Source organism: Pseudomonas sp. RC10-4-2, assembly GCF_050433085.1.
Lineage (GTDB): Bacteria > Pseudomonadota > Gammaproteobacteria > Pseudomonadales > Pseudomonadaceae > Pseudomonas > Pseudomonas aeruginosa.
This window is the reverse complement of sequence record NZ_JBNPXX010000003.1, coordinates 229,673-286,357: the sequence shown is the minus strand read 5'-3', so window position 1 is coordinate 286,357 and position 56,685 is coordinate 229,673. Positions and strand designations below refer to the sequence as shown.

The following is a 56,685-nucleotide window of genomic DNA, read 5'->3' as shown; positions in this document are numbered from 1 at the left end:
GATCCGCAGCACGGCGGCAATCGCGGCCTGGTGGGCTGGAAGCTGGTCGGTTTCCCCGGCGCCCGCGCCGACTTCATGGACTGGGCCGACCGCGGCGAGAAGTATCCCTTCCCGCCGGTGGCGATTTCCGGCGAGAGGGGTTGAACATGGCGACGACACTCAAACCGGTGGACGCGGTGGTGGTCGGCTTCGGCTGGACCGGAGCGATCCTGGCCAAGGAGCTGACCGAGGCCGGGCTCAACGTGGTGGCGCTGGAGCGCGGCGAGAACCGCGATACCTATCCCGACGGCGCCTACCCGAACACCCTCGACGAGCTGACCTACAACACACGCGGCAAGCTGTTCCAGAATCTCTCCAAGAGCACCGTGAGCATCCGCCACGGGATCAACGACACCGCGCTGCCCTACCGTCAGCTCTCCGCCTTCCTTCCCGGCGACGGCGTCGGTGGCGCCGGCCTGCACTGGTCCGGCGTGCATTTCCGGATCATGCCCGAGGAACTGCGCCTGCGCAGCCATTACGAGGAACGCTACGGCAAGAAATTCATCCCCGAAGGCATGACCATCCAGGACTACGGGGTCAGCTACGAAGAGCTGGAGCCGCACTTCGATTTCGCCGAGAAGGTCTTCGGCACCTCCGGCACCGCGCATACGGTCAAGGGCCAGGTGGTCGGCAAGGGCAATCCGTTCGCCGCCGACCGCTCGGACGACTTCCCGCTGCCGGCGCTGCGCCAGGTGTACTCCGCGCAACTATTCCGCAAGGCCGCCGAGGAACTCGGCCTGCACCCCTACGACCTGCCGGCGGCCAACGCTTCGGGGCCCTGGACCAACCCCTACGGGGTGCAGATGGGGCCGTGCAACTTCTGCGGCTTCTGCAGCGGCTACGCCTGCTACATGTATTCCAAGGCCTCGCCGAACCTGAACATCCTGCCGGCGCTGCGCCAGACCCCGCTGTTCGAACTGCGCGCCAACTGCAACGTGCTCAAGGTCAACCTCGACAGCGACGGCAGGCAGGCCACCGGCGTGACCTACGTCGACGCCCAGGGGCGCGAGATCGTGCAGCCGGCGAAGCTGGTGATCATCAGCGCCTTCCAGTTCCACAACGTGCGCCTGCTGCTGCTCTCCGGCATCGGCAAGCCCTACGACCCGCGCACCGGCGAGGGCGTGGTGGGAAAGAACTTCGCCTACCAGAACATGGCCACCATCAAGGCGTTCTTCGACAAGGACGTGCATACCAACCCCTTCGTCGGCACCGGCGGTGGCGGCGTGGCGGTGGACGACTTCAACGCCGACAACTTCGACCACGGACCGCTGGGCTTCGTCGGCGGCTCGCCGATGTGGGTCAACCAGGCCGGCTCCAAGCCGATCGGCGGCCTCGCCGTGCCGCCCGGCACGCCGAGCTGGGGTAGCGGCTGGAAACAGGCGGTCAAGGACGCCTACACGCACACCGTGTCGATGGACGCCCACGGCAGCAACATGACCTACCGCGACAACTACCTCGACCTCGACCCGACCTACAAGGACGCCTACGGCCAGCCACTGCTGCGCATGACCTTCGACTGGAAGGACAACGAGATCCGCATGAGCCGCTACGTCACCGAGCACATGCGCAAGATCGCCGAAGCGATGAACCCGAAGGCCATCTCGGTGAGCGTCAAGAACTTCGGCGACCACTTCAATACACGGGTCTACCAGACCACCCACCTGCTCGGCGGGGCGATCATGGGCAGCGATCCGAAGACCAGTGTGCTCAACCGCTACCTGCAGAGCTGGGACGTGCACAACGTCTTCGTCATGGGCGCCTCGGCCTTCCCCCAGGGCACCGGCTACAACCCCACTGGGCTGGTGGCGGCGCTGGCCTACTGGTCGGCCAAGGCGATCCGCGAGCAATACCTGAAGAACCCCGGTCCGCTGGTGCAGGCATGAGGAGCGCAACGATGAAACCGACAGCCTTCCTCGCCCTCTCCGCCCTCGCCTGCGGCATCGCCCAGGCCGCCGCAGCGCCGGACCCGGCCCTGGTCAGGCAGGGTGAATACCTGGCCCGCGCCGGCGATTGCGTGGCCTGCCACACCGCCAGGGACGGCAAGCCGTTCGCCGGGGGCCTGCCGATGGAAACGCCGATCGGCGCGGTGTACTCGACCAACATCACCCCGGACCGCAAGACCGGCATCGGCGACTACAGCTTCGAGGACTTCGACCGTGCCGTGCGCCACGGCGTGGCCAGGTCCGGCGACACGCTCTACCCGGCGATGCCCTACCCGTCCTACGCGCGAGTCAGCGAAGCGGACATGCGCGCCCTCTACGCCTACTTCATGCATGGCGTGGAGCCGGTGGAGCAGCCCAACAAGGCCAGCGACATCCCTTGGCCGCTGTCGATGCGCTGGCCGCTGGCATTCTGGCGCTGGACCTTCGCTCCCGAGGTGAAGGACTTCCAGGCCGCCGCCGGGCAGGACCCGGTGCTGGCGCGCGGCTCCTACCTGGTCGAAGGCCTTGGCCACTGTGGCGCCTGCCATACCCCGCGTGGGCTGGGCATGCAGGAGAAGGCCCTGGCGGCGAGCGATGGCGCGGCCTACCTGTCCGGCAGCGCGCCGCTGGAGAACTGGATCGCCAAGAGCCTGCGCGGCGACCACCGGACCGGACTGGGCAGCTGGAGCGAAGCCGACCTGGTCAGCTTCCTGCGTACCGGCCGCAGCGAGCGCAGCGCGGTGTTCGGCGGCATGTCCGACGTGGTGGTGCACAGCATGCAGTACATGACCGACGCCGACCTCACCGCCATCGCCCGCTACCTCAAGTCGCTGCCGCCGGCGGACCCCGCCGACCAGCCGCACGTCTACGACGAGAGCGTGGCCCAGGCACTGTTCCACGGCGATGACAGCAAGACCGGCGCGGCGCTCTACGTCGACAACTGCGGGGCCTGCCACCGCACCGACGGCAAGGGCTATGCGCGGGTCTTCCCGGCCCTGGCCGGCAACCCGGTAGTGACCGGCAGCGACCCGACCTCCCTGGTGCACATCGTGCTCAAGGGCGGCACCCTGCCGGCCACCCACCAGGCACCGTCGAGCTTCACCATGCCGCCGTTCGGCTGGCGGATGAACGACCAGGAGATCGCCGACGTGGTCAACTTCATCCGCACCAGCTGGGGCAACCAGGCGCCAAGCGTCAGCGTCGACGAGGTCAGGCGCCTGCGCAAGGACACCGGCGCGGCGGCGGTGGGCGACATTCCGCCGCCGGGATCGGCCGCGGCGGATCGCGGCTGAGCGCCAGGCCTGCCATTCCAGCCCCTCTCCCGCTCGCGGGAGAGGGTTGCCATACCAGGCACGGCCACCCCTTCACTCATCTCCCAATCGCACATGCCGCCCCAGCTCGTCGAACAACGCGACCACCGAGCGCAACGCCCGGCAGTCCGGACGGGTCAGCAGCCACAGGGCGCTGGCGCAGCCCTCGAGGTCGGCGTCCAGTACCCGCAGGCCGTCGCCGTCGCGTAGCAGGTAGGCAGGGATCGCCGCCAGGCCGAGGCCGGCGCGGGCCATCTCGGCGACCGCCAGCACGCCGTTGCAGCGGTAGGCCGGCAGCACCCCGGGATAGTGTCGACGACGCCAGACCACGCTCGGGTGGTCGGGAAGGAAATCGTCCGGGGCGATCCAGTGCAGCATGGCGGGCTCCGTCGCGTCGCGGCCCTCCAGGTAGCGTTCGCTGGCGCAGAGCACGTAGCGCACCTCGCCGAGGTTGCGCCCGACCAGGTGTTCCGGCGGCGTGCGGGTCATGCGCAGGGCGATGTCGGCGTCGCGCCGGCTGAGGTTGGCAAAGTCGTTGGAGGTCGCCAGCTCCAGTTGCAGGGCCGGATAGCCAGGCATGAAGCGCGCCAGCGCCGGCAGCAGCAGGCCATGCAGGACGGCGTCGGAGCAGGTCATGCGCACGGTACCGCTGAGCACCTCGCGCTCCAGTTCGAGGCCGATGCGCGCCGCCTCCAGCGCCTGCTCCGCCAGTTCCGCCTGCTGCGCCAGACGGCGGGCGGTCTGGTTCGCCAGGTAGCCGCTGCGGCTTTTGTCGAACAATGCCTTGCCGAGGTTCTTCTCCAGCCGGCGGATGGCCCGGAAGACCGTCGACACATCGACCCTGAGCAACTCTGCGGCCCGCGCCAGGCTGCCGCCGCGAACCAGGGCGAGGACCAGGGCAAGATCGGCATGGTCCAGGCGATATTGCAGCGGTGCATTCATCTTTTGCATTGGCGCCGATATCGAGTGCGGAAACGCAACTATAGAGTGAGCGCCAGGGCCCGCCAACCGGCGTGGCGAAACTGGAGCGAAAACGGATGTCCACCCCTCCCGCGGCGCCGCTGCGCATTGCCCTGGTCGGCGACCACGACCCGCACATCACCGCCCACCGGGCGATTCCCCTGGCCCTGCGCCTGGCCGGCGAGGCACTCGGCCTGGAGATCGCATTCGACTGGCTGGCCAGCGACCGCCTGCCCGCCGAGCCGGCGCTGGAGCGCTATGACGGGTTCTGGTGCGTGCCGGGCAGCCCCTATCGCGACGCCGACGCGGTGCTGCGCCTGATCGCCCATGCCCGGGGCCGGCGCCGGCCGTTCCTCGGTACCTGCGCCGGCTTCCAGCACACGATCCTCGAGTTCGCCCGCAACGCCCTCGGCTGGCAGGCGGCGACCCATGGTGAGGAGCATCCGCACAGCGACCAGGCGGTGATCGCCGCCCTGCCCTGCGCTCTGCTCGAAGCCCGCGAGGAAGTCCGCCTGCTGCGCGGCTCGCGCCTGGCCCTGGCGTATGCCGCCGACTGGATCGAGGCGGACTACCATTGCCGCTACGCAATCGCCCCGCGCTTCGCCGCGGAACTTACCGGCGGCGCACTGCGGGCCAGCGCCTGGAGCGCCGACGGAGCGATCCGCGCGGTGGAGCTGGAACAGCATCCGTTCTTCGTCGCCACCCTGTTCCAACCCGAGCGGGCAGCCCTGGCCGGCGTCCTGCCGCCACTGCCGAAGGCATTCGTCGAGGCGTGCCGGACGCAGCGCCGCGACCGCCCCCGGCGCGGCCCGACACCTTATTACGCAGTGATCTTCAGCTCCCATCGCAGCGCCGTCGACGACGGCTACGCCGAAGCGGCCGAGCGCATGCTGGAACTGGCCAGCCGCCAGCCGGGCTATCTCGGCGTGGAGTCGGTCCGCGGCGCCGACGGTTTCGGCATCACCGTCTCCTACTGGGACAGCGAGGCGGCGATCCGTGCCTGGAGCCGCCACGCGGAGCACCGCGACGCCCAGGCGCGCGGCCGGCGCGACTGGTACGCCGGTTTCAGCGCGCGGATCGCCCGGGTCGAACGCGAATACGCCTTCCCGGCTCAGCCGGACACCGCGCAGTCTCCGGCCTCGTCCTGAGCCAGCACCCGGAAGCAGGCCAGGGCCAGCAGCCAGGCCAGCCAGCCGGCGCCGACCGCGACGAGGAAACCGCTGGCGGCGCCGTAGCCCTCCACCACCCAACCGGCCAGCGCCGAGCCCAAGGCCATGCCGATGCCCAGCCCGGTGATGGCCCAGGTCAGGCCTTCGGTGAGGCGCGCCGGGTCCACCGCGCGCTCGACCAGGCCCATGGCCAGGATCATCGTCGGCGCCACGCTGAAGCCGGCCACCAGCACGGTCAGGGCAAGCGCAAGGATGCTCTCCACCCCTAGCAGCGGCATCAGGCTCAGGGCCATCAGCGTAACCATGCAGAGCAGTTGCCGGGAAAGCGCCAGGCGCCAGCGCAGCAGCCCGAACAGCAATCCCGCGAGACATGAGCCGACGGCATAGACCGACAACACCAGGCTTGCCGCAGCCTTGTTGCCGTGCGCCTCGGCGAAGGCCACGCTGACCACTTCCACCGCGCCGAAGATCACCCCGATGGCGGCCAGCACCAGCGCCAGCACGCGTACCGCCGGATAGGCCAGCGCGCTGCCGGCGCGGCGCCGCGGATGGGCATGCAGCGGCGGTTCGGTGCCGCGTTGCAGGCTGAACAGGCTCACCCCGGCGACCAGGAACAGCGTCGCCAGCAGCGGCCCCGCCTCGGCGAACCAGCCGACGCTGAGGCTCACCGCCAGCACCGGCCCGATGATGTAGCACACCTCGTCCATCACCGATTCGAAGGAAAACGCCGTGTGCAGCTTCGGCGAGCCCCGGTACAGCTCGGTCCAGCGCGCCCGTACCATGGCCGGCATGCTCGGCATCGCCCCGGCGAGCAAGGCGAACAGGTAGAGCCAGGCATTCGGCGCTCGATAGTGCGTACACAGCAACAGCGCGCTCATCGCCAGGGCGCTGGCCAGCGCGGCCGGGAGCAGCACCCGGCCCTGGCCGAAGCGGTCCACCAGGCGCGATACCTGCGGCGCGAGCAAGGCATTGCAGAACACGAAGGTGGCCGCCACGGTACCGGCCAGCCAGTAGTCGGCATGCACCTGGGAAAGCATGGTGACGATGCCCAGGCCGGTCATCGACAGGGGCATCCGCGCCAGCAGGCCGGCGGCTGAAAAGCCCTTGGCGCCGGGCGCGGCGAACAGTTCGAGATAGGGGTTGCTCATGGAAAGCCTCGGCTGGCCGGCTCCAGCGGAACCGGCGACGACGGGAGAAGACGAAATTAACATACGCTGCGTATGTCAAAAATCATGGAGACATACGCAGCGTATGTCAATTATCCTGAAGCCCCTTCGCCACCCGGAGACCTCGCATGGCCCGCAAGCCTCGCGCCGAGATGATCGAGGAAACCCGCGCCAAGCTGATCGACGCCGCGCGCCGAGCGTTCGCCGACAACGGCTACGCCGGCGCCTCGATGGACGAACTGACCGCCAGCGCCGGCCTCACCCGCGGCGCGCTGTATCACCACTTCGGCGACAAGAAAGGCCTGCTGGCCGCGGTGGTGCAGCAGATCGACGACGAGATGAATCTTCGCCTCGGCGCCATCCTGGCTGCCGGCGAGGACCTCTGGAGCGGCTTCCGTGCCTACAACCGGGCCTACCTGGAAATGGCCCTGGAAGCGGAAATCCAGCGCATCGTCCTGCGCGATGCCCCGGCCATCCTCGGCAGCCCCAGCAGCGAGGCCAGCCAACTGCGCTGCCTAAGCTCGATGACCGGGCAACTGCGCGAACTGATGGACAGCGGGCGCGTCCGCCGCACCGACGCCGAGGCCCTGGCCTGGCTGCTCAACGGCGCGCTGGTGGACGCCGCCCTGCGTATCGCCAACGCCGAACACCCGCCGGAGAGCCTGGCCAGGGCCTGCCAGGCCCTGGACGTGCTGCTCGACGGCCTGCTCATGGAGTGAAAAGCCAATGGACTACCGCATCAGAACCAGCCGCGACGAGGACGCCGCGCTGCTCCCGGCCATCGAGCGCTCAGCCGGGGAAAGCTTCCGCCTGCTGCCCGAGCTGGCCTGGATCGCCGACGCCGGGGTCGCCGGGGTGGACTTCCATCGCCGCCTGATCGAGCGCGGCAGCCACTGGCTGGCGGAAGACGCCGATGGCCAGCCGGTCGGTTTCCTCGCCGCCGAACGCTGCGCCGACGAGTTGCACATCGCCGAGTTGTCCATCGCCCAGGCCCACCAGCAACAGGGCCTGGGCCGCCGCCTGCTGGAGCGCGCGGTGACCTACGCCCACGCCAGCCACTGCCGGGCGCTGACCCTGACGACCTTCTGCGACGTGCCCTGGAACGCGCCATTCTACGCACGCCTGGGCTTCCAGCGGCTGACCTGGCAGGAAGCCGGCGAGCGCTTGCGCGCGATCCTCGGCCACGAGCAGGAGATCGGCTTCGCCGCCGACAGCCGCTGCGCGATGCGCCTGGTGCTCTAGACGGCGGCAAAGGGCTTGACCGGCGGGTGGCGGGTGACGGTACAGTTGCCAACTGCAACAGGATGTTTCAGCACTGCCCCGGACGGGCTTCCGCTCTCCCTCTTCCCCAGTGTGCCCTTGCATGAGCAGTCAACGCCGAAACTACCGCTTCATCCTTGTCGTCACCCTGTTCGTCCTCGCCTCCCTGGCCGTCTCCGGACGGTTGGTCTATCTCCAGGTCCATGACCACGAATTCCTCGCCGACCAGGGCGACCTTCGCTCGATCCGCGACCTGCCGATCCCGGTCACCCGCGGCATGATCACCGACCGCAACGGCGAGCCGCTGGCGGTATCCACCGAAGTCGCGTCGATCTGGTGCAACCCCAGGGAAATGGCCGCCCACCTCGACGAGGTGCCGCGCCTGGCCGGCGCCCTGCACCGCCCCGCGGCGCCGCTGCTGGCCCAGCTCCAGGCCAACCCGAACAAGCGCTTCCTCTACCTCGAGCGCGGCCTGTCGCCGATCGAGGCCAGCGAGGTGATGGCCCTGGGCATAACGGGGGTACACCAGATCAAGGAATACAAGCGTTTCTACCCCAGTTCCGAGCTGACCGCGCAGTTGATCGGCCTGGTCAACATCGACGGCCGCGGCCAGGAAGGCACCGAACTGGGCTTCAACGACTGGCTGAGCGGCAAGGACGGGGTACGCGAGGTGGCGATCAACCCGCGCGGCTCGCTGGTCAACAGCATCAAGGTGCTGAAGACGCCCAAGGCCAGCCAGGACGTGGCCCTGAGCATCGACCTGCGACTACAGTTCATCGCCTACAAGGCGCTGGAAAAGGCCGTGCTCAAGTTCGGCGCGCACTCCGGCTCGGCGGTCCTGGTGAACCCGAAGAGCGGGCAGATCCTGGCGATGGCCAACTTCCCCTCCTACAACCCGAACAACCGCGCCAGCTTCGCCCCGGCCTTCATGCGCAACCGCACCCTCACCGATACCTTCGAGCCGGGCTCGGTGATCAAGCCGTTCAGCATGTCGGCGGCGCTGGCCTCCGGCAAGTTCGACGAGAACAGTCAAGTCAGCGTGGCACCGGGCTGGATGACCATCGACGGGCACACCATCCACGACGTCGCCCGGCGCGACGTACTGACCATGACCGGAGTGCTGATCAACTCCTCGAACATCGGCATGAGCAAGGTCGCCCTGCAGATCGGACCCAAGCCGATCCTCGAACAGCTCGGCCGGGTCGGTTTCGGCGCGCCGCTGTCGCTGGGCTTCCCCGGCGAGAACCCGGGCTACCTGCCGTTCCACGAGAAATGGTCGAACATCGCCACCGCCAGCATGTCGTTCGGCTACAGCCTGGCGGTGAACACCGCCGAGCTGGCCCAGGCCTACTCGGTGTTCGCCAACGACGGCAAGCTGGTGCCGCTCAGCCTGCTCCGCGACAACCCGCAGAACCAGGTGCGCCAGGCGATGGACCCGCAGATCGCACGGCGCATCCGGGCGATGCTGCAAACCGTGGTGGAAGACCCGAAGGGCGTGGTCCGCGCCCGCGTGCCGGGCTACCACGTGGCGGGCAAGAGCGGCACCGCGCGCAAGGCCTCGGGCCGGGGCTACGCGGACAAGTCCTACCGTTCGCTGTTCGTCGGCATGGCGCCGGCGTCCGACCCGCAACTGGTGCTGGCGGTGATGATCGATTCGCCGACCAGGATCGGCTACTTCGGCGGCCTGGTCTCGGCGCCCACCTTCAGCGACATCATGGCCGGATCGCTACGCGCCCTGGCGATCCCGCCGGACAACCTGCAGGACAGCCCGGCCGTCGCCGACCGCCAGCACCACGGCTGACCGCTGCCTAGCCGTCGTGCTCGCGGCCCTCGGCGTCCAGCCAGTGCGCTCCCGGCCCCTCGGCGGAAAGCTGGTCGCCGGGGTTGCGCAACGGGCAGGCCTGGAGCGACAGGCAGCCGCAACCGATGCAGCCGTCCAGTTGGTCGCGCAACAGCAGCAGCTTGTCGATGCGCTCGGTGAGATCCTCCTTCCACTGCGCCGACAGGCGCGCCCAGTCCGCCGCGCTAGGGCTGCGCCCCGCCGGCAGGGTCTGCAGGGCGCGAGCGATCTCCGCAAGGGGAATGCCGACCCGCTGGGCGACCTTGATCACCACCACCCGGCGTAGCGTCTCGCGACTGAAGCGCCGCTGGTTGCCGGCGTTGCGCTGGCTGCTGATCAGCCCCTTGGTTTCGTAGAAATGCAGGGCGGAGACCGCCACGCCGGCACGCCTGGCCAGTTCGCCGACGCTCAGTTCACGAGATGCGCAGGAATTCTTCATGATTGGCTTGACCTCAAGTTTGCTTGAGGTTTTACCCTGGGCCGGCCCTCGACACAAGTCACCCGGAGTAACCCGCCATGCTCATCCCCTCCTCCTACTGCTGCACCGACGATCAGTGCCCGGCCGCTAGCGAGCGGTCGCCGTGCTACGCGCAACTCATCGATATCGAGGTGGAACCCGCCAGCCAGTTGTCGCTGGCGCTGGAACAGAACGCGCACCTGCAACGCCTGGAACGCTGCTTCAGGAACTGCCCGGGCTACCTGTCCGCCAGCCTGCACCCCAGCGAGGACGGCCAGCACGTGCTGAACTACACCTGCTGGCGTTCACGCGAGGACTGCGAACGCGCCTGGCAGGCCCGGGAGGACGCGCAAGGCCCGCTGAGCGCGGGCGTCTGGCGGCTGGGGGCGAAAAGCGTGCGTTTCGAGACCTTCCTGGTCGACGCCGAGGGCTGCTGAGCCCGCCGGCGCCGACGGCCCGTCTCAGAAGGACTTCGGCAGGGAGGCCATGTCGATCACGAAGCGATACTTCACGTCGCTGGCCAGCATCCGCTCGTAGGCCTGGTTGATCTGCTGGATCTCGATCATCTCGATGTCGCAGGCGATCCCGTGGGCCGCGCAGAAATCCAACATTTCCTGGGTCTCGGCGATGCCGCCGATGGCCGAGCCGGCGATCGAGCGGCGTCCCATCACCAGTTGCGCACCGTGCACCGCCGGCTCCAGCGGCTCGAGCAGGCCGACCAGTACGAGGGTGCCGTCGCGCTTGAGGGTCGCCAGATAGGGATTGAGGTCGTGCTGGTGCGGCACGGTGTCCAGGATCAGGTCGAAGCGTCCGGCGACGGCGGCCATCCGCTGTGGGTCGGTGGAAAGGATCACCTGGTCGGCGCCGAGCCGCCGCGCTTCCTCTTCCTTGCCCGGCGAGCGGGTGAACAGGGCCACCTCGGCACCGAGCGCCCTGGCGAACTTCAGGCCCATGTGACCGAGGCCGCCCAGGCCGACCACCGCCACCCGGCTGCCGGGGCCGACCTTCCAGTGACGCAGTGGCGAGTAGGACGTGATCCCGGCGCACAGCAGCGGCGCCGCCGCCTTCGGATCGAGCCCCTGGGGAATGCGCAGGACGAACCTGGCCGAGACCACGATGCGCTCCGAGTAGCCGCCGAAGGTCGGCAGGCCGTCGTGGCGGTCGCGGCCGTTGTAGGTCAGGGTCGGGTATTCCGCGCAATACTGCTCCAGGCCCTCGGAGCAGGCCTCGCAGTGCCGGCAGGAGTCGACCATGCAGCCGACGCCGACCAGTTCGCCGACCGCGAAACCGCTCACCGCCTCGCCGACGCTGGCGACCCGGCCGATGATCTCGTGGCCCGGCACCAGCGGGTACAGGCTGTTGTGCCATTCGTTGCGCGCCTGATGGAGGTCCGAGTGGCAGACGCCGCAGTAGAGGATGTCGATCACCAGGTCGTCGGCGCGCGGCGCGCGGCGTTCGAAGCGATGGGCGGTCAGCGGGGTGCTGGCGGACTGGGCGGCGTAGCCGCGGATCTGTAGGGTCATCGGTGTGTCCTCTTCGCAGGATGGCGGGCCGCGACGGCTTGCTGGCGGCGGTCCGTTCGGGGGGCAATTGTTCGCCGGATGGGCGCCGCCGCAGAATGTCCATTCCTGTCGAAGCCTTGCCCATTCGTGCCGATGTTGCGTGCCGCCACTGCCCAGGCGCGCACGGGGTTGCTACGTTTGCCTCCCCTCCTGGAGAAACAGCCAAGGCATGAGCACTACTTCCACCGACATGGCGTCGCTGATCGCCACCCTGCAAGACGAACCGGGTTTCGACGCCACCCGCATCCCCGGGGTTCGCCTGATGCGCGCCGAACAGGCCTATCCGCGCAGCCCGGTGTTCTATGAGCCGCGCATCTGCATCCTCGCCCAGGGCCAGAAGATCGGTTTCCTCGGCGGCGAAACCTACCGCTACGACGCCGAACGCTACCTGGTGATGTCGGTGCCCCTGCCGTTCGAATGCGAAACCCACGCCTCCGCCGCCGAACCCTTGCTGGGAGTGAGCGTCGACGTGGATATCGGCACCTTGAAGGAACTGCTGCTACAGATGGAAGAGGCTCCCGGCAGCGACGACGACAATGAGCTGGCACCCAGCGCGCCGATGGCTTCGGTACCGCTGGACGCGGGGATGGCCGATGCGGTGATGCGCCTGCTGGGCTGCCTGCCGAGCCCGCTGGACAGCCATATCCTCGGCCCGCAACTGGTCCGCGAGATCATCTTCCGCGCCCTGCGCAGCGAGCAGGGCAACGCCCTGCGTGCGGTGGCCGGCCGGCACAGCGGCTACGGGCGCATGGCCAGGGCCCTGCGGCGCATCCACACCGACTACGCCAGTGCGCTGGACATCGACACCCTGGCTCGCGAAGCGAACATGAGCGTGTCGACCTTCCACCACAACTTCAAGGCGATGACCTTCACCTCGCCCCTCCAGTACCTGAAGAGCGTGCGCCTGTACAAGGCCTGGAGCCTGATGGTGCAGGACGGGCTGAACGCCAGTACCGCCGCCAACCAGGTCGGCTACGAGAGTCCCTCGCAGTTCAGCCGCGAGTTCAAGCGCTACTTCGGGCGCACGCCGAGCGAGGAAGTCCAGGCCGCTCGCCGCTAGCCGGCGGGAGCGGGGGCGCTTGCAATACATACGGATATCCGTATATTCAGCTTTCCATATATCCAGGAAGGCCCAGCGATGCCCAGCCCCGCCGAAGTGTTCAAGTGCCTGGCCGACGAGACGCGCGTTCGCGCCACCCTGCTGATCGTCGACCAGGGCGAACTGTGCGTCTGCGAACTGATGTGCGCCCTCGCCGACAGCCAGCCGAAGATCAGCCGCCACCTGGCCCAGTTGCGCAGTGCCGGGCTGCTCCTCGACCGTCGCCAGGGCCAGTGGGTGTATTACCGCCTGAACCCTGCGCTGCCGGCCTGGATCCACGAAGTCCTGCAAGTGACCCTGCGGGCCAACGGCGACTGGCTGCAAGCCGACGCAGCGCGCCTGCGCGACATGGACGGCCGCCCGCAGCGCGCCTCCGCCTGCTGCCAATAGCGCGAGCCGCCCCATGCTGATCGCCTTCGCCATCTTCCTGTTCACCCTGGTCCTGGTCATCTGGCAGCCCAGGGCCCTCGGCATCGGCTGGAGCGCCAGCATCGGTGCCCTGCTCGCCCTGGCGCTGGGCAGCGTCGCGCCGGGCGACATCCCGACCGTCTGGAACATCGTCTGGAATGCCACCGCCACCTTCATCGCGGTGATCGTCATCAGCCTGCTGCTGGACGAGGCCGGCTTCTTCGAATGGGCCGCGCTGCACGTCGCGCGCTGGGCTGGCGGCGACGGCCGGCGCCTGTTCGCCTTCTGCGTGCTGCTCGGCGCGGCGGTCTCGGCGCTGTTCGCCAACGACGGCGCGGCGCTGATCCTCACGCCCATCGTGATGTCGATGCTGCTGGCCCTGCGCTTCAGCCCGGCGGCGACCCTGGCCTTCGTCATGGCGGCGGGCTTCATCGCCGACAGCGCCAGCCTGCCGCTGGTGGTCTCGAACCTGGTGAACATCGTCTCGGCCGACTACTTCGGGCTCGGCTTCGGCGAGTACGCCGCGGTCATGCTGCCGGTAAACCTGGTGAGCGTCGCGTCCTCCCTGCTGGTGCTGTTCCTCTATTTCCGCCGCGACCTGCCGCCGGTCTATGCGCTGGAGCAATTGAAGCCGCCGCGGGCGGCGATCCGCGACCGCGCGACCTTCGTCGTCGGTGGCTGGATGCTGCTGGTCCTGCTCGCCGGGCTGTTCGCCCTGGAGCCGCTGGGCGTCCCCGTCAGCGCGGTGGCCGCGGCCTGTGCGGCACTGCTGCTGGCGGTGGCCGGGCGCGGGCGGGTGATCTCGACCCGGCGGGTGCTGCGCGAAGCGCCCTGGCAGATCGTGGTCTTCTCGCTGGGCATGTACCTGGTGGTCTACGGCCTGAAGAACGCCGGTCTCACCGACCTCCTGGCGCAGCTCCTGAACCGCCTGGCCGAGCACGGCGTATGGGCGGCCGCGCTGGGTACCGGACTGCTTTCCGCCGCCCTCTCGTCGGTAATGAACAACATGCCCAGCGTGCTGCTCGGCGCCCTGTCGATCCAGGCCAGCGACACCGCCGGCGCGGTGCGCGAAGCGATGATCTACGCCAACGTCATCGGCTGCGACCTGGGTCCGAAGATCACCCCTATCGGCAGCCTGGCGACGCTGCTCTGGCTGCACGTGCTGGCGCGCAAAGGCATGCGCATCACCTGGGGCTACTACTTCAGGGTCGGCGCCCTGCTGACCCTGCCGGTCCTGCTGGCGACCCTTTCGGCCCTGGCCCTGCGCCTGGCCATCTGACGGCCGCCGGCGACGGCGGCAGGAGCATCCCATGCGAGTCCTGTTCATGTGCACGGCCAACAGTTGCCGCAGCATTCTTTCCGAAGCCATGTTCAACCACCTGGCCCCGCCGGGTTTCGAGGCATGCAGCGCCGGCAGCCAGCCCAGCGGGCGGGTGCATCCGCGCAGCCTGGCGACCCTCGAACAGGCCGGCATCGCCACCCACGGCCTGTACAGCAAGGGCAGCGAAGCCTTCGAAGGCGCACCGCCGGACATCGTCATCACCGTTTGCGACGCCGCCGCGGGGGAAGCCTGCCCGCTGTATCTCGGCGCAGCGCTGAAGGCCCATTGGGGCCTGGCCGATCCCTCCGCCCTGGATGGCGACGAAGCCCTGCGGGATGCGGCGTTCCACGCCACCCTGGCACGCATCGAACAGCGTTGCCGAGCCTTCCTCGGCCTGCCCTTCGCTACCCTGGATCGCGACCAGCTCAAGCGTGAGCTGGAGCGCATCGGCTCGCTCTGACCGGAGGAAGCATGTCCGAACAACTACCCAACCTCGATCCCGCGCTGCTCGGCGACCCGCCCCCCGTCTCCGGGCACAGGCCGCGCATCCTCCTGCTCTACGGCTCGACCCGCGAGCGCTCCTTCAGCCGCCTGCTGGTGCTGGAGGCCGCACGCCTGCTCGAACGCTTCGGTGCCGAAACGCGGATTTTCGACCCTTCCGGGCTGCCATTGCCCGATGATGCACCGGTGGAGCATCCCAAGGTCCGCGAGTTGCGCGACCTGGTGCAGTGGTCGGAAGGCCAGGTCTGGTGCTCGCCCGAGCGCCACGGTGCGCTGTCCGCGGTATTCAAGGCGCAGATCGACTGGATTCCCCTGGCACTCGGGGCGGTGCGCCCGACCCAGGGCAAGACCCTGGCGGTGATGCAGGTCTGCGGCGGCTCGCAGTCGTTCAACGTGGTCAACCAGTTGCGCGTGCTGGGTCGCTGGATGCGCATGTTCACCATCCCCAACCAGTCCTCGGTTCCCAAGGCCTACCTGGAGTTCGACGAAGCGGGCCGGATGAAGCCATCGCCCTACTACGACCGGGTGGTCGACGTGATGGAGGAGTTGTTCAAGTTCACCCTGCTCCTGCGCGAGCGCACGGACTTCCTGGTGGACCGCTATTCGGAGCGCAAGGAAAGCGCCGAGCAGCTTTCCGCGCGGGTCGACCAGCGTTCGCTCTGAACCGCGTCCGCCTCACTCGCGCCCCGGCGGATGGCCGAAGCGCGCGCGGTAGGCATGGGTGAAGTTTTCCGGACTGGAGTAACCCAGGCGATAGGCTATCTGCGCGATCTGCCAGCGACCCTCGCGGACCATCTGCCGGCCGATCTCGAGACGCCGGTCGCGGACGTACTGCAACATCGAGCGACCGAACTCGTTCTTGAAAATCCGCCGCAGGGTGGTTTCGCCGACCCCCAGTTGGCGCGCCAGTTCGAGGCTGGCCGGCGGCTCACCGAGGTTCGCCTCCAGCAGGCGGCGCGCTTCATGGGCCAGGTCGCGCTGGGCGCGTGGGGTGCGCGCGCGACGAAGGTCCGCGCCGCCCAGGTAGGCGGCCAGCTCCACCAGCAGGCCCAGGGTCAGGCTCTCTTCGTGCAGGCGTCCGAGGGCGCCGCGGTATGGATTCTGGTAGAGGCGCTCGAACAGGGCGGTGATGGCGCCGCAACGAGACAACTGGGTAAAGCTCGCGCCGTCGCCCTTCAGCCGCGCCAGCGGCCGCAAGGCGCCATCGCCGGTTTCCAGTTCCTCTTCCAGATAGCTGGCGGCGATCCGCAGCCCGCCCAGGCGCACGCGGCTGCCCGCCGGCAGGATATCGAAGGCCTCCATCGGCTCGCCGGTGCCGAGCACCGAAGGACCGCCCAGGTTGTAGAGATAAGGCTCGCCGCCGTCGACGCTGTGCCGCCACTGGCCGTCGAACATCTGCACGATGCACAGGCCTTCCGGCAGCACCTTGTGGGTTCGCAGCGGCTCGGTGAAGCTCAGGTCGCAATCGAAATACTGCATCGACGGGCGCACCGTCCGCGCCTGGTAGTGACCGGTGGCGCTGCCGAGCATTTCGCGCGCGTCGAGGATCTGCGACTGGCTCAGGGGTGAAGGAGCGTCGAAATAGAGCTCCGTGTCGTGGTAGGGATTCCAGCTTTCCATGGCGTAGGTATCGGTGGGACGCAACCATCTGAACCGGTTCAGGCAGCGGCTTTCCAGGATGGTTCCGTGCGCTGATCGAACCGAACCTGTGGGCGACGACGCTTTTCCTGTGAGCGGCGGCCGCCTCGGTTGTTCGTGGCTCGCGCCTGTATTAATAGATGCGCCCCTTTTACATCGCGTTGCCAAAGGGGGCGAGAATGATAGCAAAGTGGACTGCGGCACTGCTGATGGGCGCACTGGCGTGGGGATCCTGCACGGCGCAGGCCGAAGAGGCGCGGCCGCCAGTCGCCGACAAGGTGGTGGCCTACCAGGGCCAGCAGGGGCTCAAGGTCTGGACCCTGCGTATCGGCGAAGCGGCGGCCGGCGAAGCGCTGTTGCAGGTCGAAGGTCTGGACCACGACTGGGACCGCCTGATCCACAAGGTAAAGGTGGAAAAGAGCGCCAGGGACAGTCGCTACTCCACCGAACTGAACGGCAGCAAGTATGTGATCCTGATCGTGCGCGACGGCTGGGGCGAGCTCTACCTGCCCGGCGAACAGCAGACGCGGCAGGTCGCCTATAGCGAGTCGCTGTCGTCCGCAGGCGAGCCCCAGGCATTCCTGACCGACTACCTCGAGCAGAAATAAACGCGGATGAGCCACGATACGCTGCGGGTAAGGCTGCTCGCATTCCTCTTCCTGATTCCCCTGGCGCTCTACGCCTGGTCCGCCGTGCAGGCCTTCCGGGTCGACTCGACCCTGCGCGACGAACAGTTCATGCGCGACTGGAGCGCCTCGGTGCGCAACGACCCGGACGCCGCCGGCGCCATTCCCCGTCACCTGTTCCGTCCGGCCTATGGCGTCGAAGGTCATCTTCACCAGTTCGCCGAAGACGCCGAGGCCATCCGCCGCGACCATCCTTGGCTGGCTCTGCGCGGCTGGCTGGCCGCTATCGGCAAGCTCTGCGCGCTGGCGTCGGCGCTGGTCGCGGCCGCCTTGCTGGCGAGACTGGAATACGACGGGCGCCGCTCGATGCGCTCGCAAGCCTACCTGCTCGGCCACCTCGCGCCGGCCTGGCGGCGCCTCGGTCGACTGGTCCCGCTGCACGCTGGCCTGCTGGTCGCCGCCCTGGCCAGCCAGTTGCTCTACGAAGCGCTGTGGAGCTACAGCCACTGGCACAGCCACGGCTTCGTCGCCCTGCTCTTCTCGCTGCCGCTGTGGCTGCTGTTCCTCGGCGCCCTGCTCATGCTGCGGCGCCTGCGCGGCGAACTGCTGCCGCTGGAGGAACCGGTGCTCCACCTGCTCGGCCGCGAACTCGACCGGGTCGCCGCGCCCGGCCTCTGGCAATGGCTGGGACAGATCGCCGACCGCGCCGGAGCGCCGCTACCGGACCATGTCGTCACCGGCATCGAGCACTGCTACTTCGTCACCCAGGCCAAGGTCCTGCTGGCGCCCCGCGGCATTCCGCTGGAGGGGCGTACCCTGTACATCCCGCTGACCTATGCCTCGGTCATGAGCGAGGCCGAAAGCGCCGCGATCATCGGCCACGAACTGGGCCACTTCGCCGCCGGCGACACCGCCCACGGTGCATCCCTGTCGCTCCTGCAGCGGCAGGTGCGCCTGCGCATCGAACGCATCGCCGCCCCCGAGGATGGGCATGTCGGCCTGCTCGGCAAGCCGGGCCTGTGGGCCGCGCTGTACTTCCTCGATCGCTTCGAGCGCGCCTACCTGCACTGGAATCGCCGCCAGGAACTGGCCGCCGACAAGGTCGGGGCGCGGGTAGCCGGCGCGCGGGTCTTCGCCATCGCGCTGCTACGCACCTGCGCCCTTGCAGGACTGATCGAACGCCTGCTGGCCAGCCCGCAGACGCGCAACCTGGTGCATGCGCTGACCGACCATCTGCGCGGGAACTCCCTGGAACTGGACGAACACGACAGCGCTCGCCGCCTGGAACACCCCTTCGACAGTCACCCGCCGACCTTCCAGCGGATCGCGGACCTTTCCCTGGCGCTCGACGACGATCTGCTGCGACAGGCAAGGCGCATCGTCAGCGCCGACGACACGCAGTGGCTCAACCGCCTGCTCGATGCAGGCCACGGGGAAAGCCGGTGATCCCGCCGGGCGCGCAAACGCCCTGCCCCGCCGGGACAAGGGGCGACGAAGCCACGCAGTTGCGGCGCTTCGTCGCCAGCGTCCCCAACCGGATAAGCATCGGCGCCGCCCGTGGCGCGGCGCCGCTGTCCGCCCTGCTCGGCCTGCTGCTGCTCGGCGGCGCCTGGACCTTGCGCGACCACCCCGGTCCCGGCCATGAGGCGGCGGCGCTGTGCCTGCTGGCGGCGGCCGCCCTCCTCATGTGCCTGGCCTGCCTGCAGCGCAACGCCAGGAGCGCGCCGTTCCTCGTCCTCGGCCAGGGGCGCCTGCGCGCCCGCAGCCTGTCGGCGCCGCTGGACCTGCTGGAGGTCGCCGACCTGCGCCTGGAGGACGGGGTCTGGTTCTCCGCGATAGTCCTCGAACTGCACGGCAAGGCGCTACCGGCACCATCCACGCGCCCGCTCGATCCGTTCGCCGCGCGTGCCGTCAGCGAATGCCGGGACGGCCCACGGGTTCGCCTGCTGTCCCCCGGCTGGCGCCTCAACGGTCGCAACCTGTCGCTACTGGAAGCCGCGGAGGTCATCGACCTCTACCTGGACATCGCCCGCGCCCAGGCCCGGCTCCGCCAACTGGGCGAGATCCCGCCCAGTGCTTCCTCTTCACTCCCAACTCCAAGGATATTTCCATGAGCAACCAGGAACCCCGGGACCTCGTCTCCAACCTCGCCGAAACCCTCGGTGCCGAACACGAAGAGCTGAACCAGGCGAAGACCGCCGAGGTCATCGCCCACCTGGAGCGGGTGATCGCCAACGTACCGCCGGCCACCGAGTTCACCAATACCCGCAAGTACGTGGTGCTGGGTCCGCTGCTGAGCATCGTGCCCTTCATCATGACCGGCATGTGGTTCTCCCAGGGCAAGCCGGGGGTCGGCGTCGTCGGCTTGCTGCTCGGCCTGTTCGGGCTGTTCCTCGGCTACCAGCATCGCAACTCCGGCAAGACCCCCTTCATGCGCCTGACCCGTACCCAGCTCTGGGCCGACAGCCTGTCGGCTCCGGTCGAGCTGGCCGACGTCATCGATTTCAGCGTCAAGGCCGACATGCTGCAAACCACCCAGACCCTCCACCTGCGGCCCGAAACGCCGCTGCCGACCCATCGCGCCGTACGCCAGGTGTTCGCCTCCCAGGCCATGGCCTTCAAAGGCAAGGACCCGCGCATCACCATCATGTCGGCCGGCCTGCAGAGCGATGGCAAGAAGCTGGACTGCGACGACATGGCGGCGATCCTCGACGCCTACATCCAGGCCGCCCACGCCCAGCGCTACCTGCAACAACTGCGCAGCCAGGGCTGAGTGAAGGGCACGGTCCATCCGCGAAGGCTGCTGCTTTGCCTGGTGCTGGTTCCAGCGCTGCTGGCGGGGCTCGGCGCCTGGCAGTCCTGGCGCGCCGAGCAGCAGGCCGAGCGACTGGGCGCCGCGCAGCAGCGGGTCGAGCGCGCGCTCGCCGAAGCGCGGGCGCTGCCGCCGAGGGCCAGCGTCCGGGTGGACGGCCGGGCCTATGTGCGCGACCTGGCCCTGGCGCGGCTCGACGAGCAACTCGCCGACACACGAAGCGCACAGCGCCTGAATCGCTTCGCCGCCGTCCTCGCCGATAGCGGAGCCTGCCTGGCGGCGCTGGTCGCCGTATTGGGAGCCGTCTCCCTGGCCGGCATCGCCGGCGCCGCACGCAGCGCACTGCGCTCGCGTCGCTGCCTGCTCCTGTGGTTCGAGCTGGGCCGACGCCTGCTGCCCTGCCTGCTCCTCGCCCAGATCGGCCTGCTCGCCCTGGCCCTGGCCTGTGCCGGAACGTTCGAGATCCTCGGGCTGTGGCGGGTCGGCCAGGTTCCGGTCAGCGAAGGACGCACCCAACTGAGCGTGGCGCTGATCCTTCTCGGCCTGCTGGCGTCGGCGTGGCAAATGCTGGCGAAGATCAGCCGCTTGCGCCTGCGCCCGGCGCCGGCCCTGGATGTCATCGGCCGCCGGCTGGGCGAAGAGGATGCACCGGAACTCTGGACGCTACTGCGCGAGCTGGCGGCGCGCCTCGACACGCCAGCCCCGCAGCACCTGTTGGTAGGTCTCTGCGACGGCTTCTACGTGACCGCCAACCGCGTCTGCCTGCAACCTTCCGGCGAGCATCTGGAAGGACGCAGCCTATACCTCTCGCTACCGTTGCTGGGCCTGCTGGACCGCGCCGAACTGAGTGCAGTGATCGCTCACGAACTGGCCCACTTCGCCGGCCGCGACGCCCATTACAGCCTGCGCTTCCTGCCGATCTACCAGGGCGCCGCGAGCCAACTGGCCGCCATCGAGGAGCAGGAAGCCAACGTCTTCGAACGTGCGGCACTGGAACCGGCGCGACTGTTGGCCGGGTACTTCCTCGAACGTTTCGGCCTCGCCGTGAACCACTGGAGCCGCCTGCGCGAATTCGCCGCCGACCGCCGCGCCGCACAACTGGCCGGTGCGCCGGCGATGGCCTCGGCCCTGCTGCGCAGCGCGGCGGCCGGCGCGCCGATACGGGCGTTCCTCGAACACTGCCTGCTCGCTCCGGCGCGCGCGCCGGACAACCTGGTGGACGCCATCCACGTCTACCTGGGCCAGTCCGGCCTGGAAGCACCGGCCCCCGGGGCGGAGGGACTCCAGGTCCATCCGCAGGATACCCACCCTCCGCTGGGCCTGCGCTGCACGGCGCTGGGAGAGAGCTTCGAACGCACCTGGGCCGGGACCGCCGGCCGGGCCGTTCCGACACGACCGCCGAGCCAGGCGCTGGGCGTCTGGTTCGGCGCCCCCCTGGCGTTGAGCCGAGCGCTCAGCGCCGACCTGCTCGGCAAGACCTGTGAGAATCCCCATGCAAGAAACTGACGAAACCCTCGACGAATTGCCGCCGCTGGAAGCCCGCTGCGAGATCCGCGAGGTCTCGCGGGGCACCGCCTGCGTTGCCCTGCTCGCTGGCCTGGTGGCTGGCGCCACCGGTCTCTGGCTCGCTTCGCTGCCCAACGCCTGGCGCCTGGCCAGTGGCCAATGGCTGTTCTGGCTGCCAGCCGCGCTGCTGCTGGGCGGCGGCCTGTACGCCTGCCTGGCGGGCGTGTTCCTCTACCGGCGCCACGGCCAGGTCGCGCTCACCCTGACGCCGGAGAGCATCGCCTTCGCCAACGCGCCGCAGGTGCCGATGTACACCTTCCAGTCGCTGGAGATCGAGCGCGGGCGCTGGCTGGAACTCACCTTCGCGACCACCTTCGACTGCACGGCGCCGAGCTTCGACAACCATGCCCGTTTCGACCCGCGGGCTTTCGCCCGCCCCGAAGCCCGCGCGGTGGCCGGCGGCAAGCGGGTCAAGCTGGCGCTGTGCGGCGCCGCGCTGAACGGCCAGAAAATGGAGCTGGAGCCGCTCGCACGACTGATCTACCGGTACATCCTCGCCGGCCATCGCCAGCGCGCCCTGCAACATCATCGCGCGCCCGGGAGCGACGGCAGCGGGGCCTGAAGCGAGCAACGCTCAGGCTGCGCGCTGGCGTTGCCAGTCCACCACGGCTTTCAGGCGCGCCACCACCTTGCGCACGAAGAGCGGGTCGTCCGCCACGCAGAGCTCCGCGCTGACCCACTCCGGCCAGCCGGCCCCCTGGCGTTCGCGGGCACCCAGCAGGCGCTCGACTTCGTCGCGCACGGCGCGCTCCAGGCGTTCGCTGGCACGATTGCGGGACAGGTGGAGGCGCAGGCAGGCCTGTTTCTCGCGCTCCAGGGCGCGGCGTCGGGACAGCGGCAGTTCGGCAAGGTTGTGGCTCATGATCGGTGCTCCTTGTCGCGCAGGCAGGCGATTTCCGATTACTGTACATCCATACAGTAATCGGAATTGACGACGCTGACAAGGGCTGGCCGGGTAGCGCGAACAAGCGCATCCGGCACTTCAGAACTGGTATTCGACCCCGGCTCCCGCGTACCAGGACAGCCCGGGGGCCGCTTCGTAGTAACGCCGGTTGCCGTCGCCGACGATGACCGAGCCGACGTACTGGCGGTCGAACAGGTTGTCCAGGCGCACCAGCTGGTGGAAGGCCCAGGCTCCCAGGCGCTGCTCGAAGCGGGTGCGCCAGTTGAATACCGCATAGCTCGGCGCGGCCTTTTCGCTGTTGCTGTCCTCGACGTAGACCTGGCTGCGGTACATGCCTTCCCAGCCCATGCTGATGCCCTCCGCGGGCTTCCACACCAGTTCGCCGAACAGGCTGCTTTCCGGCACGCCCGGCAGGTGCTTGCCCTTGCCGATGGTCTTGCCGCCGGCCTTGAAATCCGAATCGTAGGTGGCGGATAGCCGGGTATAGGCCAGGTTGGCGTTCCAGTGCTCGCTCAGTTCGCTCTCCAGGCCCAGTTCGAAGCCGCGACGCAGGGTCTTGCCGGCGTTCTGGTAGCTGGTGCGACCGCCGAGGGAGCTGGCGACGACGATCTCGTCCTCGGTGCGGATCTGGAAGATCGCCGCGTTGACCCGCGTATTGCCCCACAGGCGCGCCTTCAGCCCGGCTTCGTACTGGCTGCTGGTGGCTGGCTTGAGGCCGAAGTTGAAGACGTCCGGCGCGTTCGCCGCCACCGGCGCATAGGCCATCTCCGCCTGGGTCGGAGTCTCGAAGCCCTTGCCGGCGCTGAGGTAGCCGTGCAGGTCGGGGGTGAAGGCGTACATCACCGAGAACGACGGGGTGTTCTTCCGGTAGCGCCGCGAGCCGCTGGCATCGCCGTTGCTCAGGTAGCGGTCGTCGACCTCCATCTTCATGGTGCTGTGGCGCACCCCGGCCTGCAGGGTCCAGGCGTCGATGGCCCAGCTCGCCTGCAGGTAGGGATCGAGGCTGGTGGCGGTGTCCACCTCGTCGCGGCGCAACTTGCCCTTCACGCCGAGCTGGTCGCCGTTGAAGTTCTGGTAGCCGCGACGGTCGTCGCGGCTCTGGTCGTAGTCGAGGCCGACGGTCAGGTTCAGCTCGCCCGGCGCCTGGCGTACCGGTTGCAGCCAGCGCACGGTGCCACCGTGGAAGTCGCGGTCGAAGTCGATCACCGCGCCATTCCTCTGGCAACGCGGATTACTCTCGCATCCTATCTGCTTGGGTATCGCCTGATACTGCACGACACTGCGCTTGCCCACGTAGGCGTTGACCTGCAAGGTCGCCTCGCCGAAGTAGCGCTCGTAGTTCATCCCGGCCTGCTGGTGGTCGATGCTCTTGCGCGTGTCGTACAGCTCGGCGTTGGCGGTGACGGAGCGCGGGTCGTGCTTGTAGGCGTCCCAGGTCTGCCCCAGCGGATCTTCAGTGTCGTTCTGTTCCAGGCTGCTGTAGATCAGCGCCAGGCGGCTGTCGGCGTCGGGCCTGAAGTTGAGCTTGGCGAAGGTCTGGTCGCGGCGCGCGGCGCTGTGGTCGCGGTAGCCGTCGGTGTCCATCCGCGAAGCATCCACCAGGAAACCGACCCCGTCGCCCTCGCCTTCCGTGTACAGGTGGTTGCGGCTCAGGCCATCGCTGCCGACGGTGGTTTCCGCGCCGACCCGCGGGGCGCCCTGGCCGTCGCGGGAGAACATCTGGATCACCCCGCCGGCGTTGCTGCCGTAGATCGTCGAGGCCGGCCCGCGCAGTACCTCGATGCGCTCGGCGACGTCGAGGTTGAGGGTCGCGGCCTGGCCCTGGCCATCCGGCGTGCTGGCCGGGATGCCGTCGGCGAGCAGCTTCAGCCCGCGGATACCGAAGGCCGAGCGGGCGCCGTAGCCGCGCGAGGAGATTTGCAGGTCCTGGGCGTAGTTCTGGCGGTTCTGCACCACCAGGCCGGGTACCCGCGGCAGGACTTCGGAGAGGTTGATGCCGAGCTGGCCGTCGGCGATCTGCCGGCGCTCGATGCTATCCACCGAGAACGGCAGGTCGAAGGTGTCGCTGGGGTTGTAGCTGCCGGTCACCACCATGGGTTCGAGGCTGCGTCGCTCCTCGCCCTGGGCGGCGCAGGCGATGGCCAGGCCGCAGAGCGCGAGGGAGCCGGGCAACAGGTGGGAGACGAAGCTGGGACGGGGTCGGGACGGCATGCAGGGTTCCGCGGGTCGCAAGGTATCGAAGGGGCTTTGCCAAGGGCGGGAACGCGCCTCCCCTTGGCAAAGCCCCTTCCGGGCCGAAGCCCGGAAGGCCGGGAGCCGGCTGTGGGCTCCCGGTGGGCGGGTCATTGCCTGGGCAGGGCGTAGGCGATGATGTAGTCGCCCATGCGGGTGCCGAAGGAGCCGTGTCCGCCAGCGACGATCAGCACGTACTGGCGACCGTCCTTGCCGGTGTAGCTCATCGGCGTGGCCTGGCCGCCGGCCGGCAGGCGCGCCTGCCAGAGCTGCTTGCCGTCCTTCACGTCGTAGGCGCGCAGGTACTGGTCGAGCGTACCGCTGAGGAAGGCCACGCCGCCGGCGGTGGTGATCGAGCCGCCCATGCTCGGTACGCCGACGGTGAGGCCGATCGGCACCGGGGTGTTGTCGCGGCTGGTGCCGTTCTTGTGCTGCCAGACGACCTTGGCGGTGGTCAGGTCGATACCCGCCACGTCACCCCAGGACGGCGCCTGGCACGGCAGGCCGATGGGCGACATGAACGGATGCATGATCACCGCGTAGGGCGCGCCGGTGTTCGGCTGCACGCCGCTGGTCTCGCCCTCGCGCTTGCTTCCGCTGGGCACCTTGTCGCGCGGCACCATCTGCGAGACGAAGGCCATGTAGTTGGGGCTGGTGAAGAGGATCTGGCGCACCGGGTCGACCGACACCCCGCCCCAGTTGAACACCCCGACGTTGCCCGGATAGATCAGGCTGCCCTGCTCCGACGGCGGGGTGTACTGGCCCTCGTAGCGCAGCGAGCGGAACTGGATGCGGCAGAGCATCTGGTCGAACGGGCTGCTGCCCCACATGTCGCGCTCGGTCAGCGGCGGGCGCAGCAGGTTGAGGTCGGAACGCGCCTGGGTCGGCGCGGTATGGTCGCCCTCCACCGCGCCCTGCGGCGCCGGCACTTCGCGGATCGGCACGATCGGCGTGCCGTCGCGGCGGTCCAGCACGTACAGGCTGCCCTGCTTGGTCGGCGCGATCAGCGCCGGCTTGACGCCATCGGCGGTCTTCAGGTCGAGCAGGGTCGGCTGACTGCCGACGTCCATGTCCCACAGGTCGTGGTGGGTGAACTGGTAGTTCCAGCGCAGCTTGCCGGTGTTCAGGTCGAGGGCCACCAGGCCGGCGCTGAACTTCTCGGCACCGGGGGTGCGGTTGCCGCCCCACTGGTCGGGCATCTGGTTGCCCAGCGGCAGGTAGACCTGGCCGAGCTTCTCGTCGACGCTGGCCAGCGACCACATGTTCGGCGAGTTGCGGGTATAGAACTTGCCGGGAGCCAGGGGCTCGGTCTCGTCCGGGTTGCCGCTGTCCCAGTTCCACACCAGCTTGCCGTCGTGCACGTCGAAGGCGCGGATCACCCCGGACGGCTCGTTGGTCGACTCGTTGTCGGTGACGTGGCCGCCGATGATCACCAGATTGCGGGTGACCGCCGCCGGCGAGGTGGAGTAGTAGCCGCCCGGGGTGAACGGACCGATGCCGGCCGTCAGGTCGACCGCGCCCTTGACCCCGAAGTCCTCGCAGACCTTGCCGTTGTCGGCGTTGATCGCGATCAGGCGGGCGTCGGCGGTGGGCAGGAACAGGCGCCGCGGACAACTGGCGGCGACCGCCTTGCCGGCCTCGGAGAGCGCGGCCGGCGGCGCGCCGACGTCGCTCCTGGCGTACTGCTCTTCGTCGTAGTAGGAGACGCCACGGCAAGTCATGTGGGCGAAGCCCTTGAAGCCTACCGGGCTCTGGATCTGCGGATCGAAGCGCCAGATTTCCGCGCCGGTGTCCGGGTCGAGGGCCAGCACCTTGCTGTGCGCGGTGCAGGCGTAGAGCATGCCGTTGACCTTCAGCGGGGTGTTCTCGTTGGTCAGTTCGAGCGGATCGTCGGCGGTCGGCAGGTCGCCGGTACGGATGCGCCAGGCTTCCTCGAGCTGGCCGACGTTGGCCGGGGTGATCTGCTTCAACGGCGAGTAGCGGTCGCCGAACTCGGTGCGCCCGTAGGCCTGCCAGTCGCCGTCCGGCATCGCCGGGGCGGTGCTGGTCATGCCGCTGTCGCGGTCGATGCGACCGACGATCTGCCCCGGATTGGTGAACTGGCTGCCCACCGCGGCGGCGCCGGCCAGGACCACCGCCACGCCCAGCGCCGCGGTGCCCAGCGGCGCCGGACCGTCGGCCAGCAGCGGGCGGCGGAACCAGGGTAGCCAGAGCAGCAGGCCGAAGACGAACCACAGAGCCAGGCGCGGCACCAGTTGCCACCAGTCCAGGCCGACTTCCCACAGCGCCCAGACGGTGCTGGCGAACAGCACCAGAGCGTACAGGCCTAGCGCCGCACGCTTGCCCAGCAGCAGCAACAGTCCGCTCAGGGCCAGGCCGATGCCGGCCAGCAGGTAGTACAGCGAGCCGCCCAGGCTCGCCAGCTTGATGCCGCCGGCCAGCAGCGCCAGGCCGGACAGCAGGATCAACAGGCCGAGCAGGCTCGGCAGCAGGCGCGATCGACTGCGGTTACCTTCGCTCATCGTCCGGTACTCCCTTCGGGGTTGATGACAGGCATTGCTTACTCTCCTATTACGTTCTGCACGCCGGGCTGTTCAGCCCGCCGCGCCGCGTTGGGCGGCGCTGAAGAAATGGCCGCTGGCCATGACCGAATCGCGGTTGTCCGAAGCAACAGCCTAGAACACCGTCTGGATCTTGATCCCCGCCACCAGCGCGTTGTCGACCTCGTCGACCCCGCCCGGCTGCTTGATGTACTGCAGGTTCGGCCGCACCGTCAGCCAGTCGGTCACATGTACCCCGTAGTACAGCTCGGCGTTGTACTCGGTGTCCTGCAGCGGCTGGTACAGCGGGTTGTCGTAATCGTCGATGCCGTTCACCTGGTTCACCAGGCGCTGGCGCTTCTTCACATCGTCGTTGACATGGATGCGCGCGATGCCCAGGCCGATGTCGTCCTTCGGCCGCGCGTCGAACGGACCCTTGTAGACCATCCCGAGCTGCTGGTAGTTGTCCACCACGTTGGTCGCCTTGTCGTGGACCGTCAGGTTGGCGAACAGGCTCAACCCGCGCGAGGCATCGCCGTTGTGCGAAGTGACCTGCTGCTGCGCCACCACCCACCAGCCATGCTTGCTGCCGCGCGACTTGAAGTCGTTGCCGGTCAGCCCCTGCGGCTGGCCGTCGACGTCGTCGTAGACGTCATCGGCCTTCGCCGTGCTGTAGTAGTAGCCCAGCCGGTACTCGCCCGGCAGTTGCTCGGCGCCGACCTTCGGCTGCCAGATCAGCTCCACCGGCAGCAACGCGCCCTTGGTCCCGCTGCCGCTCATCTTGAAGCCGTTGCCGGTCTCCAGGTTCGACGGGTTCTGCTCGTAGGCGCCGACCTGCACGTACCAGTCCGGCGCGAAGTTGTACTTCACCCGCAACGCCCACTGGCTGACCGGCCAGTTGTACCAGATGCTCCCCGCCCAGTTGCCCACCTGCGAGCCGCAGAAGGCCAGGTTCTGGAAATCGCAGGGGAAGCTGTTGAAGTCCTCGCCCTCGCCGAAACGGCCGAATTTCACGTCCAGCGCGCCGTCGAAGTACTGCTGCTTGAGCCACAGCTGGGTCAGCCGCCAGGTCTGCCCGCGGCCCCAGACCTCCTGCACCGAGCTGATGTGCCCGGCACGCGGGTCGCCGATGCGGTCGTTGGAAAGGTTCTTGCCGTTGCGCTCGGTGACGGTGAACTGGAACTCGGTAGCCTTCCAGCCGAGGATCTTCTCCAGATCCATGTGCACGCCCAGGGCGAACTGGTCGGTGTAGCGTCCGGTCTTGTCGTCGTCATAGCCGCCATCGAGGTTGGCCGCCGCCTCGCCGACGTACTCCAGCTTGAAGTCGTAGCCCTTCTCCAGCAGCTCGGTGCGCTTGCCGCCCCAGTCGCCGAGCATCCATTTCGAGTTCGGCGAGAACGCCTCGGCGGCGTGCACCGCGTTGCACAGCAGGGAGGCGGACAATAGGCCGCCGGCCACGGGGCGCAGGGCCGGGCGGAGAAGATGGGATTTCACGCGAACGCTTCCTCGTTGCGAATGGTCGACTGGCCGCACGCAGCGACCGCTCTACTTCCTCGATAACCTTGCAAGGAGCAAGGGTTTATGAAGAGGACTCATGATCTGAGCCAAGCAGAACAATGGTTAATTTGCGAATGATAAGATCTTTGCAAGTAAAGCTGAAACGTTTCAGGCTGGAAAACAGTGTTACGGAAACGACAACGAAGCCAGGCGGCGGGCCTTCGAGCGGGTCACCCGGGTGGTGGCCGTGGCGGGACGGGGACAACGCAGGGATTGGCAACAATCTGAAACCCATGAACGCGCTTCACGTTGTTGCCGGGAGCGGAACAATACCCGCCTCAGAGTTCGTCGCGCAGATAGGACCAGGGGTAGATACCGCGCTCGTGGCCATCGTCGAACAGCAACTGCACGCCGTAGCCCTGCAGGCGGATATCGCGCAGGCGCACGCCCTGCTCCGCCGCGACGATCCGTCCGCGCAGGCGCTGCGCCCGGCATTGCGCACAGGGACAGGCGGCGCGCAGGCGCGCATGGTCGATCCGGCTGACCGCGCCGTCCGCCCATTCGAGCATCAGCCAGCCGTCCCTGGCGGAATTGCGCAGGCGCAGCGGCGGCTGGGTCATGCCGGCACCCGCAGTTGCGCCAGGGCGATACGCACCGCCTTGCGCACCTCGGGATCGCCGTCGCCTTCGGCGACCCGCAAGGCCTGGGCCGAGGCCGGGTCCGCCAGTTCGCCGAGGGCCAGGGCGGCCTCCTTGCGCAGGTTGCCGATGGGATGGCCGAGCAATGCTTCCAGCGCCTCCCGCGCCGGCCAGTGGCGCAAGCGCCCGAGCGCCCGCGCGGCGCGCAGGCGGACCTGCCAGTAGTCGTCCGCCAGGGCCTTCAGCAGCGGCTCGCCGGCCTCCTCCCGGCCCAGCTTGCCAAGGGTCGTCGCCGCCTCTTCGCGAACCTGCCATTGAGCGTCCGCCAGCGCCGCGCAGAGCGCCGGCAGCACCGTCACCTCGCGGCTCAGGCCGAGGGCGCCGGTGGCCGCCCGGCGTACCTCCGGGTCGACATCGGCGCTGGCCAGCCTGGCCAGTTCGGCCAGGGCCGGCTGGTGGCGGAGCCAGCCGAGTACCGCCACCGCCTCGCGGCGCACCGCCGCCTGCGGATCGCCGAGGGCGGCCAAGGCCGGCACGGCGCTCTCCTCCAGGCGCAGTTCGCGCAACGCACGCAATACGCTGGCGCGGACGAAGGCATCGGCATGCCCGAGCCACGGCAGCAGGCGCCGCCCGGCGGCCGGTTCCTTGAGTTCGCCAAGGCTCTGCGCGGCGGCATCGGCCACCGCCGGCACCGGATCGGCCAGGGCCGCACAGAGCGCATCGACCACTGCGTCTTCCTCCCAGGCCTCCAGCAGGCGCGCGGCCTCGCCGCGCACGCCGGGGTCGGGATCGCCGCGCAGGGCCGCAACCAGCAACGGCAGCGCCTCCGGCAGCTCCAGGTCGGCCAGTTCGATCAGCGCCAGGCGGCGTACGCCGGGGTCGGCGTCCTCCAGGCGCGGCGACAGTTCGAGGATTTCGGGCAGGGTGGCGTTTTTACAGGTCATATGGCGATCCGCAGTCGGTCCGGGGTGATGCCCGGCGGCAAGCCGAGCGGGGTCAGGCGCGGCAACTGGCGGCCGTCGTCGTGGTCGAGCAGTTCCAGGCAGTGGCGTTTCAGGCGCACGAAGTCGGCGCTGGTCACCAGCCGGGTGTCGCGCGGGCGCGGGAAGTCCAGCGCCAGGTCGGCGATGATCCGTCCCGGACGGGGGCTCATCACCAGCACCCTGTCCGCCAGGTACAGGGCCTCGTCGATGTCGTGGGTGACGAACAGCACCGTGGTGCGGACCCGCGCCCATACGTCCAGCAGCAAGGTCTGCATCTTCAGCCGGGTCTGCGCGTCGAGGGCGCCGAAGGGCTCGTCCATCAGCAGCAGGCGCGGCCGGTTGACCAGCACCCGGGCGATCTCCACGCGCTGCTGCATACCCCCGGACAGTTGGCCGGGCCAGCGCCCGGCGAAGTCCGCCAGCCCCACCAGTCCGAGCATCTCCATGGCGCGCCGGTTGCGCTCGGCGCGGGCCAGGCCCTGCATCTTCAGGCCGAAGGCGACGTTGTCGCGGACCCGCCGCCAGGGGAACAGGGTGTGCTGCTGGAATACCATGCCACGCTGCGGCGAAGGTCCTTCCACGCTCCGGCCGTCGACCCTCACGCTGCCGGCGCTTGGCCGCAGGTGGCCGGCCAGGGCGCCGAGCAGGGTCGACTTGCCGCATCCCGAAGGCCCGAGCAGGCAGACGAACTCGCCCGGCCGCGCCTCCAGGTTCAGATCGCGGACCGCCTCGAAGGCTTCGCTCCCCTGCCCCAGGCGGATGCTCAGGTCGCGGATCTGGATGCGCCCCAGGCTGTTGCCGGCCGTCGTCATCGGACCTTGCCTCCCGCCGCGTACCAGGGCGTCAGCGACGCGCCGACGCGCTTCACCAACCCACTGCTGCCCATGCCGAAGAGGCCGATGAGCAGCATGCCGACCACCACCTCGTCGTAGTTCTGGATGTTGTAGGAAGCCCAGGTGTAGTAACCCAGTCCCCATTGCCCGGAGATCATCTCGGCGGTCACCAGGCAGAACCAGGAGGTGCCCATGCCGATCGCCAGGCCGGTGAAGATGCCCGGTCCGGCGCCGGGCAGCAGCACCTCGCGCAGCAGCGCCCGGCGCCCCGCCCCCAGGCTGCGCGCCGAAGCCAGCAGGCGCGGATCGAGCGCCTCCACGCCATGCACGGTATTGAGCAGGATCGGGAACAGCGCGCCGGTGAAGGTAATGAAGATCATCGAGGCCTCCGACGAAGGGAACATCAGGATCGCCAGGGGAATCCAGGCCACCGCCGGGATCGGCCGCAGCACCTCCAGCGGCGGCAGCAGCAAGGCCTCGGCCCAGGCCGAGCGGCCGATCGCCAGGCCGAGGGCGATGCCCAGCGCGGCGGCCAGCAGATAGCCGGCGAAGACCCGCGCCAGACTGGCGCCGAGGTGCGTCAGGAGTACGCTGGACTGGGCCAGGTTGCAGGCCGCCAGCAACACCGCGCCGGGCGTCGGCACGTTGGCGAAGGTCACCAGGCCCAGATTCAGTTGCAGACCGGCGGCGAGCTGCCAGAACGCCAGGCAGGCCGCCAGCGAAGCGGCGCGGGTGGCCCAGCGCCAGGGTCGGGAGATCGGAAGCGAACTCATGGGCGGACTCCGAAGACGCCCGCCTCAGCGGAGCGCCAGCGCCTGCTGGCTGGCGGCGGCAAAGTCGCGTACCTCGCCGCCATGGCGGCGGGCATAGTCCTGGGCCTGCTCGCGGAGCAGGAAGGCGTTGAGACGACCCTCGCCGTCGCGGACGAACCACGCCTGGTTGGCCAGCAGCTTGATCCCGCTGTCACGATCCTGGGCGTAGATCGCACGAATCGCCTTGCCCTGCGCCTTCAGCTCGGCAAGATCGGCCAGGGCCGACTCCGGCGAAGCGTAATGGCGCACCCTGGCCTCGCCCTTCACCCAGATCTGCGCTACCCGTTCGAACTCCTCGATCGGCCGGCCGCTGCGCGCGTCGCTGGCGCGCAGCGGCGACGGTGCGTAGTCTGCCAGCGCCGCCTGGTAGTCCAGCCCGGCCTGACGGTAGGCCTCGCGGACGTAGCGGTCGTCGACGAAACGCTCGACGTCCAGCCCACGGTCGGCCTTCTTCAGCAGCTTCAGGGTGTCGATGGAGGTCGCCAGCGCCTGGCGGTATTCGGGTTTCCAGGCCTGGTCGCGGGTCTGCAGGCCGAGCGGACCGTGGAACAGGTAATTGACCTCGGCCTCGATGCCGGTGACCTTCTCGATCAGCTCGCTGTATTTCTCCGGTTCGGCGGCCAGCAGTCGATTGGCTTCAATGCTCGCCCGCAGGTAGGCCACCACCACCTCCGGATAGCGCTCGGCGTAGGCGGCGTCCACCAGCGCGCCATGGAAGGTCGGCGCGTTGGCCTGGGAACCGTCGTAGATCTTGCGGGCGAAGCCGCGATTGGGGAACAGCTCGGCGAAGGGTACGAAGTCGGCATGGGCGGCAATCTTGTTCGCCTGCAAGGCCGAACCGGCGATTTCCGGCGGCTGGGCGATGATGGTCACGTCGCGCTGCGGGTCCCAGCCTTGCGCCGCCACCGCGCGCAGCAGCATGCCATGGGCAGTGGAGGCGAACGGTACGGAGATGGTCTGGCCTTTCAGTTCGGCCAGCGACTGCACCGGCGAGCCGCTCGGTACCACGATGCCGTTGCCGCTGCCACGGGTGCTGCCGGACAGCACGCTGATGAACAGGCTGCGCTTGCCGGCGGCGGCGAAGGCCACACCGTTGAAGGTGCCGGGAAAGTCGGCCATGGCGCCGAAGTCGAGCTTGCCGGCGACCATCTCGTTGGTCAGCGGTGCGCCACTGGTGAAGTTCTTCCACTCCACCCGGTAGTCCGCATCCTTGTAGCGGCCGTCGCGCGGCAGGTATTTCTCCAGCAGGCCCAGCTCGCGGATCAGCAGCCCGCCGGCGGCGCAGTTGATGGTGGTGTCCTGAGTGCCGATGGCCACGCGGATGGTTTCCGCCTGGGCACCCAGGGAAGTCAGGGCCAGCGCCAGGCTGGCCAGGATTGCACGCAGTCGCATGGGGATTCCCCTCGAATCATGGTCATGGGAATCGTCTCCGCCACCCGGACGGTGGTGGGAAACGAGGGGTGTTTCAGAGTGGCGTCCGGGAGTGGCCGGATGGCGGGTTCTGCCTCGCTTGCCGGGAGCGGGCGTCAGCGCAGCAGGTAGGGAATCTCGACCTTCACCGCGCCGGTCGGGCAGTCCTTTTCGCAAGGCATGCAGTACCAGCACTCGTCGTAGGCCATGTAGGCCTTGCGGGTCGTCGGATCGATGGCCAGCAGGTCCATCGGGCAGACCTCGACGCAGACGGTGCAGCCCTTGTCGGCGATGCAGCGGTCTTCGTCGATGGTCACCGGGGCGCTGCTGCGGAAGAAGATGTCCTGGGGTCGGTAGGCCATGGCACGCGGTCCTCGTGGTTCGATCTGGCCCGCTTTCGTGGCGGCGGGCTCGGTGTCTAGCGGTACTACGCCGGGGCGTGGGGCCCTAGGCGGCGTCGTTCCTCAGTCGCAGGCGCTGGTAGGCCTGCTGTTCGCCCTCGTCGATGGCGAACAGGTAGGGTTCGACCGGTTTCCTGAAGCTGGCCATGCGTCCCTGCTCGTCCTTCTTCAGGTGCGCGTGGCAGAACCAGGCAGCGTCGTCGCGCCGCGGATAGTCCACCCGGTGGTGGTACAGGCCCCAGCGGCTCTCGGTGCGGAACAGCGAGGCGCGCGCGGCCATCTCCGCGCAATCGCGGATAACGCTGACTTCCAGGGCGCGCATCAGCTCGTGGGGGTTGTCCGCCTTGATCCGCTCCAGGTCCTCGGCGATGGCCTGGATGCGTTGCAGGCCCAATTCCATCTTGCGGGTCACCTTGGGCGGTTGCAGGTAGTCGTTGACCAGCCGGCGCAGCTTGTACTCCACCTGCGCCGCCGGCAGGCCATGCTCGCGCAGCAGCGGCGCCTCGATCCGCGCACGCTCGCGCTCGACCTGGGCGCGGTCGACCGCGCTGAAGGCGCGCCCGGCGACGTATTCGGCGGCGTTGCGCCCGGCGAACCAGCCATAGGTGAAGGCGCCGAGCATGTAGTTGTGCGGCACCGCGGCCATGTCGCCGGCGGCGTAGAGGCCCTTCACGCTGGTCTCGGCCTTCTCGTTGACCCACACGCCGGAGGCCGAGTGGCCGGAGCAGAAGCCGATCTCGGAAATGTGCATCTCGACCATCTGCTGGCGGTAGTCGGTGCCGCGCCCGGCGTGGAACTGCCCGCGACTGGGGCGTTCGTTGCCATGGAGGATGTCCTCGATGGTCTGGATGGTTTCCTCCGCCAGGTGGTCGAGCTTGAGGAACACCGGGCCATTGCCGCCTTCGAGTTCCTGGTGGAACTCCCACATCATCTGCCCGCTCCAGTAGTCGCATTCGATGAAGCGCTCACCCCTGGCGTTGGCGGTATAGCCACCCAGCGGGCCGGTGACGTAGGCACAGGCCGGGCCGTTGTAGTCCTTGATCAGCGGGTTGATCTGGAAGCATTCCAGGTTGGCCAGCTCGGCGCCGGCATGATAGGCCATGGCGTAGCCGTCGCCGGCGTTGGTCGGGTTCTCGTAGGTACCCATCAGGTAGCCCGAGGACGGCAGGCCCAGGCGGCCCGCCGCGCCGCAGCAAAGGATCACCGCCTTGGCGCGGATCACATGGAAGTCGCCGCTGCGGCAGTCGAAACCGAGTACGCCGTTCACCGCGCCCTCGGCATCGGTGAGCAGGCGGGTGCAGACCAGGCGGTTGGCGATGGGGATCCGCGCACGCTTGAGCTGGCGGTAGAGCACCTTCTTGATGTCGTGCCCTTCCGGCATCGGCAGCACATAGGCGCCCATGTGGTGGACCTTCTTCACCGCATAGTCGCCGGTCTCGTCCTTTTCGAACCTGACGCCCCAGCGATCCAGCTGCCGCAGGGTCTCGAAGCTGTGGCTGGCATAGGCGTAGACCGCCGCCTGGTTGACGATGCCGTCGTTGGCCACGGTGATTTCCCGGGTGTACTGCTCGGCCGTGGCGTGGCCGGGGACGATGGCGTTGTTCAACCCGTCCATGCCCATGCTGATGGCGCCGCTGCGCTTGACGTTGGCCTTGTCCACCAGCAGCACGCGCAGTTCGCGGTCGTGCTCCTTGGCCTTGATCGCCGCCATCGGCCCGGCGGTGCCGCCGCCGATCACCACGATGTCGTATTCCTGCTCCAGGGTGTTCATGCCCGCTCTCCCTTCTGCCGATCGATGCGCAGGCGATACTGGAAAGCGTCGCCGCGGTAGTAGAGGTATTCGAAGTCCAGCGGCGCGCCGTCGGCGGCATGGGTCAGGCGCTCGATACGCATGATCGGCGCGCCCTCCTCGACCGCCAGGGCGCGGGTCAGGTCGGCATCGGCGAGCACCGCGTCGATGGCCAGGTCGGCATGGCCGAGGGGAATGCCGCAATCGTTCTCGAGGATCAGGAAGATGTCGCGGGTCACCAGGTCGGCCTTCTCCAGGCGCTCGCCGAGCGCCTGCGGCAGGTAGGTGACTTCCAGCGAAACCGGCTCGCGGTTGACCAGCCGCACCCGCTTGATCTCGCACACAGGGCTGCCCTCTTCCACCCGCAGGCGCTCGGCCACCCGCGCGCCGGCCGGCACGTAGCGCAGGCCGTGCAGGCGGTTGATGACCTCGTAGCCCATCTGCGTCATGGACTCGCCCAGGCCTTGCAGGGTGCTGACGTTCTGGAACGCCTTCGGCCGGGCGACGAAGGTGCCCTTGCCGTGGATCTTGAAGATCAGCCCTTCCTTCTGCAGGTCGCCGAGCGCCTGGCGCACGGTGATGCGGCTGACGTCGAAGGCCTTGCCCAGCTCGTTCTCCGAGGGCATGCGGCTGAGCGGCGGGTAGACGCCGTCGAGGATGCGCCCGCGCAGCAGCTCCTTGAGCTGGCTGTACAGCGGCACGGGAGAAAGCGGGAGCAGTTTGCCCATGGTCGGATTCGCTTGTCGGAGTGGCTCGGACACTTGTTATAACAAGTTATGCTGTGATGGTAAACGCCATGAACGATCAAGCGGAAATACCGAAAACGCATATGGATATGGCGCCACCCGTGCGTGGCTCTCGCCGGCCAAAGGACCGGCCCGCAGCGCGGACCGGCCCGCCCCCTCAGCGCAGCGGCCGCCAGAGGGTGAAGGCTACCGGCGGCGTCCAGCCGCTGTTGGAGGTGTGCGCCTGCAGGCAGAGATAGCGCAGCCCCTCGTAGGTCACCCCATCGTCGACCCGATAGGCCTGGTTCTCCCGCCATTGCGGGAATTGCGGATCCACCGCCCCGCCGCTGGTGCTGACCTCCAGGCCTTCGCTGGGCAGCGACTGGTTGCCCTGGGTATCGGTGGCGGTGACGAAATAGCTGTAGCGGGTGTCCGCCGTCAGGCCGCTGTCGGTGGAACCCAGCGCGGCGCTCTGGCCAACCATGGCGCCGTCGCGATAGAGGCTGTAGTAATCGATCGGACGCTGCCCGCTGGAGGCGTTCCAGGCCAGCACCAGGCTGGTCTCGCCGCGCTCCAGCAGACGCAGGCCCTGCGGCGCCGCCGGGCGCTGGTCGCCGCCCTCGCCCTCGCCGTCATGGATGAGGCTGGCGTAGCGCTTGCGGAACTCCCAGTTGTAGCGCTCGCCGCGCTTGTTCAGGCCATCGTCCCAGTTCACCGACCAGGTCATCAGGCCCTTGATCGCGTGACCGGCGGCTTCCAGGCGACGAAACGCGTTGCTCACCGCGGCGGGATCGATCACGTAGCCGGTAGCCGCCGCATCGACGTTGCTCGGCAGGCCGATGGCCAGGCGCTGCGCCGGGATCCGCACGAAGTCGCGGCTGCCGGTGGCCAGGCTCTCGGTGAGGTAGTAGAGGAAGTCTTCTTTCATCGCGTCGTTGTTCTGCGCGATCCAGGCGCCCTTGCCGCCGTTCGCCTCCTGGACCCACAGGCCGTCGCCGCCCTGGTTGTAGTACTGCGGCGCGATGAAGTCGTAGACGCCTTCCAGGGCCTGCAGATAAGGCACGTACTTGCCGTTCTTGTGCAGATAGGGAAACTCCGGGGCCATGCTGACGATGAAGTGCTTGCCCTGCCCGGCGTAGTGCTCGCGCACCAGCTTGAGGGCCGCCGGCAGCACCCGCTGGTTGTCGGCCAGGTCGATGGCGCTCTGCTCGAGGTCGATGTCCAGGCCGTCGAAACCGTAGGTTTCCACCAGACGGACGATCTCGGCGGCCAGCGCCTGCTCCTGCCCGGCGTGCAACTCGATGTGCGCGTCGGCGCCCCCCAGCGAAATCAGCACCGCGCGGCCCTGGGCGTTGAGCACGCCGACCTGGCGGCGAAACTCCGCGTCGGACAGGTTGTATGGCTGGAAGGTCGGGATGCCGCGCCCTTTCATGAAGGCCACGGCGACCACGTTGTACTCGCTCGGCACGTCTTCCAGCGCGATGTTGGCGAACGAGCCCTGCTGGTAGCCGTCGGCGGCGCCGGCCGGCCAGTTGTGCCAGAAGCCCATGAGAATCTTCTTGCCGGCGATGCTCGGCATGGCCGCCGCGGCATCTTCGCGGGCCTGGTGCAACTGGGAAAAGTCGATCCTGATCATTTACCGCTCCTCGGATGAAGGTAGGAAACGCATCCGGAGGGGCTGTCCGACGAACCGCGCCGTGGCCGCCGCGAACGCTTAGAAAAAACAGGCGCGAGCGTCTACCACGGGGCATTCCGGCGTTTGTCGCGATCAGGGCGGGGGCATGGTTGCAGAGACGGCGGAAGGCTTCACCTACCACAATTGGCAGAGCCGCGGCGGCGATGCTCCGCGCCGGGTTCAACCGGCTTCGCTGAGTTCGGCGACCACCACTCCGGGAAGGTCTTTCAGCAGTGCCGGGGACAGCAGCAGCTTGGTCTCGCGGACCCCGGCGCCCATCACCACCAACGGCCGTTCGAAGACCGCCGCGTCGACCAGCAGCGGCATGCCTTCGGGCAAGCCGAACGCGGTGATGCCGCCGAACTGCATGCCGGTCAGCTCGGTGGCGACCTCGCGGGCGGCGAAGGACAGCCGGCGGGCCCCGAGCAGCGCCTTGACCGCGCCGTTCACGTCGAGCCGCCGCGAGCCCAGGTTGACCACCGCGGCATAGCCTTCGGCGCCGTCGCGCTTGTAGCGCAGGACCAGGGTGTTGGCGCAGTCCTCCAGGCCAAAGCCGTAGCGTGCGCTGAACGCCGCGGTGTCGGAATGCTCGTCGGCGACGCGGAACACCACCAGCTCGGCGGAAGGCAGGCCGCGCGCGACCTGCTCCGGCAGATGGCGGTGGTAGTCGGCCGGGGCGACGGCGTCGAGCCGGTGGCGTTGGGTGTATTCGCGCAGAACCATGGGCAACCTCGAATGAAGACGGACGGCACCGGCCCCTGCCGCCAGGCGGGCGGCAGGGGCCGGCGGTTCAGGTTGCCAGGTTCGCCGGCACGCCGCCAGGCACATCGGGCGCCAGGCGCTGCCGCAGGATCGCGCAGACCTCCTCCGCCGCCGTCACCACCAGGCCGTGGCCGCCGGCCAGGGTCTCCAGCTCGTAGCGGCTGGCGTGCCGCCGCCAGCCGTCGATGGCCACCCTGGAGACGCCCGGGTCCTGCTCGCCGAGGATCGCGGTGATCGGTATGGCCAGCGGCTCGCGCGGGCGGTAGCGATAGTCGGCGGCCAGGCGCGAATCGGCGCGCAGGGTGGCCAGGCTGATCTCGCGCAGCTCCGGGTCGTCGAGCACTTCCAGCGGCAGCACGTCGTACTCGCGCAGGGTTCGCAGCAACTCGGCGTCGCCCATCGCATGGAAGCGCGGGTATTCCAGGTCCGGCCCCGGAGCGCGGCTGCTGATCACGAACAACTGCCTGGCGCGCAGGCCGTGCAGGCTTTCCAGGCGTGCCGCCAGTTCGTAGGCGAGCATGCCACCGAGGCTGGCGCCGACCAGGGCGAACGGACGGTCGAGCAATGGCAGGAGCGCGTCGTCGATGGCACAGAGCATGGCCTCTACATCGGTGACGAATGGCTCGTCCTGGCGTTCCTGGCGCCCCGGATACTGGATCGCCAGCAGCTCCACGTCCGCCGGCAGGCGCGCGTCCCAACCACGGAAAGTGCCGGCGTTGCCGCCCGCGGGCGGCAGCGCGATCAGGCGCAGGCGCGGCTGCGCGCTCCCGCTGCGCTGCAACCACAGGGCCCGGGCGCGCTCGGTGGCGGGCGGCAACGGCGGCGCGTCGGCGGCATGGCAGCGGCGCACCACTTCGCGGGCATCCGGATCGCCCTGCAACAGCCCCAGGCTCAGTTGCCTGCCGGTCAGCCGGCGCAATTCGGCGATCGCCTGCACGCCCAGCAGCGAATGCCCGCCGGCACTGGCGAAGCCCTGGTCGGCCGCCAGCGGCCGGCCGAGCACCCGGGACAACACCTTGAGCACCCGCCGCAGCTCCACGCTGTCCTCGGCCTGGGCCGCCGTGGGCGGCTGCGCCGGGTCCTCGAGCAGCGCCAGCAACGCCTCGCGGTAGGCGTCGGCCAGCGCCTCGGCGCGCTCGGCGGGGAAACGTCCGGCGGCGTACTGGAAGCCCACCTCGAGGCGCTCGCCGGCCACCTCGAAGTCCACCGCCAGCGGCACGTCGACGTCCACCACCACCTGGTCGAGGATGCCGCCGTGCCTTACTCCCGCCGTCGGCGCGGCGTCGTCCTGGTGGAAGTCGACGAAGTTGAACAGGCTGTCCAGGCGCAACTCGCGGTTGCGCCTGCGAATCGCCGCCAGCGGATGGCGCCGATGTTCCAGGCTCGCGCGCTCGTAGTCGAATGCGCGACGGGCGCTGTCGAGCAGATCGACGGAAGCCGACAGCCGGCACGGCAGGGTGTTCAGGAACAGGCCGAGCAGGCGGTCCGCTCCCGGCTCCTCGGGGCGCCCGTGGCTGACGAAGCCGGTGACTACTTCATCGGCATCGCTGAAGCGGCACAACGCTCGGCCATGCACCGCCAGCAACAACGAACGCAAGGGCAAGCCGCTGCGTTCGGCCAGGGCGCGCAAGCGCGACAGGCTGTCGGCCGGCACGTCCACGCGGACCGCCGCCATGCGCCGGGGTCCCTCCTCCGCCAGGCCGGGCAACGGCCGGTAGCGGGCGCCGGCCAGGTAGTCGAGCCAGAACAGCGCCGAGGCGGCGTTGGCCTCGGCCTCACGCTCCAGCGCCACGTAGTCGCGGAAGCCTACCGCGGGCGCTTCCGCTTCCCGCGCGACGACACCGGCGAGAAGGTCGGCGTAGACCGCCAGCAGCTCGTCCCCCAGGCTTTGCAGGCTCCAGCCGTCCAGCACGCTATGGTGTTCGGCGACGCCCAGGGCGAAGCGCCGCTCGTCCAGCGCCAGCGCGGCGAGGCGCACCAGTGGTGGGCGGCTCCAGTCGAACGGGGTGGCCTGCTCTTCCTCGATCCAGGCACGCAGGCGCAGGCGCCGTGTTTCCCCATCGAGGCCACACAGGTCGTGCACCGGCACCTCGGCGGCGACCGCAGCGGCCGGGTGGACCCATTGCAAGGGCGCCTGGCCGCCGTGCAGGTCGAAGCCGGTACGCAGGATCGCGTGGCGGCCGATCAGGATCGCCCAGGCGCGCGCCAGCAACTCGCTGTCCAGGCGTCCATGCACCTCGTGCAGGACGACGTTGTGCAACAGCCGTGGATCGCCGCTGGCCTCGCTTTGCAGGAGCATGCCCTGTTGCAGGCTGGTCATCGGATAGGCGTCGTCGAGCCCCTCCGGCAGGCGCTTGCGTTCCGCCGCCGACAACAGGGCGAACGGCTCCAGGGCCCGCGGCGCCGAGCTCGCGGCCGCATCCGCCGGACTCGCCGGAGCGGCCAGCAGGCGCGCCAGTTCGCGGATGCTCTGGTGGTTGAACACGTCGCGCAGGGTAAAGGCAAGCCCCGCCTCGCGCGCCATGACCTGCATCTGGATCAGGCGGATGGAGTCGCCGCCGACCTGGAAGAAATTGTCGCTGACGCCGATCGCCGGGCGTTTCAGCACGCTCTTCCAGATCTCCAGCAGGGCCGCCTCGGTGGCATTGGCCGGCGCTTCCAGGGTCTGCGCGGCCGCCTCGGCGGCCAGCGCCGCCAACAGCGCGCGACGGTCGAGCTTGCCTTCGGCGGTCAGCGGCAGGCGTTCGACCCGGGCGATCCGGCTCGGCAGCATGTAGGCCGGCAGGCGCGCCTCGAGGAAGCCACGCAGGGCCTGCTCGCTCAGCTCGCCGCCGAGGGCCGCGGCGGGGCGCGGCGCGAGCGCGCGCCAGTCGATGCGCTCGGCCAGCGACTCGGCATAGCCCGGGCGCACCGCGTAGCAGTTGTAACGGTCGGTACCCTCCAGCAGCGCGTCCTGACGGATGCTCACCTCGAAGCCATGGCGGCGCAGCAGGTCGCTCAAGGCATCGGCGCGGCCGGCGGTGGCACCGTCGCGCTTGTCATGGACCTCCAGGACGATCTGCCGGACCTTGGCCAGCGCCGCATCGTCGAGACCGAGCAGCACATCCATTTCCGCGCGCTGCACGTCGATCTTCAGCAGGTCGATACGCTCCAGGCCCAGTTCGCCGATCACCTGGTCGAGGCGGCGCAGGCGGCAGCGGTGGGCTTCGGCGCGCAGGCGGTCGTCGAGGATTTCGTCGATGTTGTCCAGCAGCAGGTTGGCCCCGCCCTCCTCGCCCTGGTTGCTCAGGTAGCGTCGGATGACGTCGCGTTCGCCGCTGGCGTCGGCGTACTCGGCGATCCCGGAGAAGGTCGAGTAGCCCGGATAGTAGGTGAAGGTTTCTTCGCGCTCGGCGTCGGACAGGCCGATGCCGAATACCTCGACCTGCGGTGCGTAGCGTCCGAGGTTGGCCTCCAGGCGCCGGCGGATCGGTGCCAGCGGCTCGAAGGCGACCACTCGCGCGCGCGGCGCGCGGCTGGCGATGTACAGCGAGAACAGGCCGATGTTGGCACCGACGTCGAGGACCACCGCGTCCGGCGGCAGGACGATGCCGTCGCGGCTGTAGACCTCGTCGACGAAGATTTCCTGGTAGACGTACTCGGTTTCGTTGAGGTTCAGTCCGGCGACCCGGTGCCCGCTGGGCAGGTCGACTTCCAGCCAGGACTCGTCCGCGGTCTCACCGGCGGCGGTGACGAAGGCGACGATCCGGCGATCCGCGCCCGGTTTGGCCGCATCGGCCTCGTCGGTGAGTACCGCCGCCTCGCCCACCGCCGGGTGTTCCAGCAACGCGCTGCGGATCTCGCCCAGTTCGATGCGGTAGCCGTTGATCTTCACCTGTTCGTCGATCCGCCCGAGGAACTCCAGGCAACCGTCGGCGCGCCAGCGCACCAGGTCGCCGCTGCGGTACAGGCGGCCGCTGCCCGGCCAGCCCTCCTCGAGGAAGCGCCCGGCCGCCTCGCCGGCGTCGCCGGCATAGCCGCGCGCCACCCCGGCGCCGCCGATCCACAGTTCGCCGCTGGCGCCACGGGTCTTGCGACGACCGAGGCCATCGACCACATGCAGATCGACGTTGGCCAGGGCGCGGCCGATGGTCGGCCGCGCATGCTCGGCGACCCGCGCCAGGCTGGCGTTCACCGTGGCTTCGGTAGGACCGTAGAGATTGAACACCTGGCAGCGGCACCAGCCGGCGGCGACCTCCCAGGACGCTTCGTCGAAGCGCTCGCCCCCTACCAGGATGCGCCCGGGCAGCGCCGGGTGGGCATCGTCGAGGCCGGCCTGGAGCAGCAGGCGGAACAGCGACGGGGTGCAGTCGAGCACGTCGATGCGCCGTTCTTCGAGGAACCCCAACATCCGCTGCGGATCGCTGCGCACCTCCTGCGGCACCAGGACCAGGCAATGGCCGGAGAGCAACTGGAGAATCTGCTTGATCGAGGAATCGAAGGAGAACGGCGCGTTGACCGTCACCCGCAGGCCCTCGCCCACCACGTTCGCGTATACCGTGCGCGCCAGGGCCTGGGACAGGTTGAGCGCGCTGGCGTGCTCGACCACCACGCCTTTGGGCTGGCCGCTGGTGCCCGAGGTGAAGATCATGTAGGCCGCATCGCGCCCGCCCGGCGCCGGCAGGCTCATGCCGCTGCCGGCAAGCGGCAGCGTCGACAGGTCCAGGCAGGCCCCGGCGAAGTCCTCGCGGGCGCGCCCGGCGCACTCGGCATCGGCAAGGGCGAAGACGATCCCGCCCGCTTCGCGCATCCGCTCCACCCGCGCCGCCGGAAACTCCGGATTGACCGGGGTGTACACCGCCGCCGCGCGCATCACCCCGAGCAGGGCGACGATCGCCTCGCGGTTGCGCCCGGTCATCACCGCCACCGCCTGGCCGGGCCGCACGCCGGCAGCCAGCAGCGCTTCGGCGACCGCTTCGCTGCGCGCGCGCAGCGTGGCGAAATCCAGGCTGCCGTGGGCATCCAGCAACGCCGGCGCCTGCGGCTGCAGGGCGGCCCGCAGATCGAACGCGGCCACCAGGGATTCCACCGGCGCGGGCTCCACGCGCTCGCCCTGCCAGGCCTGGTAGCGCTCGCGCTCGGCCGCGCCGATCAACGGCAGCCCGGCCAGTGGCAGTTGCCTATCGGCGGCGATGCTTTCCAGGCATTCGACCCAGGCGTCGAGCAAGCGCCCGGCCAGCGTTCCGTCATGGTCGCGACGGACCCGCAGGCTGGCCAGCCTGCCTTCGCCGTGGGGCAGCACCTGCAACTCGAGGAACCCGCCCAGCGGCGGCTGACGGCAATCCAGCTCGGCCACCCCGGCGCCATCCAGTTCGCCCGCCAGCCAGGCGAAGCCCAACTCGGCGAGCGGCCAGTCGGGGGCAAAGGGATCGCGCAGGGCCGCTGCCTCCTCCTGGGCGAGGATCGCCGCCTGGAGGGCGTCGAGCCGCTCGCCGACGCTGCCCGCGCGGACATTCTCCAGGCACAGCGGCGCGACCCCGGCGAACGGTCCGGCCAGCTCGGCGAACTCGTTGAACAGGCGCCCCGAGACCAGTCGCGCCATTTCCAGCGGGAGTCCCTCGTCGCCCTGGAACTGCCCGGCGACCTGGGTCCAGGCCAGCAGGGCGGCCGCCTCCGGCAAGCCGTTGGCTGCCAGGCGTTCGAGCAGCGCGCGCGGCAGCAGGCGCCGCGCCGTCCACTCGCCTTCGCCCAGGTCGTCCGCCAGCGCCAGCGGACTCTCCGCCGCAACGGCCGCCTGCTCGCGCCAGTAACCGCTGGCGCTTTCGCCGTCTTCGCCGGCCAGCGCCTCGTTGGCCCACTCGGAGAAATGCTGGAACAGCAGCGCCTCGTCTCCCTCGTCCGCGCTCGCCTGGCCGGCCGGCCCCAGGCCGCGGCGCAGCAGCGCCACCAGGCTGGCCGCATCGACGACGAACGCCGGCGCCGCCAGCAACAGCCCCTGGAGCGTCTCTCCGGCGGCGTCCAGCAGCAGGCCGAGCGCCAGTACCGGCTGGCCTTCCCCGCCCAGGGGCGAAGCGGCGAGACGCGCGCTTTCGCGCGCGAAGCGTCCGGCCCAGTCGCCGTCTCCCGGCAGGCGCTCGACCAGCAGATCGGCCGCGCGCCCATCCAGTACCTGCACCGGCAGGCTCATGCCCGGCATCGTCCGGTAGGCCACGCGCAGTTGCGCCTCGCCGTCCAGCGCCCGGCGCAGCCGCTCCAGCGTCGCCACGGGATCGGCCGGGGCGTGCAGGCGCACGCCGACAACCGTATTTTCCGGCCGCTCGGCATGGCGGCGCCAGGCGCGGGTCTGCAAGGGAGACAGCGGGAATCCTTCGAGCGCTTCGCTCGCGGCCGGTTGCACAGCGGATTGCAGGTCTTCTGACGCACTCATGGCTATCCCTCGCACGGGTTCAGGGTTGGTGGACATGCAGGTCGGTCATCGCCACCAGCACCTTGCGCTCGCCGGTGTACGGCTCGCGGCCGTGGACGCTGATGAAGTTGTCGAGCATCAGGACATCGCCGCGCTCCCAGGCGAACGCGCGGGTTTCCTCGCGGTAGGCGGCGCGGATGGTGTCCAGCACCTCCGCCTCGATCGGGCTGCCGTCGCCGTAGTAGGCGTTGCGCGGCAGGCCCTGTTCGCCGACCTCGTCGAGCAAGGCCCGGGCCAGGGCCGGCGGCATGTTGGAGACATGGAACATGTGCGCGTGGTTGAACCACAGCGTCTCGCCGCTGAGCGGGTGGCGCACCATCGCCTGGCGTACCTGGCGGGTATTCAGGCGCTGGTCGTCGAGCCAGGTCCATTGGGTACCGGTCTGCCGGCAGTAGGCCTCGACCTCGGCGCGACTGTCGGTCTGGAAGCCTTCCTGCCAGGTCAGGTCGATCTCCGGCCCGTAGTTGCGCACGTAGCACACCCCATGGCGGAGGAAGCGCTGCCTGATCGCCTCGGGTATCCGAGCGCTGACCCGGCGCTCGTCGGCCAGGGGCGTGCGGCCCTGGGTGGCGGGCGGTGTCTGGCAGTAGAAGTGGATATAGCTCGGCCAGTTGTGCGAGTAGGACATCTCGTGGTGCGGCGGAATCCAGCCGTCCGGCGAGAACTCGGTGGAGGTGAACACCCGGTGCGCCACTTCCTGGCGTGCCGCCGCGCGCTCCAGGTAGTCGAGCATGTTCGGCGAAAAGCTTTGTACCGCCTGGGAGAAGCCCTCCGCTCCGTCTACCGCGAAGCCACGAAACAGGATGCCGCCATGCCGCAGCAGGCTGTCGCGCAGCCCTGCGCCGGCGGCGGCGATCCATTGCCGCAGGTCCATGCCCGGCTGGCGCGCGCGGACGATGCGCAGGTAGTCGTTGGCCGGGTCGAGCAGGCTTTCCTCCACCAGGTCGCCGGCCGAGAGCTGCCGGGGGCGCAGGCGCGGCGCGCTGAACGAGGCGCTCATGCGGCACCTCCGAGCGCCAGGCGCGGAGGTGTCGGCGGGACGTCGGCGGGCGCCAGGCTGGAATACGGCGTGGACATGATGGTGAGGATCCGTCGCGGCCCGCGGAACGGCTCGCGGCCGTGCTGGGCGAGCATGTTGTCGAGGATCAGCACGTCGCCCACGCGCCAGTCGAAGCGCCGCGTCTCGCGGTCTATGGCGCTGCGGATGGTCGCCAGGGTCTGCGCCTCGATCGGGCTGCCATCGCCGTAGTAGGTCTGGTACGGCAGGTCTTCCTCGGCGACGCTGCGCAGCAGCGCATCGCGCAGGCCCGGCTCGAGACTGGTGGCATGGAAGAACATGCCGTGGTTGAACCACAGGCGCTCGCCGGTATACGGGTGGCGTTGGAACGCCGCGCGCCTCTGCCAGGTGCGCAGGTGCTCGTCGCCGATCCAGGCATGGGCGATCCGGTGCTCAGCGCAGAACGCCTCGACCTCGGCGCGGCTGTCGGTCTGGAACGCTTCGCGCCAGGACAGGCCAAGGCCGGCGCGGTAGTTGCGCACGTAGAGGATGCCCAGGCGCCCGAAGCGTTCCAGCAATTCGTCCGGCAGGTGGCGGAGCACCAGCCGGTTGGCCGCCACCGGGGTGGCGCCGCCCTCGAGCGGCGCGACCTGGCAATGGAACATGATGTACAGCGGCCAGTCGGCGGTATAGGACTGCTCGTTATGCAGGAAGATCGGCTGGTCCACCGGATGCTCGGTGGAGGTGTAGACCTCGCCGCTGACCTGGCTACGCGGCGAGGAACGCTCCTTGTAGTCGAGCAGTTGCGGGGCGAAGGCAGCGGCGGCTGCGCGGAAGCGCTCTGCCGAGTCGACCTCGAAGCCTCTCAGCAACAGGCCGCCAGCCAGGTTCAGGTCGTCGTGCAGGGACTGGCCCTGCTCGCGAATCCAGTCGGCCAGGGACAGGCCGGGAGCCTGTGCCTCGATCAGCAGCGGCAGGCCGTCGCGCTCCGCCGCCGGGCGCCGCACCAGCGCCTCGCTGCTGCGCGGGCTGAGATTGCGCGGCCGGGCGAAGCCGCGACCGGTGAGACTGGGAGCTGTTCGTTCCATCGCTGTTCTCCGTGGGAGGCTCGGGGTCGTCAGGAAGCGTTGCAGCCCTCCGGCGACATGCGTTTCGAGATAGGTTCGCCGGCATTCGCCAGCAGGCGCCGCTCCCAGGCCTGGTGCAGGCGCTCGATGCGGTGCAGGTCGAAGATCGCGCTGACCCCGGTCCAGACGGCCAGCCAACCCTGCGGCTGGTCTTCCAGCCACAGCGTCAGGTCCAGGCGCGCGCCAGGCACCGGGATGAAGTCGGCTTCGACGCGCACCCCGGCATCCACCGCCGGGGCCGCCCGACCGTTGTGCGCGCCGCAGGCGATGCGGATCGGCAGGCCGCTGGCGCCGCGCTGGCGCAGGGCCTGGGTCACGCATTCGAGGGGCACGTCCTGGTGTTCGAGCAGTTCCAGCAGATCATGGCCGACCTGGCGCAGGCGCCACTCCACGGACTGCTCCGGACGCAGGCCGACCGCCAGCGGCAGGAGGTTGACGAAGCAGCCGACCAGCCCCTGCATTTCCAGGCGCGAACGCCCGGCCAGGGCCACGCCGACGAGCAGGTCGTCGACGCCCAGTTCGGCGCCGAGCACTTCGGCGAAGGCCTGTAGCGCAGCACTGAACGGGCTTACCGAGGTGCGTTCGGCCAGCGCCCGGCAGGCGGCATGGACGGCGACGGAAACCGGCAGGGCGAGGCGTTGGCCGGCGCGCCCGCCGCTCTCCTCCGGGCGCGCCGGCGCGGCGCCGGGAGCCTTCGCCAGCGGCAACAAACGCTCAGCCCAGCGCTCGGCGACACGGTCCAGGCGTCCCGAGGCCAACGCCGCGCGCTCGCGGGCGGCAACCTGTTCCGGCGTGCTGGCGAGCACGCCCAGGCGACCGCCATCGAGCAGTGTCTTCAGTTCCGCGGCAAAGACCGCCAGCGACACATCGTCGAAGGCGTAGTGATGGACGCTGAGCAGGAGATCGGCGCGCGCGCTGTCGCGGGTGACGACCAGCAGCAGGCGTGCCGGCGCCTCGTGGGCGAGGTCGAAGACTCGCGCGCCCTCACGGCGCACGCCATCCTCCAGCAACCGCTCGGCGTGGACGGCGTCGCTCGCCAGCAGGCGTTGCAGGGGCACCGCATGCGCCGCCAGCGCATGCGGCTGCGGCCCGTCGACGCCCGTTTCGACACGCCGGCGCAGCGCCACATGCCGTTCCAGCAACTGGCGCAAGGCCTGTTCGATGGCGTCGGCCGTGGCGCCGACTATGCGCAGGTGGGCCAGCAGGTTGTAGGAGGTGTCCTCCGGCGCCAGTTGCTGGGCCACCCACAGGCGCCGTTCGGCGAGGCTCAGCCCGGCGGCGCCGGCGCTCGGCTCCGGCTCGTCGCCCTCGGGCGCGGCCTGGCGCAGCAGTTCCAGCAGGGCCTCGGGGGTCGCCGGGCCACCGGCGAACGCCTGCAACGGTACGCGTCGGGACAGTCGCTGGCGCAGCGTCGCGAGCAGGTGCACCGCCCGCAGGGAATCGCCGCCGGCGGCGTAGAAGCCCTGTCCGGCGCGCGGCGGCGCACCAAGCTGCGCCTGCCAGGCCTGGTGTAGCGCCTGCTCCAGCGGATCGCTGGGCAGCGCCTGGGGCTCGGCGCCGGTCGCCTGGGGACGCGGCAGGGCCTTGCGGTCGATCTTGCCGTTGAGCGTCTTGGGCAGCTCCGCCAGGACCACGAACGCCGACGGCAACATGTAGTGCGGCAGACTTTGCCCAAGGTGCTCGTGCAGCGCCTGGAGCGGCGGGGCGAACGGCGCCGCCAGGTAGCCGACCAGCCGACGCAGGCCGGCGCTGTCCTCGGTGAGCATGGCGCAGGCTTCGCTCACCCCGGGAAAACTCGCCAGGCACGAGGCGATCTCGCCCAGCTCGATGCGGAAGCCGTTGAACTTGACCTGGTCGTCGAGCCGGCCGAGGTGTTCCAGCACGCCGTCCTCGCGCATGCGTACGCGGTCGCCGGTGCGATAGCGGCGCTCGCCGCTGCCCGGATCGACGCGGAAACGCTCGGCGGTCTGCTCCGGCTTGCCGAAATAGCCACGCGCCAGGCCGATGCCGCCGAGGTACAGTTCCCCGGCCACGCCCAGCGGCAGCGGCGCCTCGAAGCCGTCGAGCACCTCCACCGTGGTGCCGGGCAGCGGTCGGCCGATGGGCGGCTCGTCGAGCGCTTCGGCGTGCAGGTCCAGTTCGTGCACCGTCGAATAGGTGGTGTCCTCGGTCGGCCCGTAGAGATTGACCAGGCGCCGTACCTGGGGTTGGCCACGAATCTGTCGCACCAGGTGGCCGCGCAGCGGTTCGCCGGCCAGGTTCAGCGTGCGCACCCCGCCCGGCAGGTCGCCGAGGGCGAGCAGCGCGGCGCACACCGAGGGCACGGTATTGAGCAGGCTGATCTCGTCGCGGCGCGGGTAGTCCGGCAGGCTGAACAGGTTTTCCACCAGGTGCAGCGTGCCGCCTTCGGCCAGGGTGCCGAACAGCTCGTAGACCGACAGGTCGAAGCACACCGAGGTCGCCGCCAGTACCCCGCTCCATTCTTCGGCGGCATAGTGCTGGCCGGCCCAGCGCAGGAAGGCATGGGCGCTGCCGTGCTCGATGGCGACGCCCTTGGGGCGTCCGGTGGATCCGGAGGTATAGATGATGTAGGCGAGGTGGTCGGCGCCGACCTCGCTCGCGGGCAGCGCCAGGTCGTTCGCCTGGTCGCCGCCCTCCTCCAGCGTCAGGCATGGCCGGCCCAGCGCGGCGACCCGCTCGCGGGTGCTCGCGTCGACCAGCACCAGCAGGCAGTCGGCGTCGTCGAGCATGTAGGCCACCCGCTCCTCCGGATAGGCCGGGTCCAGCGGGACGTAGCAACCGCCGGCGCGGAGCACGCCAAGCAGGCCGACCAGCAGGCCGCTGTCGCGCCGCAGGCAGACCCCGACCCGCTGCTCCGGAGCCACCCCGGCGGCGCGCAGGCGCACGGCGAGCGCGGCGCTTTCGCGCTCCAGCTCGGCATAGCTGAGGCTACGGTCGGCGGCGTGCACGGCGATGCGCTGCGGTGTGCGCCGCGCCTGGGCCTCGAACAGATGGTGGAGTACGCCGCGCGACGGGGCGGCCTGGGGCTCGCTGCGCAGGGCCTGCAAACGGCGCTCTTCGTCGGCGTCCAGCCAGGGCAGCCGGCCGACGCAGGCCTGGGCGTCGACCAGGCCGCGCGCCAGGCGCGCGAGATGGCCGGCGATACGCCGCAATTCGTCGTACTGGGGATCGCGCAGAGCCAGGCCGACGCTGCCGTCCGCCGCCAGCACCAGGGCCAGCCAGCCGGGGCTGCTCGCCGTCGGCCGCGCCGCCAGCACCTGGACCGCGCAGCGCCCGGCCAGGGCGGCGCGCTCCTGGCCGTCGGCGGATAGCTGCCGCCGGGCGTCATCGAGTTCTTCCGCCAGCCGCGCGCTACGTTCGGCGGACGACTCCATCGCCCGGTAGGAGGAACGCAGCAGCGCGGGCGCCTGCCGCCCGCGAACCGTGATCGGCTCGGGAAAGCCCAGGGTGATCTCTTCGTTGCCGTAGCGTCCCAGCAGTACCAGGAACGCCGCCAGCCAGTGCGCCGCCGGGAACGCTTCCGCGGCCGCCTCCGGCTCGAACCATTGCCAGGCGCAATGCGGGTCGCGCAAGGCGATTCGTCCCGGCAACTCCAGCCCCAGCGGGGCGCCTTGCAGGTAGCGCCGCTCCTGCGCAACCTCCGGGCGCACTGCGCGTCCCGCGGTCAGCGCCTTGCCCGACGAAAAGCTGCGTAACGGTAAGCCATGTCGCTCCTGCATCGCTCTCCCCCTTCCGAGGCTGGGCACCGAGCGAAAAACTCTTCACGAAATGGCGACGAGTTACGAGCTAATACAATTGATAGGTTGGTGACAGGTCAGGCCGAATGGCTTTCCGCGAGGATCGGGTACAGCGACGCGACCAACAGCAGCGCCATCCCTACGTTGAACACCCTCAGCCAGCGCGGATCGCGCAGCACGTTGCGCAGCATGCTGCCGAAACCGGCCCAGATTCCGATGGTCGGCGCGTTGATCAGGGCAAATACCGTCGAGATCACCACCACGTTGGTGAAGTAGCCCTGCAACGGCGTATAGGTGCTTATGGCGCCGACCGCCATCACCCAGGCCTTCGGGTTGACCCACTGGAACGCCGCCGCGCCCCAGTAGCTCAACGGCTTGCCACGTCCCTCCGGGTCGTTGCCGGCCGGGCCGGACGTGGCGATCTTCCAGGCCAGGTACAGCAGGTACGCCGCGCCGACGTAGCGCAGGATGGTGTACAGCACCGGATAGGCCTCGAACACCGTGCCCAGGCCGAAGCCCACCGCCATCACCATGATGAAGAAGCCGCAACTGATCCCGAGGATGTGCGGGATGGAGCGGACGAAACCGAAGTTGACCCCCGAGGCCAGCAACATGGTGTTGTTCGGACCGGGCGTGACGGAGGTGACGAAGGCGAACAGGGAGAACGCCAGCAGCAGATCCACGGAGAGCGACATTCGTTCCATCCTTTGAAGTGGGTGCGGGCAAGACGTTACTCCGCTTTGCCGCCGCGCCAGCGCAACAGTTGCCGAGAAAGTTGCCGTAACACTCCACCCGTCCGCCGCCCTAGCGTTGCACTCCCCAGCGCTTCACCGTGAGGCGCTCGATGCTGCCGAAAACCAGGTTCTCCACCAGCAGGCCGATCAGCACCACCACGGCCAGGCCGGCGAATACCTTGTCGGTGTACAGCTCGTTGCGGTTCTGGAAAATGTACCAGCCGAGCCCGCCCTTGCCGCTGCTCGCGCCGAACACCAGTTCCGCGGCGATCAGCGTGCGCCAGGCGAAGGCCCAGCCGATCTTCAGCCCGGCGAGAATCGACGGCAGCGCCGCCGGCACCAGGATCAGCAGGACGAAGCGCAGGCCACGCAGGCCGTAGTTGCGCCCTGCCATGCGCAGGGTCTCCGAGACACCGAGGAAACCGGCATAGGTGTTCAGCGCCAGCGCCCAGAGCACCGAATGCACCAGCACGAAGATCAGGCTGTTCTGGCCCAGGCCGAACCAGAGCAGCGCCAGCGGCAGCAGCGCGATCGCCGGCAGCGGGTTGAACATCGCCGTGAGGGTCCCGAGCAGGTCGCGGCCCAACTGCGTGGAGACCGCCAGGCTGGTCAGAACGAAGGCCAGGACGATCCCCAGCAGGTAGCCCTTGAACAGCACCAGCAGGGAGATCCCCGCCTTGGCCGGCAGTTCGCCGCTGGCCAGGCCCTCGCCGAGGGCCCTGGCCGTCTGCAGGAAGCCTGGCAGCAGCAGGTCGTTGCCCTGGACCCGCGCCGCCAGCTCCCAGGCCAGCGCCAGCAGCGCCAGGATCAGCCCCTTGCGCAGCCAGCCCTGTTGCCAGAGACGCTGGCTCAGGGGCAGGCGCCGCTCCAGGGAGACCTCCAGCAGGGGTTCGAGCTGGACTTCGTATTCTTCGCGAACGCGCGTGACTCGACTCATCGATCGATTCCTCTGCTCAATGGGCCAGCCGGATATCGGCGAAGTCGAGGGTCGCGGCCGCCGTCGGTTCGCCGCCCTCGTCGAACAGCAAGCGGTGGATGCGTCGCGCCGCGGCTTGCAGCGGCTCGCCGCCAAGGCTGTGCAGCCCGAACGGGTGGCCGTGCACTTCGGCCCGGACCCGCCCCGGGTGCGGCGAGAGCAGCAGGATGCGGTTGCCCACCACCAACGCCTCCTCGATGGAGTGGGTGACGAACAGCAGGGTGAAACGCACCTCTTCCCACAGGCGCAGCAGTTCTTCCTGCATCTTTCGCCGGGTCAGCGCGTCCAGCGCGGCGAACGGCTCGTCCATCAGCAGGATCTTCGGCTGCATCGCCAGCGCCCGGGCGATCGCCACCCGCGCCTTCATGCCCCCGGACAGCGTGTGCGGGTAGGCCTCGGCGAAGCCCGCCAGGCCGACCTTCTCGAGGCATTCGTCGGCGCGTCGCTCGGCCTCGTCGCGCGTCACCTGGCCGGACACCCGCAAGGGGAACAGCACGTTCTGCCGTACGGTCTTCCATGGCGGCAACTGGTCGAACTCCTGGAACACCACGATACGGTCGGGGCCGGGCGCCCTGACCGCCTGTCCCTGAAGGCGGATCTCGCCCTCGCTGGGCGTGATGAAGCCGGCCACCGCCTTGAGCAGGGTCGACTTGCCGCAACCGGACGGGCCGAGCAGGACGAAGCGATCGGCCGGGTCGACTTCGAAGCTAACCCGCTGGGTGGCCCGCACCACGCGCGAGCGGGTGCGGTATTCGAGGCTGACTCCGTCCACCGCCAGCAGGGCGTCGGCGGGGAGCGTGGAAGGTTGGCGGGAGGCGGCGTTCATCGGCGTCTCAACTCCCCTGCAACGGCGCGCCGTCCTGGAAGAAATAGTCCTGCCAGGAGGCCGGCTTGTTGCGGATCGCACCGACCCGGTAGAGAAACTCCGCCAGCGGATAGGTGTTCTTCGGCGTGACGCTGAACTCCACCTGCGGATTGGCGATGATCTTCAGCAGCGCGGCTCGGTCGATCTTCGCCCCGGTCACCCGGATATAGGTATCGGCGGCGGCCGCCTTGTCGTTCTGGGCGAAGGCCGCCGCTTCCTTCAGCGCCTCGACGAAGGCCCGGTAGGTCTTCGGGTTGTCCTGGCGGAACTTCTCCGTGGCGAACAGCACGGTCGGCGAATTCGGCCCCAGCAGCTCGTAGCTGTCGAGCACCACGTGGACCTTCGGGTTGGCCAGCGCCTGGTCCTGGAACGGCGGGTTGGAGAAATGCCCGGTCAGCTCGGTGCCGCCGGCCACCAGCGCGGCGGTGGCGTCCGGATGCGGCAGCGCCACGGTGTACTTGTCGAGGCGGTCGAACTGCTTGTCGCCCCACTGCTTAGCCGCGGCGTACTGGAGGAAGCGCGACTGCACCGAAACCCCCACCGCCGGCACGGCGATGCGATCCCCGGCGCCGAAGTCGGCGATGCTCCTGACCCGCGGGTCGTTGCTCAGCAGGTAGTAGGGGAAGTTGCCCAGCGAAGCCACCGCCTTGACGTTCTGGCGCCCGCGGGTACGGTCCCAGATGGTCAGCAGCGGACCGACGCCGGCACCGGCGATATCGATCGCCCCGGACAGCAGCGCATCGTTGACCGCCGCGCCGCCGGACAGTTGGGTCCAGTCGACCTTGATTTGCAGGCCCTCGGCCTGGCCGTGCTTTTCGATCAGGCGCTGGTCGCGGACCACGTTGAGCAGCAGGTAGACGATGCCGAACTGCTCGGCGATGCGGATCTCGCCCTCGGCCTGCGCCGGCCGGCTGGCCAGCAGCGTGGTGGCGAGGCTCAGACCCAGGCCGAGCGCGGCGACCAGGCGGGTGAATCGGGGAATGCGGTTCATGGAAACGCTCCTGGCGAAAAGGGGGAAGCGCGTGCCGTCGTCAGAACGGCGCGTCGCCTTGGATGGTGGTGCGGTAGAGCTTGCGCCGCAGGTGTGCCGGGCAACCGCCGGCGAGATGGATCAGCGAGCGGTTGTCCCAGAACACCAGGTCATGCGCCTGCCAGCGATGCCGGTAGATGTGCTCGGGGCGCACGCTGTGCGCATACAGCTCGGCGAGCAGTTGGGCGCTCTCGTCAGCCGGCAGGCCGACGATGCGGGTGGTGAAACCTTCGCTGACGAACAGCGCCTTGCGCCCGCTTTCCGGGTGGGTGCGCACGATCGGATGGACCACTTCGCGCACCTCGGCGAGCTGGGCAGCGCTCAGGGTCGGCCGCCAGTTGCCCTCGAAGCGCGGTTCGCTGTAGCGGGCGGTATAGGAATGCGCCGCCGTGCGTCCCTCGATGGCCTTGCGCAGGGCTTCCGGCAGGCTGTCCCAGGCCTTGTGCATGTCGGCGAACAGAGTATCGCCGCCCTCCTCCGGCAGCTCCTGGGCATGCAGCATCGAGCCGAGGCTCGGCAGCTCCTTATAGGAAAGGTCGGAGTGCCAGAACTTGCCGGCATCGCCGAGACCGATGGGCTGGCCGTTCTCGACGATGTTGGAAACGATGAGGATCTCCGGATGCCCTGGGAGCAGGAACTGCTTCAGCACATGGATCTGCAACTCACCGAAGCGCCGGCTGAAGGCGATCTGCTGCGCCGGGGTGATGCGCTGCTCGCGGAACACCAGCACATGGTGGTCCAGGTGCGCCCGGTGGATACGGCGGAAGTCCTCGGCGGCCAGGGGCAACCCGAGGTCGAGGCCGAGCACCTCGGCGCCGAATGCGGCATCGAGGGCACGGATCTGCAAAGGAACGTCGGCGCGCGCTGGCGCCGGAAGGGAAACGGACATCGCTGACTCCCACGCAAGCCCGGACACGCCAGGCACGAGATACCGCGCAAGGCGGCATGGATTCGGTGCGGCGCGCCGATTGGTCGGCAGGTACGCGAGAGCCTTTAATTTATTGGAATAAGAAAATTAATTTAAATATCTTTAAAGAATATAAATATGCTGCTCCGTACGGTTCGGCGTTCCTTGTAAGCACAAAAGTGAATTAATAAATAAAAACTTAGTATTTATGGCTCTAAGCGGCGAAGGGATAGTCTGGCAGCCATCGAACCCGCCGCCCGAGGAATGCCTCATGGACCGCACCGACAACGTCATCGATTTCGCCCGCTACCGCTCGCGCCGCCAGGCACGCCGCCTGGGCGAAATGATGTGGGCGGTGTACGCCTGGCGGGCCGGCTACGCCGTGCCGCAACCGCCAGCCAGGCACGACGAGCGCAGCCGCCGGGCCTGACCGATGAACCTGCCCGCCAGCGATGGCGTTGCCCACCTGGAACTGGCCGCCGGCGTGCATACCGAACCCGATGATCTGATTGGCCAGCGCGTCGCCCACAACCTGCTGCGCCTGCGCGGCAAGCGCAATCTCTCGCTGGACGCCCTGGCGCGGATTTCCGGTGTCAGCCGGGCGATGCTGGCGCAGATCGAGTCCGGGCGCAGCGTGCCGTCGATCAAGGTGCTGTGCAAGATCGCCCAGGGTCTCAAGGTGTCGGTGGCAGCCTTCCTCGACGATCGCGCCTTCGCCGGTGTCGCCGTGCTGCCGGCGCAACAGAGCAAGCGCCTGGTCAGCGCCGACGGCGCCTTCACCAGCCGCGCGCTGTTCCCCTTCGATGTGGCGCGCCAGGTGGAGTTCTACGAACTGCGCCTGCGCGGCCTCGGCCAGGAAGACGCCGAAGCCCACGCCCCCGGCACCCAGGAGAACCTGGTGGTGGCGCAGGGGGTACTGGAAGTGCGGGTCAACGAGGAGCGCTTCCTGCTCGCCACCGGCGACTCGATCCTGTTCTACGCCGACCAGC

At 69.1% G+C, this 56,685-nt stretch carries 49 protein-coding genes (2 of these 49 only partly in view); 21 read left to right on the top strand and 28 right to left on the bottom strand.

The window, feature by feature from the left end; translation table 11 throughout:
* The 3 genes in view from FHW81_RS16825 to FHW81_RS16815 are tightly spaced (at most 11 nt apart) and all read left to right on the top strand, a layout consistent with a single transcriptional unit that may run on beyond the window.
* Window positions 1–144, top strand: the end of a protein-coding gene (locus FHW81_RS16825; protein ID WP_003110746.1) for a gluconate 2-dehydrogenase subunit 3 family protein. Its footprint begins 573 nt before the window's first position; 144 of the gene's 717 nt are visible here — the last part of the coding sequence; the start codon falls outside the window, past its left edge; the stop codon is at window positions 142–144.
* A gap of 2 nt (window positions 145–146) precedes the next feature.
* Window positions 147–1,922, top strand: a complete 1,776-nt coding sequence (locus tag FHW81_RS16820) for a GMC family oxidoreductase (protein ID WP_003110747.1) — start codon at window positions 147–149, stop codon at window positions 1,920–1,922.
* 11 nt (window positions 1,923–1,933) lie between these two features.
* On the top strand, window positions 1,934–3,253 hold the full coding sequence (locus FHW81_RS16815; RefSeq protein ID WP_116802729.1) for a cytochrome c: 1,320 nt from the start codon (window positions 1,934–1,936) through the stop codon (window positions 3,251–3,253).
* Between the two features lie 72 nt (window positions 3,254–3,325).
* Here FHW81_RS16815 and FHW81_RS16810 read toward each other — a convergent pair whose 3' ends face one another.
* Window positions 3,326–4,222: a LysR family transcriptional regulator gene (locus FHW81_RS16810; RefSeq protein WP_003117815.1), complete on the bottom strand. Its 897-nt coding sequence runs from the start codon at window positions 4,220–4,222 to the stop codon at window positions 3,326–3,328.
* An 86-nt stretch (window positions 4,223–4,308) separates the two neighbouring features.
* Here FHW81_RS16810 and FHW81_RS16805 point away from each other — a divergent pair, with 86 nt between their 5' ends.
* The gene (locus FHW81_RS16805; protein ID WP_003089287.1) at window positions 4,309–5,379 is read left to right on the top strand and encodes a CTP synthase C-terminal region-related (seleno)protein; all 1,071 of its coding nucleotides are present in this window, start codon (window positions 4,309–4,311) and stop codon (window positions 5,377–5,379) included.
* Here the strand turns inward: FHW81_RS16805 and FHW81_RS16800 are convergent.
* Window positions 5,343–6,548, bottom strand: coding sequence for an MFS transporter (locus FHW81_RS16800; protein WP_003117816.1), 1,206 nt, complete (start codon window positions 6,546–6,548; stop codon window positions 5,343–5,345). The genes FHW81_RS16805 and FHW81_RS16800 overlap by 37 nt on opposite strands.
* A 146-nt stretch (window positions 6,549–6,694) precedes the next feature.
* On the opposite strand from FHW81_RS16800, the gene FHW81_RS16795 reads away from it, so the two are divergent.
* The 3 genes from FHW81_RS16795 to FHW81_RS16785 all read left to right on the top strand — a co-directional run bounded on the left by FHW81_RS16795 (window position 6,695) and on the right by FHW81_RS16785 (window position 9,627).
* Entirely contained in the window at window positions 6,695–7,285 is a 591-nt protein-coding gene (locus FHW81_RS16795) for a TetR/AcrR family transcriptional regulator (RefSeq protein ID WP_003113746.1), read from the top strand.
* A 7-nt stretch (window positions 7,286–7,292) separates the two neighbouring features.
* Window positions 7,293–7,808 (top strand): GNAT family N-acetyltransferase, encoded by a 516-nt coding sequence (locus FHW81_RS16790; protein WP_003089295.1) that lies wholly within the window; start codon window positions 7,293–7,295, stop codon window positions 7,806–7,808.
* 121 nt (window positions 7,809–7,929) lie between these two features.
* A complete protein-coding gene (locus FHW81_RS16785) occupies window positions 7,930–9,627 on the top strand; it encodes a peptidoglycan D,D-transpeptidase FtsI family protein (RefSeq protein WP_003110751.1) in 1,698 nt (565 codons plus the stop codon).
* 7 nt (window positions 9,628–9,634) lie between these two features.
* Here FHW81_RS16785 and soxR read toward each other — a convergent pair whose 3' ends face one another.
* Window positions 9,635–10,105, bottom strand: a complete 471-nt coding sequence (gene soxR, locus FHW81_RS16780; protein WP_003089301.1) for a redox-sensitive transcriptional activator SoxR — start codon at window positions 10,103–10,105, stop codon at window positions 9,635–9,637.
* 77 nt (window positions 10,106–10,182) lie between these two features.
* On the opposite strand from soxR, the gene pumA reads away from it, so the two are divergent.
* Window positions 10,183–10,560, top strand: coding sequence for a monooxygenase PumA (gene pumA / locus FHW81_RS16775; protein WP_003089304.1), 378 nt, complete (start codon window positions 10,183–10,185; stop codon window positions 10,558–10,560).
* Window positions 10,561–10,584: 24 nt separating this feature from the next.
* On the opposite strand, the gene FHW81_RS16770 is transcribed toward pumA, so the two are convergent.
* Window positions 10,585–11,646 carry an NAD(P)-dependent alcohol dehydrogenase gene (locus FHW81_RS16770; protein ID WP_116802728.1) on the bottom strand — a complete coding sequence of 354 codons (1,062 nt, stop codon included), beginning with the start codon at window positions 11,644–11,646 and terminating at the stop codon, window positions 10,585–10,587.
* A gap of 208 nt (window positions 11,647–11,854) precedes the next feature.
* On the opposite strand from FHW81_RS16770, the gene FHW81_RS16765 reads away from it, so the two are divergent.
* From FHW81_RS16765 to arsH, 5 genes are all read left to right on the top strand, one after another.
* Entirely contained in the window at window positions 11,855–12,745 is an 891-nt protein-coding gene (locus FHW81_RS16765) for an AraC family transcriptional regulator (protein WP_010792992.1), read from the top strand.
* Window positions 12,746–12,823: 78 nt separating this feature from the next.
* Window positions 12,824–13,174, top strand: a complete 351-nt coding sequence (locus FHW81_RS16760) for a metalloregulator ArsR/SmtB family transcription factor (protein ID WP_003089312.1) — start codon at window positions 12,824–12,826, stop codon at window positions 13,172–13,174.
* Window positions 13,175–13,187: 13 nt separating this feature from the next.
* Window positions 13,188–14,471, top strand: coding sequence for an arsenic transporter (locus FHW81_RS16755; protein WP_058180304.1), 1,284 nt, complete (start codon window positions 13,188–13,190; stop codon window positions 14,469–14,471).
* Window positions 14,472–14,502: 31 nt separating this feature from the next.
* Complete coding sequence (locus FHW81_RS16750) at window positions 14,503–14,973, top strand: arsenate reductase ArsC (protein WP_003112098.1); 471 nt, start codon at window positions 14,503–14,505, stop codon at window positions 14,971–14,973.
* Window positions 14,974–14,984: 11 nt separating this feature from the next.
* Complete coding sequence (gene arsH / locus FHW81_RS16745) at window positions 14,985–15,677, top strand: arsenical resistance protein ArsH (RefSeq protein ID WP_003117819.1); 693 nt, start codon at window positions 14,985–14,987, stop codon at window positions 15,675–15,677.
* Between the two features lie 12 nt (window positions 15,678–15,689).
* On the opposite strand, the gene FHW81_RS16740 is transcribed toward arsH, so the two are convergent.
* On the bottom strand, window positions 15,690–16,544 hold the full coding sequence (locus FHW81_RS16740; protein ID WP_003122741.1) for a helix-turn-helix transcriptional regulator: 855 nt from the start codon (window positions 16,542–16,544) through the stop codon (window positions 15,690–15,692).
* A gap of 287 nt (window positions 16,545–16,831) precedes the next feature.
* On the opposite strand from FHW81_RS16740, the gene FHW81_RS16735 reads away from it, so the two are divergent.
* From FHW81_RS16735 to FHW81_RS16710, 6 genes are read left to right on the top strand one after another with little or no spacing between them, the layout of a single operon-like run.
* Entirely contained in the window at window positions 16,832–17,260 is a 429-nt protein-coding gene (locus tag FHW81_RS16735) for a hypothetical protein (protein WP_003089323.1), read from the top strand.
* A 6-nt stretch (window positions 17,261–17,266) separates the two neighbouring features.
* Window positions 17,267–18,724, top strand: a complete 1,458-nt coding sequence (locus FHW81_RS16730) for a M48 family metalloprotease (RefSeq protein WP_429479544.1) — start codon at window positions 17,267–17,269, stop codon at window positions 18,722–18,724.
* A complete protein-coding gene (locus FHW81_RS16725; protein ID WP_003122739.1) occupies window positions 18,721–19,392 on the top strand; it encodes a hypothetical protein in 672 nt (223 codons plus the stop codon). The genes FHW81_RS16730 and FHW81_RS16725 overlap by 4 nt, the downstream gene beginning before the upstream one ends.
* Window positions 19,389–20,051, top strand: coding sequence for a hypothetical protein (locus tag FHW81_RS16720; RefSeq protein WP_003089328.1), 663 nt, complete (start codon window positions 19,389–19,391; stop codon window positions 20,049–20,051). Before FHW81_RS16725 ends, FHW81_RS16720 begins: the two co-directional genes overlap by 4 nt.
* Window positions 20,052–21,596 (top strand): M48 family metallopeptidase, encoded by a 1,545-nt coding sequence (locus FHW81_RS16715; RefSeq protein ID WP_003117821.1) that lies wholly within the window; start codon window positions 20,052–20,054, stop codon window positions 21,594–21,596.
* Window positions 21,583–22,218: a hypothetical protein gene (locus FHW81_RS16710; protein ID WP_003160276.1), complete on the top strand. Its 636-nt coding sequence runs from the start codon at window positions 21,583–21,585 to the stop codon at window positions 22,216–22,218. Before FHW81_RS16715 ends, FHW81_RS16710 begins: the two co-directional genes overlap by 14 nt.
* 12 nt (window positions 22,219–22,230) lie before the next feature.
* On the opposite strand, the gene FHW81_RS16705 is transcribed toward FHW81_RS16710, so the two are convergent.
* The 23 genes from FHW81_RS16705 to FHW81_RS16595 form a co-directional block, all read right to left on the bottom strand.
* Entirely contained in the window at window positions 22,231–22,518 is a 288-nt protein-coding gene (locus FHW81_RS16705; RefSeq protein ID WP_029610869.1) for a hypothetical protein, read from the bottom strand.
* Between the two features lie 120 nt (window positions 22,519–22,638).
* Window positions 22,639–24,771 carry a TonB-dependent receptor family protein gene (locus tag FHW81_RS16700; protein WP_029610868.1) on the bottom strand — a complete coding sequence of 711 codons (2,133 nt, stop codon included), beginning with the start codon at window positions 24,769–24,771 and terminating at the stop codon, window positions 22,639–22,641.
* Window positions 24,772–24,902: 131 nt separating this feature from the next.
* Window positions 24,903–27,314 carry a glucose/quinate/shikimate family membrane-bound PQQ-dependent dehydrogenase gene (locus FHW81_RS16695; protein ID WP_003089344.1) on the bottom strand — a complete coding sequence of 804 codons (2,412 nt, stop codon included), beginning with the start codon at window positions 27,312–27,314 and terminating at the stop codon, window positions 24,903–24,905.
* A gap of 153 nt (window positions 27,315–27,467) precedes the next feature.
* Window positions 27,468–28,826 carry a carbohydrate porin OprB gene (gene oprB, locus FHW81_RS16690; protein WP_010791672.1) on the bottom strand — a complete coding sequence of 453 codons (1,359 nt, stop codon included), beginning with the start codon at window positions 28,824–28,826 and terminating at the stop codon, window positions 27,468–27,470.
* 341 nt (window positions 28,827–29,167) lie between these two features.
* A complete protein-coding gene (locus FHW81_RS16685) occupies window positions 29,168–29,449 on the bottom strand; it encodes a DUF971 domain-containing protein (RefSeq protein ID WP_003113105.1) in 282 nt (93 codons plus the stop codon).
* A complete protein-coding gene (locus FHW81_RS16680; RefSeq protein ID WP_029610866.1) occupies window positions 29,446–30,411 on the bottom strand; it encodes a HEAT repeat domain-containing protein in 966 nt (321 codons plus the stop codon). Before FHW81_RS16680 ends, FHW81_RS16685 begins: the two co-directional genes overlap by 4 nt.
* Window positions 30,408–31,262, bottom strand: coding sequence for an ABC transporter ATP-binding protein (locus tag FHW81_RS16675; protein ID WP_003113103.1), 855 nt, complete (start codon window positions 31,260–31,262; stop codon window positions 30,408–30,410). Before FHW81_RS16675 ends, FHW81_RS16680 begins: the two co-directional genes overlap by 4 nt.
* Window positions 31,259–32,056, bottom strand: a complete 798-nt coding sequence (locus FHW81_RS16670; protein WP_004343624.1) for an ABC transporter permease — start codon at window positions 32,054–32,056, stop codon at window positions 31,259–31,261. Before FHW81_RS16670 ends, FHW81_RS16675 begins: the two co-directional genes overlap by 4 nt.
* Window positions 32,057–32,080: 24 nt before the next feature.
* On the bottom strand, window positions 32,081–33,487 hold the full coding sequence (locus FHW81_RS16665; protein ID WP_004343625.1) for an ABC transporter substrate-binding protein: 1,407 nt from the start codon (window positions 33,485–33,487) through the stop codon (window positions 32,081–32,083).
* A gap of 134 nt (window positions 33,488–33,621) precedes the next feature.
* Window positions 33,622–33,867, bottom strand: a complete 246-nt coding sequence (locus FHW81_RS16660; protein ID WP_003089354.1) for a 4Fe-4S dicluster domain-containing protein — start codon at window positions 33,865–33,867, stop codon at window positions 33,622–33,624.
* Window positions 33,868–33,952: 85 nt separating this feature from the next.
* Window positions 33,953–35,677 (bottom strand): fumarate reductase/succinate dehydrogenase flavoprotein subunit, encoded by a 1,725-nt coding sequence (locus FHW81_RS16655; RefSeq protein ID WP_003113100.1) that lies wholly within the window; start codon window positions 35,675–35,677, stop codon window positions 33,953–33,955.
* The gene (locus FHW81_RS16650) at window positions 35,674–36,423 is read right to left on the bottom strand and encodes a GntR family transcriptional regulator (RefSeq protein WP_003113099.1); all 750 of its coding nucleotides are present in this window, start codon (window positions 36,421–36,423) and stop codon (window positions 35,674–35,676) included. The genes FHW81_RS16655 and FHW81_RS16650 overlap by 4 nt, the downstream gene beginning before the upstream one ends.
* A gap of 175 nt (window positions 36,424–36,598) precedes the next feature.
* Window positions 36,599–38,056 (bottom strand): carbohydrate-binding protein, encoded by a 1,458-nt coding sequence (locus tag FHW81_RS16645; protein ID WP_023128091.1) that lies wholly within the window; start codon window positions 38,054–38,056, stop codon window positions 36,599–36,601.
* 219 nt (window positions 38,057–38,275) lie between these two features.
* On the bottom strand, window positions 38,276–38,818 hold the full coding sequence (locus FHW81_RS16640) for a YbaK/EbsC family protein (protein ID WP_003089366.1): 543 nt from the start codon (window positions 38,816–38,818) through the stop codon (window positions 38,276–38,278).
* A 67-nt stretch (window positions 38,819–38,885) separates the two neighbouring features.
* Window positions 38,886–45,263, bottom strand: a complete 6,378-nt coding sequence (locus FHW81_RS16635; RefSeq protein WP_023128092.1) for a non-ribosomal peptide synthetase — start codon at window positions 45,261–45,263, stop codon at window positions 38,886–38,888.
* Window positions 45,264–45,282: 19 nt separating this feature from the next.
* A complete protein-coding gene (locus tag FHW81_RS16630; RefSeq protein ID WP_003113096.1) occupies window positions 45,283–46,302 on the bottom strand; it encodes a TauD/TfdA family dioxygenase in 1,020 nt (339 codons plus the stop codon).
* A complete protein-coding gene (locus FHW81_RS16625; protein ID WP_003115897.1) occupies window positions 46,299–47,387 on the bottom strand; it encodes a TauD/TfdA family dioxygenase in 1,089 nt (362 codons plus the stop codon). The genes FHW81_RS16630 and FHW81_RS16625 overlap by 4 nt, the downstream gene beginning before the upstream one ends.
* Window positions 47,388–47,416: 29 nt before the next feature.
* Window positions 47,417–51,097: a non-ribosomal peptide synthetase gene (locus tag FHW81_RS16620; RefSeq protein ID WP_171893972.1), complete on the bottom strand. Its 3,681-nt coding sequence runs from the start codon at window positions 51,095–51,097 to the stop codon at window positions 47,417–47,419.
* Between the two features lie 164 nt (window positions 51,098–51,261).
* On the bottom strand, window positions 51,262–51,879 hold the full coding sequence (locus FHW81_RS16615) for a LysE family translocator (RefSeq protein WP_003113093.1): 618 nt from the start codon (window positions 51,877–51,879) through the stop codon (window positions 51,262–51,264).
* A 109-nt stretch (window positions 51,880–51,988) separates the two neighbouring features.
* Window positions 51,989–52,855: an ABC transporter permease gene (locus FHW81_RS16610; protein ID WP_003117834.1), complete on the bottom strand. Its 867-nt coding sequence runs from the start codon at window positions 52,853–52,855 to the stop codon at window positions 51,989–51,991.
* A gap of 16 nt (window positions 52,856–52,871) precedes the next feature.
* Window positions 52,872–53,720 carry an ABC transporter ATP-binding protein gene (locus FHW81_RS16605; RefSeq protein ID WP_003113091.1) on the bottom strand — a complete coding sequence of 283 codons (849 nt, stop codon included), beginning with the start codon at window positions 53,718–53,720 and terminating at the stop codon, window positions 52,872–52,874.
* Between the two features lie 7 nt (window positions 53,721–53,727).
* On the bottom strand, window positions 53,728–54,750 hold the full coding sequence (locus tag FHW81_RS16600) for an ABC transporter substrate-binding protein (protein WP_003089389.1): 1,023 nt from the start codon (window positions 54,748–54,750) through the stop codon (window positions 53,728–53,730).
* A gap of 40 nt (window positions 54,751–54,790) precedes the next feature.
* Window positions 54,791–55,678, bottom strand: a complete 888-nt coding sequence (locus FHW81_RS16595) for a TauD/TfdA dioxygenase family protein (protein ID WP_003113090.1) — start codon at window positions 55,676–55,678, stop codon at window positions 54,791–54,793.
* Window positions 55,679–55,967: 289 nt separating this feature from the next.
* Between FHW81_RS16595 and FHW81_RS16590 the strand changes: the two genes are divergently transcribed.
* Both FHW81_RS16590 and FHW81_RS16585 read left to right on the top strand, forming a co-directional pair.
* Window positions 55,968–56,126: a hypothetical protein gene (locus FHW81_RS16590; protein ID WP_003089396.1), complete on the top strand. Its 159-nt coding sequence runs from the start codon at window positions 55,968–55,970 to the stop codon at window positions 56,124–56,126.
* A gap of 54 nt (window positions 56,127–56,180) precedes the next feature.
* Window positions 56,181–56,685, top strand: partial view of a helix-turn-helix domain-containing protein gene (locus FHW81_RS16585; protein WP_078451761.1) — the 5' portion only. The gene runs 77 nt beyond the window's last position; the window shows 505 of its 582 coding nt (coding positions 1–505); its start codon is at window positions 56,181–56,183; its stop codon lies beyond the right edge, outside the window.

Excerpts from the sequence above, each read along its gene's own strand:
- FHW81_RS16680 (WP_029610866.1), bottom strand. The coding sequence starts at position 30,411 with ATGACCTGTAAAAACGCCACCCTGCCCGAAATCCTCGAACTGTCGCCG.
- FHW81_RS16820 (WP_003110747.1), top strand. The coding sequence starts at position 147 with ATGGCGACGACACTCAAACCGGTGGACGCGGTGGTGGTCGGCTTCGGC.
- FHW81_RS16755 (WP_058180304.1), top strand. The coding sequence starts at position 13,188 with ATGCTGATCGCCTTCGCCATCTTCCTGTTCACCCTGGTCCTGGTCATC.
- FHW81_RS16705 (WP_029610869.1), bottom strand. The coding sequence starts at position 22,518 with ATGAGCCACAACCTTGCCGAACTGCCGCTGTCCCGACGCCGCGCCCTG.
- FHW81_RS16610 (WP_003117834.1), bottom strand. The coding sequence starts at position 52,855 with ATGAGTCGAGTCACGCGCGTTCGCGAAGAATACGAAGTCCAGCTCGAA.
- FHW81_RS16645 (WP_023128091.1), bottom strand. The coding sequence starts at position 38,056 with ATGATCAGGATCGACTTTTCCCAGTTGCACCAGGCCCGCGAAGATGCC.
- FHW81_RS16640 (WP_003089366.1), bottom strand. The coding sequence starts at position 38,818 with ATGGTTCTGCGCGAATACACCCAACGCCACCGGCTCGACGCCGTCGCC.
- FHW81_RS16685 (WP_003113105.1), bottom strand. The coding sequence starts at position 29,449 with ATGACCCAGCCGCCGCTGCGCCTGCGCAATTCCGCCAGGGACGGCTGG.
- FHW81_RS16635 (WP_023128092.1), bottom strand. The coding sequence starts at position 45,263 with ATGAGTGCGTCAGAAGACCTGCAATCCGCTGTGCAACCGGCCGCGAGC.
- FHW81_RS16735 (WP_003089323.1), top strand. The coding sequence starts at position 16,832 with ATGATAGCAAAGTGGACTGCGGCACTGCTGATGGGCGCACTGGCGTGG.
- FHW81_RS16810 (WP_003117815.1), bottom strand. The coding sequence starts at position 4,222 with ATGCAAAAGATGAATGCACCGCTGCAATATCGCCTGGACCATGCCGAT.
- FHW81_RS16770 (WP_116802728.1), bottom strand. The coding sequence starts at position 11,646 with ATGACCCTACAGATCCGCGGCTACGCCGCCCAGTCCGCCAGCACCCCG.
- FHW81_RS16815 (WP_116802729.1), top strand. The coding sequence starts at position 1,934 with ATGAAACCGACAGCCTTCCTCGCCCTCTCCGCCCTCGCCTGCGGCATC.
- FHW81_RS16650 (WP_003113099.1), bottom strand. The coding sequence starts at position 36,423 with ATGGGCAAACTGCTCCCGCTTTCTCCCGTGCCGCTGTACAGCCAGCTC.
- FHW81_RS16670 (WP_004343624.1), bottom strand. The coding sequence starts at position 32,056 with ATGAGTTCGCTTCCGATCTCCCGACCCTGGCGCTGGGCCACCCGCGCC.
- FHW81_RS16750 (WP_003112098.1), top strand. The coding sequence starts at position 14,503 with ATGCGAGTCCTGTTCATGTGCACGGCCAACAGTTGCCGCAGCATTCTT.
- FHW81_RS16765 (WP_010792992.1), top strand. The coding sequence starts at position 11,855 with ATGAGCACTACTTCCACCGACATGGCGTCGCTGATCGCCACCCTGCAA.
- pumA (WP_003089304.1), top strand. The coding sequence starts at position 10,183 with ATGCTCATCCCCTCCTCCTACTGCTGCACCGACGATCAGTGCCCGGCC.
- FHW81_RS16695 (WP_003089344.1), bottom strand. The coding sequence starts at position 27,314 with ATGAGCGAAGGTAACCGCAGTCGATCGCGCCTGCTGCCGAGCCTGCTC.
- FHW81_RS16740 (WP_003122741.1), bottom strand. The coding sequence starts at position 16,544 with ATGCTCGGCAGCGCCACCGGTCACTACCAGGCGCGGACGGTGCGCCCG.
- FHW81_RS16660 (WP_003089354.1), bottom strand. The coding sequence starts at position 33,867 with ATGGCCTACCGACCCCAGGACATCTTCTTCCGCAGCAGCGCCCCGGTG.
- FHW81_RS16590 (WP_003089396.1), top strand. The coding sequence starts at position 55,968 with ATGGACCGCACCGACAACGTCATCGATTTCGCCCGCTACCGCTCGCGC.
- FHW81_RS16760 (WP_003089312.1), top strand. The coding sequence starts at position 12,824 with ATGCCCAGCCCCGCCGAAGTGTTCAAGTGCCTGGCCGACGAGACGCGC.
- FHW81_RS16720 (WP_003089328.1), top strand. The coding sequence starts at position 19,389 with ATGAGCAACCAGGAACCCCGGGACCTCGTCTCCAACCTCGCCGAAACC.
- FHW81_RS16675 (WP_003113103.1), bottom strand. The coding sequence starts at position 31,262 with ATGACGACGGCCGGCAACAGCCTGGGGCGCATCCAGATCCGCGACCTG.
- FHW81_RS16615 (WP_003113093.1), bottom strand. The coding sequence starts at position 51,879 with ATGTCGCTCTCCGTGGATCTGCTGCTGGCGTTCTCCCTGTTCGCCTTC.
- soxR (WP_003089301.1), bottom strand. The coding sequence starts at position 10,105 with ATGAAGAATTCCTGCGCATCTCGTGAACTGAGCGTCGGCGAACTGGCC.
- FHW81_RS16665 (WP_004343625.1), bottom strand. The coding sequence starts at position 33,487 with ATGCGACTGCGTGCAATCCTGGCCAGCCTGGCGCTGGCCCTGACTTCC.
- FHW81_RS16605 (WP_003113091.1), bottom strand. The coding sequence starts at position 53,720 with ATGAACGCCGCCTCCCGCCAACCTTCCACGCTCCCCGCCGACGCCCTG.
- FHW81_RS16710 (WP_003160276.1), top strand. The coding sequence starts at position 21,583 with ATGCAAGAAACTGACGAAACCCTCGACGAATTGCCGCCGCTGGAAGCC.
- FHW81_RS16595 (WP_003113090.1), bottom strand. The coding sequence starts at position 55,678 with ATGTCCGTTTCCCTTCCGGCGCCAGCGCGCGCCGACGTTCCTTTGCAG.
- FHW81_RS16630 (WP_003113096.1), bottom strand. The coding sequence starts at position 46,302 with ATGAGCGCCTCGTTCAGCGCGCCGCGCCTGCGCCCCCGGCAGCTCTCG.
- FHW81_RS16790 (WP_003089295.1), top strand. The coding sequence starts at position 7,293 with ATGGACTACCGCATCAGAACCAGCCGCGACGAGGACGCCGCGCTGCTC.
- FHW81_RS16805 (WP_003089287.1), top strand. The coding sequence starts at position 4,309 with ATGTCCACCCCTCCCGCGGCGCCGCTGCGCATTGCCCTGGTCGGCGAC.
- FHW81_RS16795 (WP_003113746.1), top strand. The coding sequence starts at position 6,695 with ATGGCCCGCAAGCCTCGCGCCGAGATGATCGAGGAAACCCGCGCCAAG.
- FHW81_RS16600 (WP_003089389.1), bottom strand. The coding sequence starts at position 54,750 with ATGAACCGCATTCCCCGATTCACCCGCCTGGTCGCCGCGCTCGGCCTG.
- FHW81_RS16700 (WP_029610868.1), bottom strand. The coding sequence starts at position 24,771 with ATGCCGTCCCGACCCCGTCCCAGCTTCGTCTCCCACCTGTTGCCCGGC.
- arsH (WP_003117819.1), top strand. The coding sequence starts at position 14,985 with ATGTCCGAACAACTACCCAACCTCGATCCCGCGCTGCTCGGCGACCCG.
- FHW81_RS16625 (WP_003115897.1), bottom strand. The coding sequence starts at position 47,387 with ATGGAACGAACAGCTCCCAGTCTCACCGGTCGCGGCTTCGCCCGGCCG.
- FHW81_RS16800 (WP_003117816.1), bottom strand. The coding sequence starts at position 6,548 with ATGAGCAACCCCTATCTCGAACTGTTCGCCGCGCCCGGCGCCAAGGGC.
- FHW81_RS16785 (WP_003110751.1), top strand. The coding sequence starts at position 7,930 with ATGAGCAGTCAACGCCGAAACTACCGCTTCATCCTTGTCGTCACCCTG.
- FHW81_RS16730 (WP_429479544.1), top strand. The coding sequence starts at position 17,267 with ATGAGCCACGATACGCTGCGGGTAAGGCTGCTCGCATTCCTCTTCCTG.
- FHW81_RS16655 (WP_003113100.1), bottom strand. The coding sequence starts at position 35,677 with ATGAACACCCTGGAGCAGGAATACGACATCGTGGTGATCGGCGGCGGC.